Annotated in this window: 48 protein-coding genes (1 of these 48 running past the window's edge); 23 read left to right on the top strand and 25 right to left on the bottom strand. The window is 66.4% G+C overall.

What is annotated here, in order from left to right:
- The 5 genes in view from NOV74_RS03635 to NOV74_RS03615 are tightly spaced (at most 1 nt apart) and all read left to right on the top strand, a layout consistent with a single transcriptional unit that may run on beyond the window.
- Positions 1-1,316 carry the end of an alpha-2-macroglobulin family protein gene (locus tag NOV74_RS03635; RefSeq protein WP_257309340.1) on the top strand. It extends 3,442 nt beyond the left edge of the window, so the window shows 1,316 of its 4,758 coding nt (coding positions 3,443-4,758); its start codon lies beyond the left edge, outside the window; it ends in the stop codon at positions 1,314-1,316.
- Complete coding sequence (locus NOV74_RS03630) at positions 1,313-2,173, top strand: hypothetical protein (protein WP_257309339.1); 861 nt, start codon at positions 1,313-1,315, stop codon at positions 2,171-2,173. The genes NOV74_RS03635 and NOV74_RS03630 overlap by 4 nt, the downstream gene beginning before the upstream one ends.
- A gap of 1 nt (position 2,174) precedes the next feature.
- Positions 2,175-2,990, top strand: a complete 816-nt coding sequence (locus NOV74_RS03625; protein ID WP_257309338.1) for a hypothetical protein — start codon at positions 2,175-2,177, stop codon at positions 2,988-2,990.
- Complete coding sequence (locus NOV74_RS03620; RefSeq protein ID WP_257309336.1) at positions 2,987-4,462, top strand: hypothetical protein; 1,476 nt, start codon at positions 2,987-2,989, stop codon at positions 4,460-4,462. The genes NOV74_RS03625 and NOV74_RS03620 overlap by 4 nt, the downstream gene beginning before the upstream one ends.
- A complete protein-coding gene (locus tag NOV74_RS03615; protein ID WP_257309335.1) occupies positions 4,459-4,719 on the top strand; it encodes a GIY-YIG nuclease family protein in 261 nt (86 codons plus the stop codon). The genes NOV74_RS03620 and NOV74_RS03615 overlap by 4 nt, the downstream gene beginning before the upstream one ends.
- On the opposite strand, the gene NOV74_RS03610 is transcribed toward NOV74_RS03615, so the two are convergent.
- From NOV74_RS03610 to NOV74_RS03595, 4 genes are all read right to left on the bottom strand, one after another.
- Positions 4,703-5,497: a hypothetical protein gene (locus tag NOV74_RS03610; protein WP_257309333.1), complete on the bottom strand. Its 795-nt coding sequence runs from the start codon at positions 5,495-5,497 to the stop codon at positions 4,703-4,705. The genes NOV74_RS03615 and NOV74_RS03610 overlap by 17 nt on opposite strands.
- 138 nt (positions 5,498-5,635) lie before the next feature.
- Positions 5,636-6,391 (bottom strand): hypothetical protein, encoded by a 756-nt coding sequence (locus NOV74_RS03605; protein WP_257309331.1) that lies wholly within the window; start codon positions 6,389-6,391, stop codon positions 5,636-5,638.
- Positions 6,388-7,071 carry a ribulose-phosphate 3-epimerase gene (gene rpe / locus NOV74_RS03600; protein WP_257309330.1) on the bottom strand — a complete coding sequence of 228 codons (684 nt, stop codon included), beginning with the start codon at positions 7,069-7,071 and terminating at the stop codon, positions 6,388-6,390. The genes NOV74_RS03605 and rpe overlap by 4 nt, the downstream gene beginning before the upstream one ends.
- 5 nt (positions 7,072-7,076) lie before the next feature.
- Complete coding sequence (locus tag NOV74_RS03595; RefSeq protein WP_257309329.1) at positions 7,077-8,690, bottom strand: amidohydrolase; 1,614 nt, start codon at positions 8,688-8,690, stop codon at positions 7,077-7,079.
- Between the two features lie 578 nt (positions 8,691-9,268).
- Here NOV74_RS03595 and NOV74_RS03590 point away from each other — a divergent pair.
- The 5 genes from NOV74_RS03590 (at position 9,269) to NOV74_RS03570 (ending at position 16,049) form a co-directional block, all read left to right on the top strand.
- On the top strand, positions 9,269-10,924 hold the full coding sequence (locus tag NOV74_RS03590) for an acyl-CoA mutase large subunit family protein (RefSeq protein ID WP_257309327.1): 1,656 nt from the start codon (positions 9,269-9,271) through the stop codon (positions 10,922-10,924).
- Positions 10,925-11,033: 109 nt separating this feature from the next.
- Complete coding sequence (locus NOV74_RS03585) at positions 11,034-11,285, top strand: hypothetical protein (RefSeq protein ID WP_257309326.1); 252 nt, start codon at positions 11,034-11,036, stop codon at positions 11,283-11,285.
- Positions 11,286-11,503: 218 nt separating this feature from the next.
- On the top strand, positions 11,504-13,366 hold the full coding sequence (locus NOV74_RS03580; RefSeq protein WP_257309324.1) for a cytochrome c3 family protein: 1,863 nt from the start codon (positions 11,504-11,506) through the stop codon (positions 13,364-13,366).
- Between the two features lie 51 nt (positions 13,367-13,417).
- Positions 13,418-15,592, top strand: a complete 2,175-nt coding sequence (locus NOV74_RS03575) for a cytochrome c3 family protein (protein WP_257309322.1) — start codon at positions 13,418-13,420, stop codon at positions 15,590-15,592.
- Between the two features lie 223 nt (positions 15,593-15,815).
- On the top strand, positions 15,816-16,049 hold the full coding sequence (locus NOV74_RS03570) for a cytochrome c3 family protein (RefSeq protein WP_257309321.1): 234 nt from the start codon (positions 15,816-15,818) through the stop codon (positions 16,047-16,049).
- Between the two features lie 58 nt (positions 16,050-16,107).
- On the opposite strand, the gene NOV74_RS03565 is transcribed toward NOV74_RS03570, so the two are convergent.
- Genes NOV74_RS03565 through coaE form a run of 5 tightly spaced genes read right to left on the bottom strand, consistent with a single transcriptional unit; the run spans position 16,108 to position 22,460 of the window.
- Positions 16,108-17,808 carry a phospho-sugar mutase gene (locus NOV74_RS03565; protein WP_257309319.1) on the bottom strand — a complete coding sequence of 567 codons (1,701 nt, stop codon included), beginning with the start codon at positions 17,806-17,808 and terminating at the stop codon, positions 16,108-16,110.
- 33 nt (positions 17,809-17,841) lie between these two features.
- The gene (locus tag NOV74_RS03560; RefSeq protein ID WP_257309318.1) at positions 17,842-18,462 is read right to left on the bottom strand and encodes an SAM-dependent methyltransferase; all 621 of its coding nucleotides are present in this window, start codon (positions 18,460-18,462) and stop codon (positions 17,842-17,844) included.
- On the bottom strand, positions 18,462-19,850 hold the full coding sequence (locus NOV74_RS03555) for a TldD/PmbA family protein (RefSeq protein ID WP_257309317.1): 1,389 nt from the start codon (positions 19,848-19,850) through the stop codon (positions 18,462-18,464). Before NOV74_RS03555 ends, NOV74_RS03560 begins: the two co-directional genes overlap by 1 nt.
- Before the next feature lies 1 nt (position 19,851).
- Positions 19,852-20,361 (bottom strand): O-acetyl-ADP-ribose deacetylase, encoded by a 510-nt coding sequence (locus NOV74_RS03550; protein ID WP_257310555.1) that lies wholly within the window; start codon positions 20,359-20,361, stop codon positions 19,852-19,854.
- Positions 20,362-20,366: 5 nt separating this feature from the next.
- Positions 20,367-22,460, bottom strand: a complete 2,094-nt coding sequence (gene coaE / locus NOV74_RS03545; RefSeq protein WP_257309315.1) for a dephospho-CoA kinase — start codon at positions 22,458-22,460, stop codon at positions 20,367-20,369.
- A gap of 235 nt (positions 22,461-22,695) precedes the next feature.
- Between coaE and NOV74_RS03540 the strand changes: the two genes are divergently transcribed.
- The 12 genes from NOV74_RS03540 to NOV74_RS03485 all read left to right on the top strand — a co-directional run bounded on the left by NOV74_RS03540 (position 22,696) and on the right by NOV74_RS03485 (position 39,171).
- Positions 22,696-24,528, top strand: a complete 1,833-nt coding sequence (locus tag NOV74_RS03540; RefSeq protein ID WP_257309314.1) for a hypothetical protein — start codon at positions 22,696-22,698, stop codon at positions 24,526-24,528.
- Positions 24,529-26,505: a hypothetical protein gene (locus NOV74_RS03535; protein WP_257309312.1), complete on the top strand. Its 1,977-nt coding sequence runs from the start codon at positions 24,529-24,531 to the stop codon at positions 26,503-26,505.
- A 73-nt stretch (positions 26,506-26,578) separates the two neighbouring features.
- Positions 26,579-27,538, top strand: a complete 960-nt coding sequence (locus NOV74_RS03530; RefSeq protein WP_257309310.1) for an acetyl-CoA carboxylase carboxyltransferase subunit alpha — start codon at positions 26,579-26,581, stop codon at positions 27,536-27,538.
- 13 nt (positions 27,539-27,551) lie between these two features.
- Positions 27,552-29,207, top strand: coding sequence for a single-stranded-DNA-specific exonuclease RecJ (locus NOV74_RS03525; protein WP_257309309.1), 1,656 nt, complete (start codon positions 27,552-27,554; stop codon positions 29,205-29,207).
- On the top strand, positions 29,204-30,952 hold the full coding sequence (locus tag NOV74_RS03520) for a hypothetical protein (RefSeq protein ID WP_257309307.1): 1,749 nt from the start codon (positions 29,204-29,206) through the stop codon (positions 30,950-30,952). Before NOV74_RS03525 ends, NOV74_RS03520 begins: the two co-directional genes overlap by 4 nt.
- A gap of 51 nt (positions 30,953-31,003) precedes the next feature.
- On the top strand, positions 31,004-34,273 hold the full coding sequence (locus tag NOV74_RS03515; RefSeq protein WP_257309305.1) for a WD40/YVTN/BNR-like repeat-containing protein: 3,270 nt from the start codon (positions 31,004-31,006) through the stop codon (positions 34,271-34,273).
- 51 nt (positions 34,274-34,324) lie between these two features.
- On the top strand, positions 34,325-35,062 hold the full coding sequence (gene lptB, locus NOV74_RS03510) for an LPS export ABC transporter ATP-binding protein (RefSeq protein WP_257309304.1): 738 nt from the start codon (positions 34,325-34,327) through the stop codon (positions 35,060-35,062).
- A gap of 2 nt (positions 35,063-35,064) precedes the next feature.
- Complete coding sequence (gene rpoN, locus NOV74_RS03505) at positions 35,065-36,630, top strand: RNA polymerase factor sigma-54 (RefSeq protein ID WP_257309302.1); 1,566 nt, start codon at positions 35,065-35,067, stop codon at positions 36,628-36,630.
- A gap of 71 nt (positions 36,631-36,701) precedes the next feature.
- Entirely contained in the window at positions 36,702-37,025 is a 324-nt protein-coding gene (gene hpf, locus NOV74_RS03500) for a ribosome hibernation-promoting factor, HPF/YfiA family (protein WP_257309301.1), read from the top strand.
- 345 nt (positions 37,026-37,370) lie between these two features.
- Positions 37,371-37,535 (top strand): hypothetical protein, encoded by a 165-nt coding sequence (locus NOV74_RS03495; protein ID WP_257309297.1) that lies wholly within the window; start codon positions 37,371-37,373, stop codon positions 37,533-37,535.
- A 2-nt stretch (positions 37,536-37,537) separates the two neighbouring features.
- Positions 37,538-38,638, top strand: coding sequence for a cyclic dehypoxanthinyl futalosine synthase (gene mqnC / locus NOV74_RS03490; protein ID WP_257309296.1), 1,101 nt, complete (start codon positions 37,538-37,540; stop codon positions 38,636-38,638).
- Between the two features lie 26 nt (positions 38,639-38,664).
- A complete protein-coding gene (locus NOV74_RS03485) occupies positions 38,665-39,171 on the top strand; it encodes a GreA/GreB family elongation factor (RefSeq protein WP_257309295.1) in 507 nt (168 codons plus the stop codon).
- Between the two features lie 508 nt (positions 39,172-39,679).
- On the opposite strand, the gene hisG is transcribed toward NOV74_RS03485, so the two are convergent.
- The 16 genes from hisG to NOV74_RS03405 all read right to left on the bottom strand — a co-directional run bounded on the left by hisG (position 39,680) and on the right by NOV74_RS03405 (position 55,390).
- A complete protein-coding gene (hisG, locus tag NOV74_RS03480; protein ID WP_257309293.1) occupies positions 39,680-40,330 on the bottom strand; it encodes an ATP phosphoribosyltransferase in 651 nt (216 codons plus the stop codon).
- Entirely contained in the window at positions 40,327-41,295 is a 969-nt protein-coding gene (locus NOV74_RS03475) for an ATP phosphoribosyltransferase regulatory subunit (protein ID WP_257309291.1), read from the bottom strand. Before NOV74_RS03475 ends, hisG begins: the two co-directional genes overlap by 4 nt.
- Positions 41,295-41,942: a bifunctional phosphoribosyl-AMP cyclohydrolase/phosphoribosyl-ATP diphosphatase HisIE gene (gene hisIE / locus NOV74_RS03470; RefSeq protein WP_257309290.1), complete on the bottom strand. Its 648-nt coding sequence runs from the start codon at positions 41,940-41,942 to the stop codon at positions 41,295-41,297. Before hisIE ends, NOV74_RS03475 begins: the two co-directional genes overlap by 1 nt.
- Before the next feature lies 1 nt (position 41,943).
- Positions 41,944-42,696, bottom strand: coding sequence for an imidazole glycerol phosphate synthase subunit HisF (hisF, locus tag NOV74_RS03465; RefSeq protein ID WP_257309288.1), 753 nt, complete (start codon positions 42,694-42,696; stop codon positions 41,944-41,946).
- Positions 42,696-43,409: a HisA/HisF-related TIM barrel protein gene (locus NOV74_RS03460; RefSeq protein WP_257309286.1), complete on the bottom strand. Its 714-nt coding sequence runs from the start codon at positions 43,407-43,409 to the stop codon at positions 42,696-42,698. The genes hisF and NOV74_RS03460 overlap by 1 nt, the downstream gene beginning before the upstream one ends.
- On the bottom strand, positions 43,400-44,035 hold the full coding sequence (gene hisH / locus NOV74_RS03455) for an imidazole glycerol phosphate synthase subunit HisH (RefSeq protein ID WP_257309283.1): 636 nt from the start codon (positions 44,033-44,035) through the stop codon (positions 43,400-43,402). Before hisH ends, NOV74_RS03460 begins: the two co-directional genes overlap by 10 nt.
- Entirely contained in the window at positions 44,032-44,616 is a 585-nt protein-coding gene (hisB, locus tag NOV74_RS03450) for an imidazoleglycerol-phosphate dehydratase HisB (RefSeq protein ID WP_257309281.1), read from the bottom strand. The genes hisH and hisB overlap by 4 nt, the downstream gene beginning before the upstream one ends.
- Positions 44,613-46,376 (bottom strand): aminotransferase class I/II-fold pyridoxal phosphate-dependent enzyme, encoded by a 1,764-nt coding sequence (locus NOV74_RS03445; protein ID WP_257309279.1) that lies wholly within the window; start codon positions 46,374-46,376, stop codon positions 44,613-44,615. Before NOV74_RS03445 ends, hisB begins: the two co-directional genes overlap by 4 nt.
- An 82-nt stretch (positions 46,377-46,458) precedes the next feature.
- Positions 46,459-47,844 (bottom strand): histidinol dehydrogenase, encoded by a 1,386-nt coding sequence (gene hisD / locus NOV74_RS03440; protein WP_257309278.1) that lies wholly within the window; start codon positions 47,842-47,844, stop codon positions 46,459-46,461.
- Between the two features lie 23 nt (positions 47,845-47,867).
- On the bottom strand, positions 47,868-48,788 hold the full coding sequence (lpxC, locus tag NOV74_RS03435; RefSeq protein ID WP_257309276.1) for a UDP-3-O-acyl-N-acetylglucosamine deacetylase: 921 nt from the start codon (positions 48,786-48,788) through the stop codon (positions 47,868-47,870).
- Between the two features lie 117 nt (positions 48,789-48,905).
- A complete protein-coding gene (locus NOV74_RS03430; protein ID WP_257309273.1) occupies positions 48,906-49,610 on the bottom strand; it encodes an IspD/TarI family cytidylyltransferase in 705 nt (234 codons plus the stop codon).
- Positions 49,579-50,424, bottom strand: a complete 846-nt coding sequence (locus tag NOV74_RS03425; RefSeq protein ID WP_257309272.1) for an SPOR domain-containing protein — start codon at positions 50,422-50,424, stop codon at positions 49,579-49,581. The genes NOV74_RS03430 and NOV74_RS03425 overlap by 32 nt, the downstream gene beginning before the upstream one ends.
- Positions 50,425-50,559: 135 nt before the next feature.
- Entirely contained in the window at positions 50,560-52,203 is a 1,644-nt protein-coding gene (locus tag NOV74_RS03420) for a DUF4388 domain-containing protein (protein WP_257309271.1), read from the bottom strand.
- On the bottom strand, positions 52,200-53,399 hold the full coding sequence (gene tyrS, locus NOV74_RS03415) for a tyrosine--tRNA ligase (RefSeq protein ID WP_257309269.1): 1,200 nt from the start codon (positions 53,397-53,399) through the stop codon (positions 52,200-52,202). The genes NOV74_RS03420 and tyrS overlap by 4 nt, the downstream gene beginning before the upstream one ends.
- A gap of 98 nt (positions 53,400-53,497) precedes the next feature.
- Complete coding sequence (locus NOV74_RS03410; RefSeq protein WP_257309268.1) at positions 53,498-54,049, bottom strand: hypothetical protein; 552 nt, start codon at positions 54,047-54,049, stop codon at positions 53,498-53,500.
- A 9-nt stretch (positions 54,050-54,058) separates the two neighbouring features.
- On the bottom strand, positions 54,059-55,390 hold the full coding sequence (locus NOV74_RS03405; RefSeq protein ID WP_257309266.1) for a PhoH family protein: 1,332 nt from the start codon (positions 55,388-55,390) through the stop codon (positions 54,059-54,061).
- A gap of 108 nt (positions 55,391-55,498) precedes the next feature.
- Between NOV74_RS03405 and NOV74_RS03400 the strand changes: the two genes are divergently transcribed.
- Positions 55,499-57,613: a prolyl oligopeptidase family serine peptidase gene (locus NOV74_RS03400; RefSeq protein WP_257309264.1), complete on the top strand. Its 2,115-nt coding sequence runs from the start codon at positions 55,499-55,501 to the stop codon at positions 57,611-57,613.
- Positions 57,614-57,671 lie beyond the last annotated feature (58 nt).

The following is a 57,671-nucleotide window of genomic DNA, read 5'->3' as shown; positions in this document are numbered from 1 at the left end:
TGAAGCGTCTGGGTTATGCCGTGGATGAGGGCGTCTACCGCCGGGGCCGCATGGCCGCCATGAGCCTCTTCCAGCAGGTGGCCCGACAGGCGGACCAGGCGACCCCGGCCCAGCGCCAGCGGGCCAGCCATGGACAATCGGCGGACCCCCAGGCAGACGCAGCCTTCCTGCTGATGTCCCTGGCCCAGACCGGCGAACCCCTGGCGGGCTTGCTGGATAGCGCGGCGGACAAGGTGCTGCGGGGCCAGTGGTCCGGCGATCACGTGCTGGCCATGGTGGCCCTGGCCGCGGCCCAGGCCAAGCATCCCAAGACCACTGCCCTGATCGAGCGACTGGAGCAGCGGGTCGTGGTGAAGGGCGGTCTGGCCCGCTGGGAAGGCCGCCGGGAAGTCTGGTGGAGCTATGCCTCGGGCGATGTGGTGCCCACGGTGATGGCGCTGAAGGCGCTGTGTCTGGCGCGCCCCCAGTCGCCACTGATCCGGCAGGGTGAGACCTTCCTGGCTTCCGAGTACCGTGGCTACGGGTGGTACTCCACCTGGAGCACGGGCCAGATCGTGGACCTGCTGCCCTACCTCATGAAGGCCCGGAAGCTGGACTGGGGGCCGCTGGCCATCCAGGCGGCGGTGCAGGGCGGCCCCTCTTGGGAGTTCAAGGAGCGGCCCCAGGCCCGTCGCTGGAACGCCCGCGAGCCCCGTGCCGGCAGCTTCGCCATGGCGGAACCGAAACCCGTCACCATCACGGCCAACGGCAAAGGCCTGCTGGTGTGGACCTACGCCTACCAGGTCCCGGGCAGCGCCGCCGGCACGCCGAAAGGGGATGTCTCGTCCGCCCTGCGCTTGTCGGTGACGCGGAACCTCTGGCGCCTGAAGACCCCTCAGGAAACCGGGAATGCCCGCCAGGGCTGGATCCGCCAACCATGGACTGGGACGATGAAGGCCGGCGAGGAAGCCTGGATGCAGGTGACCTTCCGGACAGATCGCGATGCGGACTACGTGATGCTGGAGGTGCCCATTCCCGGTGGTCTCAACCCCACGGTGAAGCTGGAGGGCTTCGTCCTCGAAGGAAAGCCTTATACGGAGGAAGGAGCGTCAGACACCTGGATGAAGCCCCGCGTGGAAGTCCACGGAGACAAGGTGACCTTCCTCTTTCAGCACGCCTGGAGCTGGAACACTCACACAGTCCGGATCCTCCTGCGGGCGGGCATGGGGGGCAGCTACCGGCTCCGCCCCGCCAAGGTTAGCCTCATGTCGAATGAAGGGCAGTGGGCCACCTGCGATGGGGCGGACCTGAAGGTGCTGGACGGAGGTGCGCGATGAAGCGGCGGCTGGTTCTGGGTCTCCTACTGGTGGCCTCCGTCCTGGGCGCCCAGAAGGCACGGGCGCCGAAGGTCCCCGTCCTGGCTGCCTATGTCCCTGACCTGAAGCAGTGGCGTCTGGAGGTAGCGCCGGCCCTGGGCGGTTGGTCCAGTGATCGCACGGTGAGCCTGCGGATCAAGCTTGTGGATCCGAAAGATCCCAACCCGCCCAAGGACGAGGCGCAACCGCGGTTCTTCAATGACGAGGACGAGGGCGATGACGCACCGCCCCCCGAAGACACTCGCACGGCCGACCAGCTGCGGCAGGAACGGCAGGCGCGGGAAGCGGAGGCGGCCCGCAACGCCTGGCGGTCCCGTACTCTGCAGGTGTGGTTCAACGGCGCGACGTTGCGCTGGCACGCCAATGTGGGCGCCACGCTCCACACGGAACTCACAGCCCAGAACGGCGAGAACCGCCTGGAGATCCTGGAGCCGGATTCGGGTCTGCGGGTGGTCCGGAGCTGGTGGGTGTCGACGGCACGAACCCGGCTGCGGGTGGTTACCATCCAGGCCAATGACGAGTACACCGGCGGGAGTCTCCAGGTACAGGAACCCGATGGGGCCCTGGCCGAAGGGGGCCGCCGGACGCCCTCCGGTGGCATGTTGCGCTGGTCCGGCGAATACACCCATGAGACCCCGCCTCCCGGCACCTACACCCTGAAATGGACCAGCGGCTGGCGGGGCGGCAAGCCGGGCCGCATCCGGGTCGAGGCCCTGCTGGATGGGGGCACCGACCAGGAGCGCCGCTGGACCTGGGAACGCCTGATCCTGCCGGGCGCCGGACCTGTCACTCTGGGGACCTTCGATGTGGAACCTTAGATTGGCCGTAGTCCTCCTGGCCTTCCGGCTGCTGACGGCCCAACCGACACCGGAAGCCGCGCCCAGCCCTGCCGTGGTGGCGGCTTCGCGGGCGCCGATCCTCCAGCCTGGTGAAGGCTTCGCCATCACCCTGGGGGACGGCGAGGTGCGGGCCTACGGTGAGGCCCGGAAGGAGGCCCCCATGGGCAGCCTCGCCAAGCTGGTCTGGATGCGGCTGGAAGGAGCGGCGTGGTCCAGCTCCGGAGTCCAGTACCGCTGCAAAGGGTCCGACGGGGCCTTCGTCTGTTGGAACCGTGAAGGCCACGGCCGGGTGGATCTGGGCCGGGCCCTCCAGGAGAGCTGCAACCTGGCCTTCCTGGCCTGGATCGCAGGATCCCGAGAACAGTGGCTGCAGGACTACGGACCCGATGCGGCCCGGGCCCGCCTCGAGGAGGTCTTCGGGCCCTTCCTGGGCCGGCGCCTCCCCCCGGGGGAAGGGCTGCCGCCCCTGACACCGGCCTGGGTGGGTGATGGGGACCTGCTACGGACTAGCCCCGAGGCCTTTCTCCGGTGGCTCATGCAACCGGACCAGGCGGAGGTGGTCACTTTCGGGAAGCGCTACCTGGCGGGCTATTGGGTGGAATTCATGGACCTGTTCGGCAAGGAGGGCTGGTGGTTCAAGACGGGCACCGGCCCGGTGCCAGGGGATCCCGCCGCCACCAGCGCCTGGGTGGCGGGCGGGCGCGGATCCGTCCTGGTGGTGCTCCACCTTCCGCGAGGCCGTGGCAAGCAGGAAGGCATGGCACGCGTCCGGGAGATTCTGGGACTGAAGCCTTGATCGTCCTGCTCGCTCCAGTCCCTGCGCCGCCCTTCATGCCACCCGTGATCGAAGGTGATGAAGCAGCCCAGGGAGCGGTCGAGGAAGCTTTGCGCTCGGCCTTCACAGCTTCCGCGGCCTTCGGACCCTGGCCCGCGGGCCCATGGCGCGTGATCATTCATCCCGATGCAACGGCCTTCGAGCGGGCCACCGGAGCTCCGATGGCGCGCAGTGGCCAGTGGGTGGGCGATACGCTGCATCTGCGACCCTGGGATCAGCTGCGGCGGCGGGAGCTGGGCGCGATCCTCCGGCATGAACTGACGCACCGGCGCTTGCGGAGCGCCGGGCTGCGCCGCTGGAGGGAGGAGGCCCGGTGCCTGTGGGCGGAGAGCCATCCCAGTCCGCCGAAGGCCTGGCCTGTCTCTCCCTTGGCCGGGGTTCAGGCGCACCTCGATCGAGCCCTGACCGGCGGCGGCACCCGCGAGCAGGCCTGGGCCTACCGCTGGCTGAGGGCGTGGCTGCGACACGAGCCATGGCCGGAGGCGCCGAAGGGGCGGCGCGCCGAGGCCGATGGGTGGACCAAGGAGGCAGTCAATTTGGCGGAAACCATCACCGTGGTCTGGCCCGCCGAAAGGCTCCGGGGACCGCTCACCGTGAATGGACAATTATTGTCTCATCGTTCCGGAAAGCACTGGCGATTCCGCGGGCAGGTGCGGTTCGGGCCGGGCTTCCCCATCCAGAGCCTGGACGGCGGGGTGCAGGTCGATGCGAAGCCACACGGGTGGCGTCTTGCCTGGACGGCTTCCAGGGCCGCCTGGATCGCCGCCGCCACGGAAGGAGAACTTGGCGTGGAGGCGCCCATCGAGGCGAGGCGGGCCCTGGCGGCGGTACTCGGACGGTGGCTGGAGGGCCATCGCCACCAGCATCCGGGTGGTGTCCTCTGTCCCCTGACTCACTGCGCGGTGGTGCGGGGTAGCGCCTCGGCCGGCACGGTCCGCGCCGCGGCTGCGGCTCCCCGCCTGGATCTGGATTCCCGCTGGGCTTTCTTCACCGGCTCAGCCGGAGGCCGCTCCCTCAGTCCTCGCGAGGTCTGGGGTGAGGGACCCGAACGCCCTGGCGGGGCTGCGGAGGTTCCAGGCGATCGTTGGCTGATGTGGGAACGCACGCTCAGTGCCACCGACGTTGCCGCGCTGAAGGGGGATGTGCGCCCAGGTCTGAAGCCGGGCCAGCGGGGCCTGCGCCTGGGGGGCTCTGGGCCCTATGCCGTCGAGGATCTGCGCCTGGCCGCTGGGCGGCGCTTCGGCTGGACCACTTGGCCCAGCAACGCCTGCGAAGCCGAGGTCCAGTCCGATGGAACGCTGCGGCTGCGCGGACACGGCTGGGGCCACAATGTGGGTCTCTGCCTCGCCACGGCCCGTTTCAGCGCGGCCCAGGGCGCTACCGCGGAGCAGATTCTGGCCGAAGCATTCCCTGCGTCCTGGCGGACACCATGACGTGGTGGGTGTACCTGCTCCGCTGCGCCGATGGCACGCTCTACTGCGGCATCGCCCTCGATGTGGAGGCTCGGCTGAACCTGCATCAGGCAGGCAAGGGCGCCAAGTACACCCGGGGCCGAGGGCCCCTGGAACTGGTCTATCGCGAAGTCTGCGGCTCGAAGGCCGAGGCGCTCAGGCGGGAGCGTGCTCTCAAGCGACTGAAGCGCCCGGCCAAGGAGGCATTGATCAGTGCCGCCGTTACAGGAAGACCGTGATCGCGACGCGGATGCCCGGATAGCGGGGGTTGACCAGGTAGTAGCCATCCCCGTAGTAGTCGACGTACACCTCATCGGTCAGGTACCAGTCATCCACCCAAAACTCCGGCCAGGGATCCACCATGAGGAACCAGTAGCCTCCGCACCTGAACCGGGGATAGCCCTGATAGATCACGGGACGGCTGCCGAGCCGGAAGGGATGCGCGTAGCCGAAGTGGGAAACGAACTGCGGCTCGGGAATGCGGTAGCCGCCATAGCCTCCGCGCTGGGCCCAGGTCCGGTGGTCGCGCTCCCAGTGCTGGGCGCGATGTTCCCGCCAGCTGGAATGGGCCGGCCAGGCGTCGCGGCGCCAGGTGTCCCGGGACTGCCAGGCGCGGGCCGTCTCAGCCGCACGCGGCGAGGGGCGAGCCATTCGCCCCTGCGGGCGGGAGGGTTCCCGGTTCGAGGGGGAACGCATGGTTCCGCGCTGCGGTCTTGGTTCCATGCGCCCTTCGGATCGGCCCGGCCGCTCCTGTCGTTCCGGCCGCGCCTGGCGTTCGGGCCCAGGGATGGGGCGGGCTCGCTCCATGTCCCTCGTGGGGCGAGGCGCTTGAGGTGTAGCCCTCATGGGCGAAGGTTGTTCTCGGCCTCGTTCAGGGCCTCGCTCGGGGGCGCGACCCTCCCGGGGACGCTCAGGTCGGGGGCCTTCCTCCCGCCGCTCGTGCTGGGCGGAGGCGGGCAGGGCCAGACCTGCCAGCAGCAACAGAACCAGGGAACTGGACGTTCGTTGGCGCGTCATGGAATCCTCCTTTCCACATCCTCGATGGAGGCACTGGATAAGATGCGTTGAAAGCAGAATCTGTGCCTGTCCATCCCCTCCACAATCGGATCCGGCAGGCTCCCGAGGCTTTAGTGATCGCGCTCGGAAGCCCCGGAATCAGTGCTGCAGCAGGTTCCGCAGCTCGTCCATCTGTGCCTTCGAGGCGAGCGGGCGGGCTGGCTGGGAACCATCGATGGAGACCATCAGCACCTCCGCTGAGTCGGCTTTTCGCGAGCCGTTCCGGGTTTCCACAACCAGGTAGACCGTCCGGCGGAGGCCGTCGTAGTGCCAGCTGCCGCAGGTGGTGCCTGTGGCCGTGACCGCGCGCAAATTCCGGCCGGACGCGTCACAGAGCCAGATCCGGGCTTCGTCGCCTTCGTCCAGACGGCCATTCCCGTTGGTGTCCGAATCGACGATGCTCACCAGCAGGCCGTCGACGCGAGTGTTCCGGCCTTCTTCCCCATCCTCGAGGGTGTCATAGCGGAGGATGAGGCTTTTCCGGGTCAGGAGAGGGTGAGAGGCCTGCGTCTTCGCGTCCACGAAGAGGAGGTTGAACAGTGGGACGCTCGGGGCGCCCTTGCTATAGCTGCCGATGCCGTGGGGTTCCTCGGATTCCTGGGGAAGCCCCTCTACGGGAACGAGCAAGGTGTCTGTGCCCTTCAGGGGCTTCGGAAGGCCCAGGCGGAGGATGGCGGCCTGGGAGGGAGCGTCCGCGCCGGTCGCCGGGGCCCCGGCCGGAAGGCTCTGCCCCCGGTCGCGGGAAGGCCAGAGGGAGGTGAGACCGCCCACAAGGAGCGCGAGCAGGCCCACCAGCAGGAGGGTTCCGGTCACGGCCCAGAGGAGGCGGTTGTAGCGCTGGAGGTCGAAGGTCATGAACGCCCCTTCGCCATCTCCTGGAGTAGGTCCGCCACGGCCTGCGTCGGATCCTCGGCCTTGAAGACAGCATTGCCGGCCACAAGGCAGTCGGCGCCGGCGCGGATGAGGTCAGCGGCGTTCTTCAGACCCACCCCGCCATCCACCTGGATGAAGAAGGGCACGCCGCGCTCAGCGCGCAGAGCATCCAGGCGTTTCACTTTGTCCAACACGCGGGGAATGAAGCTCTGGCCGCCGAAGCCGGGGTTCACGCTCATGAGCAGCACGAAGTCGAAGTCGCCGACGAGATCCACCAGCGTTTCTACGGGCGTGCCCGGATTCAGCACTACGCCGGCTTTGCCTCCCGCCTGGCGGATGGCGGCGAGGGTGCGGTGCAGGTGGGGATCCGCCTCCTGATGGATGCTCACCCAGTTCGCGCCCGCCTTCACGAAATCAGCGGCATAGCGCAGGGGCTCCACGATCATGAGGTGGCAGTCCAGGGGCAGGGTGGTGGCCTTGCGGAGCCCCTCCACCACCGGCAAGCCGATGGTGATGTTCGGCACGAAGCGACCGTCCATGACATCCACATGGACCACCTGGGCTCCGGCGGATTCAATCATCCGGAGTTCCTCGCCCAGCCGCGTGAAGTCCGCGGAGAGCAGGGAAGGGGCCAGCAGAGGGGTCGCGGGGCGGAGGCTCATGCGAATCAGTGTGCCAGCGGAACTTCCACTCCGTTCACCCACAAGCGCCCCGGCTTAACCTTCCGCAGGGCCTCGGGGCTGAGGCTGCCCAGGGGTGCTTGCACCCACAGCAGGTCGGCTACGGCGTCCTTCTGCAGTACGCCCAGCTCTTTGGCGCGACCGACGGCAGCGGCGTTGCCCGCGGTATAGGCGCGAACGGCCTCGGCGCGGGTGAGGCGCTGGGCGGGCAGGAAGCCCCCAGGCGGGTTGCCATTGGGATCCTGGCGGGTCTCGGCGGCGGCCAGGGCGATAAAAGGATTGGCGGCTTCCACCGGGGCGTCACTGCCGAAGGCCAACAAGGCGCCGCCATTCACCAGGCTCCGCCAGGGGAAGGCATCGCCCACCCGTTCCGGGCCGAGGCGCGCGGGGGTCCAACCATGGTCCGAGGTGCAATGGACGGGCTGGATGCTGGCCACCACGCCGAGCTTTCCGAAGCGGGCCACGTCCTCGGAGGTGACGATCTGGGCATGCTCAATGCGCGGAGGCAGGTTGCCCGGCCGGCCGGCCTTGCGCTCTGCGGCGGCGATCAGGTCCAGGGCGGCCCGGTTCGCGGCATCGCCGATGGCGTGAATAGCCGGCTGGAACCCGGCCCGCATGGTGATCGAGACGTCCAGCGCGACCTTGGCGGGATCCGTGACCCACAGGCCTCGGGTGGTGGGCTCATCAGCATAGGGCGCCAGGAGCCGCGCGCCGCGGCTGCCCAGGGCACCATCCAGGTAGAACTTCACCCCTTGGACCTGGAAGAAGGACAGGTTCTTCGCCCGGCCCTGCTTCAGTTCCCGGAGCATGAGGGCGTGGTCGTGGTTCAGGTAGGCGAAGACCCGGATGGGTAGGGCCCCGGTGGCAGCCATGTGCCGGTAGGCGGCCAGCTCGCGGGCCCCCACGCCCATGTCCGCCACGGCCGTGAACCCGTCGGCGCGCAGTGAAAGAAGGCCGGCCTTCAGACGCGCTTCCAGCTCGGCGGAGCTGGGTTCAGGAATGAGCTTTTCCACGAGCTGAACCGCAGCATCCAGCAGGATGCCCGTGGGCCGGCCGGCGGCATCCTTGAGGATGCGACCCCCCTCGGGATCCGGTGTCTTGGGGCCGATGCCGGCCATAGCCAGGGCTGCGCTGTTCACCCAGGCGGCATGACCATCCACACGCTGGAGGAAGGCAGGCCGGGTACCGGTGAGTGCGTCGAGGTCCACGGCCTTCGGGAAGGTCTTGCCCGACCAGCGGTTCTGGTCCCAGCCCCGGCCCAGCAGCCAGCCCTGGGGGTGGGCCGCGGCCCAGACGCGGATGCGCTCCAGGGTTCCGCGGAGGTCCGCCTGCCCGGTGAGATCCACTTTCCGGCTAAGGGCCCCCAGCCCGCCCACATGCGCATGGCCCTCGATGAGGCCCGGCAGCAGGGTGCCCCCGGGAAGGTCGATGCGCTGGGCCTTGGGGTGGGCCTTGACCAGGGTGTCGACAGGCCCGACCGCGAGGATCCGCCCCTTCCGGATGACCAAGGCCTGCCCATGCTGCAGCCCCTGGGCGGTCCACAGATCGGCGCCCTGGATCAGGCGATAGGAAACGGGGGGGGCGGCGGGTGGCATCGGCATGAGCAAGTTCCTTGGGGTTTCCTGGAAGGATAGCTTCCCGAACCGCCGGCCCAGACGTGCGCGAACCCGTCCCAGAGGCTGGCCCTCATGGAGGTCCGGAAGAAGGGCATCGAAAGAGCAGTGGCTCGGGTTATTTGATTGGATAAAAACGCAGTTATTTGAATATTAAAATTTGTATTACATGAACTTGTGCGACTCCCCTCTTGGGGAATCTGGTGTTGGTCGTAGGGAATTGACCTGGAGGTGTTTATGGGAATCAGGGGGCACCTCAGACCAACCCCGCAGAATGGCTGAAGGCTGATTCGGGGGTGTTTTTGAGTGCCCCTGGATGGAAGCGGAGTCGTGCTCCCCTGGTCCCATGCTGGCGGAGCCCACCTCACCGTTGCCACCGGGGCGGCGACTCCTTGGCGACGGAGTCGTTGAACGTCGGCTCGCTCGACCTGGTGTCCCATGGTCATGGGTGTCCAGGTCTCCATCGTGACCGCAGAGAACGCGGTACCTGAGATCGACATGGTGACTTGGCCGGAGCCCGTCGGGGCCCGCGTTCCCGGTGCTATCGTGGATTCCACGGAGGCCTCATGTACCAGAAGGATTTCCTGGACCAGGTGCGCACGCAGCTCGCAGTGCCTGAGGATCCGGCGAAGCTCCGCCAGCGCACCTTCGAGACCAGTTCGGGCATCCCGCTGAAGAACAGCTACACGCCCGCGGACCTGGCAAATCATGATCCGCTGCGGGACCTGGGGGCGCCGGGCAAGTTCCCCTTCACACGTCATGTGCAGCCGACCGGCTACCGTGGGCGCCTCTGGACCATGCGCCAGTACGCGGGTTTCGCCACGGCGGAGGAGAGCAACGCGCGCTACCGGTACTTGCTGGAACAGGGCACCACGGGCCTCTCCGTGGCCTTTGACCTGCCGACGCAGATCGGCATGGACCCCGACCATCCCATGGCCCTGGGCGAGGTGGGGAAGGTGGGCGTGAGCATCAGCTCCATCCACGACATGCGCACCCTGTTCCGGGACATTCCGCTGGACAAGGTCAGCACCAGCATGACCATCAACGCGCCGGCCAGCGTGCTGCTGGCGTTGTACCTCGCCGTGGCGGAGGAGCAGGGTGTCAGCTGGGACAAGGTGAGCGGCACCATCCAGAACGACATCCTCAAGGAATACATGGCCCGCGGCACCTATATCTTCCCGCCGCGCCAGAGCCTGCGCCTCATCACCGACATTTTCTCCTTCTGCGCGGACCAGGTTCCCAACTGGAACACCATCTCCATCTCCGGCTACCACATTCGCGAGGCGGGCTGCACGGCGGCCCAGGAAATCGCGTTCACCCTGGGCGACGGCATCGCCTATGTGCAGGCAGCGCTGGATGCGGGGCTGAAGCTGGAGGCCTTCGCGCCGAGACTCAGCTTCTTCTTCAATGCTCATAACCAGTTTTTCGAGGAAGTGGCCAAGTTCCGCGCCGCCCGACGCCTGTGGGCCCGGATCATGAAGGAGCGTTTCAAAACGGACGATGCAAAAAGCCAGATGTTGCGTTTCCACACGCAAACGGCCGGCAGTACGCTCACGGCTCAGCAGCCGGACAATAACATCGTGCGCACGACCGTGCAGGCCATGGCCGCGGTCTGCGGCGGCACCCAGAGCTTGCACACCAACAGCCGGGATGAGGCCCTGGCCCTGCCCACAGAACAGAGCGCCATGATCGCCTTGCGCACGCAACAGATCCTGGCTCATGAGTCCCGTGTGGCAGATGTGGTGGACCCCTTCGCGGGGAGCTACCTCATCGAGTCCCTGACGGACGAGTTGGAGGCTCGTGCCTCTGCGCTGCTGGCCAAGGTGGACGAGCTTGGCGGCATGGTCGCCGCCATCGAAAAGGGCCTCCCTCAGCGGGAGATCCAGAACGCCGCCTACGCTTATCAGAAGGCTGTGGAGAAAAGCGAGCAGGTCGTGGTCGGCGTGAACCGTTTCGCCATTCAAGGCGAAGTGGCGCCTGATCTTCTGCGGGTGGACGAGTCTCTGGGCGAGACTCGGCGCCGTCAGGTGGCGGCCGTGCGAGCAGGGCGGGACCAGGCCGTCGCCTCAGCCCGGCTGGCGGAACTCACCGCCGCTGCCAAGGGCACGGAGAACCTCATGCCGCGCATCGTGGCGGCCGTGAAGGCCGAAGCCACCGTGGGGGAAATCTGCGATGCCCTGCGGATTGTTTTTGGGGAGTATCAGGAGCATCTGGTGGTGTAATGAATCAAACCCCAACGTGGTCTTGTGAGATTGCCTAATCCAGGTACCCTTATTGCAATGCTGTGACCAACCCGTCCCGCCCTGTGCGGGACCCCATTCCGGAGGCACCATGCGCATTGCCACCCTCATCGCCGCTGCGGCGCTGATTTTCGCCATTCCCGCTCAGGCCAAGATGCCCTTCGTGAAGAAGGCCCAGGAACTGGGTTTCACTGAGGTCAAGGACTGCAAGGCCTGCCATGTCGGCGCCCCCAAGAAGGGTGGCGAGATGAACGCCCGCGGCAAGTTCCTCCTGGAAGCCAAAGCCAAGCACAAGGCTGCTGACGTCGATCTCAACTGGCTGAAGGACTACAAGGGCAAGTGAACCGCAGCAGTTGGTTCGTGATCACCGCCGGGCGGGTTTTCCGCCCGGTTTTTTCTGTACCCATCGAAACTGTCCACAATGAATTCCGACAAATGTAGCGACATATATTCATTTATACAAGCACTTCCGATGTTGCTTCTTGCCGTGATCTAGATCACCAACAGGTATCTTAATGGGAGGTAAACGCGCTAGGCTGATAGCTGACATGTGAGGTAGCTATGCGCCTGCTGCTAGCCGGACTGCTCTCCGTATTCCTTGCGGCGGGTCCTCCCTCGGCCAAGGACTGCGTCTCCTGCCACGACATCGATCTGGCCAAGTTTGCCACCACGAAACACGGCAGCATGGCCTGTACGGATTGCCACAGCAGCATCACGAGCCTGCCCCACGCGGACAAGCCAGCGCCGGTGAAGTGCGCGGCCTGCCATGAAGATCAGGTCAAGGCATATGGGAAGAGCGTCCACGGAGTCGCCAAGCAGAACGGGATGACCGACGCTGCTACCTGCGCCTCCTGTCACGGCCCCGCCCACGGGATCCTCGGCGCCAGCGATCCGGCCTCGAAGGTGGCCAAAAAGAATTTGGCGGATACCTGCGGCAGTTGCCACTCCAATCCCGACTTCCTCGCCAAGCATCAGATCCCCTTTGTGAAACCGGTGGAGGCCTACCGTCTGAGCGTCCATGGCCGCGAAGTGGCCAAGGGGAATGCCAGTGCGGCCTCCTGCTCCGACTGCCACGGCAGCCACGACATCCTGGCCTCGCGGGATCCCAAGGCCAAGGTGAACCGGGCCAACGTGGCGGAGACCTGCGGTGTCTGCCATAGCGACATCCAGGCCATCTACGCCGATAGTGTCCACGGGCTGGCCGTCAAGCGAGGCTCCAAGGACTCCCCCACCTGCACGACCTGCCACGGTGAACATGACATCCTGGCCCCTTCGGAAACCGGCTCCCTGGTGAATGCCACCCGGGTATCCACCAGCACTTGCGGCCGCTGCCACGGGGACGAGCGCCTGAACACCCGCTATGGATTTGGCGATAAGGTCCCCGCCTACCAGGACAGCTTCCATGGCCTCTCCGTCCGGGGTGGTGGCAAGTCGGCCGCCAACTGCGCCTCCTGCCACGGTGTGCACAACATCCTGCCTACAGCCGATAGTCGGTCCACGGTGAACCCGGCCAACCTGGCCCAGACCTGTGGGAAATGCCATCCGGGCGCAAGTGCCAAGCTCGCGGCCACGCCCATCCACGTGCGCACGGCCACCATCACAGAGCACATTTCCGTGCGCTGGATTCGCCTGGCCTACCTGGTGCTCATCCCCCTGACCATCGGGTTCATGCTGCTGCACAACTTCCTTGATTGGCTGGCCAAGCTACGGCGCGGCCCCCATCATGGCGGCACCCACGAAGGGTTCCCGCGCATGAACCTGACCTTCCGTATCACCCATGCCCTGGTGATCGTGAGCTTCGTCTCCCTCGTGATCACGGGGTTCGCGTTGAAGTTCCCCGAAGCGAGCTGGGTGAAGCTCTTCCAGTCGTTCGATCCCACTTCGAGCCTGCGCGGCGTGGTGCATCGCATCGCGGCGGTGGTGATGATGGCGGGCACCGTGTTCCATTTCATCCACCTGGCCATCTCGAAGAAGGACCGGGTGATTCTGGTGGAACTGCTGCCCTCCTGGCAGGACGCCAAGGACATCTTCAACATGTTCCGGTTCAATCTGGGTTTGATCCCGAACCGGCCCACCTTCGGCATGTTCGGCTACGCCGAGAAGATGGAGTACTGGGCCTTCATGTGGGGCACCGTGGTGATGGCCGTGACAGGCATTCTCCTGTGGGCCGAGAACTGGAGCCTGCGGCACTTCCCGAAATGGGTGCTGGACGCGGCCACGGCGGCGCACTGGTATGAAGCCATCCTGGCCACGCTCTCCATCCTGGTCTGGCACTGGTACCTGGTGATCTTCGACCCCGATGTCTACCCCATGGACCTGGCCTGGCTGAACGGCAAGGCCTCCGCGGACCACATCCGGGAAACCCGGCCCGAGTACTACCGGAAGGTCATCGAGAAGCACGAGACCGGTTCAGACAACCCCTGAGATATTGCCCACCCCTTACCCCGCCCCCTCCCCACCCCACAGGAACGACCTATGACCCGAACGCCCTCTGACACTCAGGCTCCGGACGTCGGCAAGCGCCGCAGCGGAAGCCTGCTACTGGCCCTGATCGCCGGCATCCTTCTCGCCACTGCGCCCTTGCATGCAGCCCCCGCCAAGGCGGCAGCAAAGGAGAGCTGCCTCGATTGCCACAGCGACAAGGATCTCACCAAGGAAGGGTCGAACGGCACCACCGTGCCGCTCTTCGTGGATGCCGCCCGGTTTGGCGGTTCGGTGCATGCCTCGCTCTCCTGCAAGACCTGCCATGCCGAGATTCACAAGGACCATCCGGGAGACGGCAACCCGGTACCGAAGGTGAAGTGCGGAACCTGCCACACCGACGAGGAGAAGGTCTATCAGGGCAGCATCCACGGCATGAGCAAGGCCATGGGTGCCTCAGCCGCGGCGAACTGCACCGATTGCCATGGGAACCACTACATCGTTCCTGTGGGGCAGACGGATTCGCCAGTCTACAAGATGAACCTTCCTCAGACCTGCGCGAAGTGCCACTCAAACAAGAACCTCACCGACGAATACAAGATGAAGTACCCCCAGGTGGCTTCCCAGTACCAGGAGAGCATCCACGGGAAAGCGCTGCTCGTGAAAGGGCTCATCGTGGCCCCTGGTTGCAACGACTGCCACGGCATCCATGACATCAAGCGGAGCGTGGATCGCAGCTCACCCATCAACCATGCCAACGTGGCCAAGACCTGTGGCAGATGCCATGTGACGGTGGAGGAGATCTACAACAAGAGCGTTCACGGCCAACTCCTGGCCAAGGGCGATCCCCGCGGTCCGGTATGCATCCAGTGCCACTCCGCCCACCAGATCGAGACACCGGTGAGCGGCCACTTCAAGGCCGGCAGCGACATGGTCTGCGGCAAGTGCCACGCCGACCGCCTGGAGCACTACCGCGATACCTACCACGGCAAGGCCATGGCCCTAGGCAAGGCCAACACCGCCAGTGCCGTGGCCGCCTGCTATGACTGCCACGGGCACCACGACGTCCTGCGGGCCGCGGATCCGAATTCCCGGCTCTCCCCTGCAAATATCGTCAACACCTGCAAGCAGTGCCATGCCAACGCCACCGTCAGCTTTACGAAGTACGCACCCCATGCGAACCCGATGGATCGCAAGAACTATCCGGTGCTGCACTACGTCTTCCTGATCATGACGACGCTGCTCGTGGGCACCTTCACTCTGTTCGGTGCCCACACGCTCCTTTGGCTCTTCCGGTCCATCTGGCTCTACCGCCATGACTCCAAACAGTTCCGCGAGGCGAAGATCAAGAGCCAGGAGGACGATGAACAGTTCACCCGGTTCCAGCCCTTCGAGCGGTTCCTCCACATCCTGGTGGTGACCAGCTTCCTGCTGCTGACCATCACCGGCATGCCGCTGAAGTTCTACTACACCGACTGGGCGAAGGCGATCTTCCGATTCTTCGGCGGGGCTGATGTCGCCCGCACCCTCCATCATTTCGGGGCGGTGATCACCTTCACCTACTTCGCGTTGCACGTGGGCTCCACCTTGGGCCACTTCTGGCGGAACCGTGGCTTCCTGAAAGATCCCGAGACTGGCGCCATCCGCCTGAACCGGATCTTCAAGGCCATGGCCCATCCGGATTCCATGATCCCGACCAAGCAGGACGTGCAGGACTTCGTGGCCCACAACCGGTGGTTCTTCGGCAAGGGGCCGCGCCCCGAGTTCGACCGCTGGACCTACTTCGAGAAGTTCGATTACCTCGCCGTATTCTGGGGCGTGTTCGCCATCGGCCTCTCGGGCCTGATCATGTGGTTCCCGGAGTTCTTCAGCAAGTTCATGCCGGGCTGGATGATCAATGTGTCGCTCATCATCCATTCGGACGAAGCTCTGCTGGCCGCCGGCTTCATCTTCACGGTCCACTTCTTCAACACGCACTTCCGGTTGGAGAAGTTCCCCATGGACACCGTGATCTTCTCGGGTCGCATTTCCAAGTCTGAGATGCTTCATGAACGGAAGCGCTGGTATGACCGCCTGGTGGCCGAAGGCCGCCTGGACAGCTTCCGCGTCAAGGATGAGTGGGAAGCCTGGAAGGGCATTGCCCGCAGTGCCGGCTACATCTTCTTCGGCCTCGGTCTTGTGCTGCTCTTCCTCATCATCTATGCGATGACTTCACGTCTCGCGCATTGAGGAACCCTTGAACGAAAGAGGGGTGCCGTGGGAATCGGCGCCCCTCTTCTCGTTAAGAGGACCTTTTTCCAGACGGACTTTAACTTGTTGATAACAATGTATTAGGAACCGTGACATACCTGTGACTGCCATCACTGACGATTCCAGCCCACTGTCGGAAACTCAAACCAACGATTCGGTCAGGCTCGAATCGGATTCGAGACCTCATCTCCCAGGAGCAAACATGCGCCGCCTCACCCTCCTCACCGCCGCCCTGATCCTGGCCGTGGCCCCGATTGCCTCCGCCAAGCCGACCACCGTCAAGGGTGCCAAGTGCACCGCCTGCCACGTGGGCGCTCCCAAGGACAAGAAGTTCAACGCTGAAGCGACCAAGATGGTCGCGAAGTACAAGGAAGCCCAGTGCAAGGACTGCCACGGGTTCGCCGAGGGCAAGCTGACCAACATCAAGAAGAAGTAGCTTTTCCACTCCACAAAAAAGCGGCGCCGAAAACGGCGCCGCTTTTTTGTGGAGTTGCCTACAGGCCAAGAAGTGAACGGGCTTCGGCCTCCATGAGATCCAGCTGGGCTTCCTCGCCGCGGCCCTGGAGGTAGACCTTCAGCTTGGGCTCGGTGCCGCTGGGGCGGAAGGCGGCGAAAGCACCACTCTCCAGGCGGAACTTCAGGACGTTGCTGCGGGAGATGGGCAGGGCGATCGGGCGGTTGTCGGGCCGATCGAGGATGGGTTCACTTCGATCGCCGCCATGCCAGAGGCCGGTCTGGAAGTCCTCCCAGCTGACCACCCTCTCGCCGCCCAGGGTGGCGAGCCCCGCATCGCGGATGCGGCCCATGGCCTCGGCGAAACGCTTGGCGCCACCGGGCTTCGGATCCTCCAGGTTCACCAGGCGATTGCGGAAGGTGCCGACCTTGGCCATGAGGGAGTCCACTGCTTCGAAAAGGTCCTGCCCCATGGCCTTGTAGTGCCCCGCCATCTCGGCGACGACCAGAGCGGCGGTGACGCCGTCCTTGTCCCGCAGATCGGGTGGCAGCAGCATGCCGTAGCTCTCCTCGGCGCCGAAGGCATAGGGCTCACCCAGGGCTTCGAGACGGTCCATGCACACCGCGATGTTCTTGAAGCCCGTAAGGGTCCATACGACAGGCAGGCCGTGGTGCCGAGCCACCTCAGCCATGAAATCGGAGGTGACCACCGTGCTGACCACCGCGCCCTTGCGGCCCTTCTGGGTACAGAGGTAGTCCAGGGTCAGGCCGGCCAGGTCATTGCCGGACATGAGTTCCCAGGTGGCGTTGCGTCGGGCCACCACACCGATGCGATCGGCGTCCGGATCATTGGCAAGGATGACCTCGGCGCCCATGGCCTCGGCCTCCCTCAGGGGCGCGGCGTAGGCCTCCAGTTCCTCGGGGTTGGGGCGCGGGGCCGTGGGGAAGGTGCCGTCCTGGATCCCCTGGCTGGGGCTGACGGTGATGGGGATACCCGCTCGTTCGAAAAGTGTGGGAATGAGGGCCACGCCGGTGCCATGGAACGGGGTGTAGAGGATGCGGGCGGCCTCGAAGGCCTTGGGTCGTTGGAGCAAGCCCAGGCCCATGGCGAGGTAGGCCTCTTCCACTTCCGCGGGAATGGGCTGGATGCGGCCCGCTGGCACGATGGGTGGTTCGGGCACCAGGGGCAGGCCCGCCATGTGGGACTCCACTTCCGCGTCCCAGGGCTCGACCACTTGGCCGCCAAGATCGTTGTAAGCCTTGAAGCCGTTGTATTCCTTCGGGTTGTGGCTGGCGGTGACGATGGCACCGCAGCCGGCGCCCAGACGCTTCATGGCGAAGCAGAGGAAAGGGGTGGGCAGGGGGCGCTCGCCGAGGAACACCTGGTAACCCGCAGCGGCCAACACCTCGGCGCAGGCCTTCCCGAAGGCCTGGGAGTTGAGGCGGGTGTCAAAGCCCACGACGGCGACCATCTTCCCGGGAGCCCTCTGACTGGCGACGGCGGCCAGGGCCAGGGACACCCGGCGGATGTTGGGAAGGTTCATCCGGCGCAGGCCCGCGGCCATGAAGCCACGCAAACCGCCGGTGCCGAAGGCCAGAGGCTCGGAGAACCGGTCCTCCAGTTCGGCTGAGGCCCTGGCATCGCCGGCCTCGGCGGCCTTCAGCAGAGGTTCCAGCTCCGCCCGGAGCTCGGGCTCCAAATGGGGGAAGGCGAGGTAAGCGTGGGCGGATTCAAGGCTCATGGAAGGTCCTAGGGAACATTCCAGGATTGCAGATCAAGGAAGCGAGGTCGACCCAGAGGGCTTGCGGGCCACCACCTGGACCACGGCGCCGAGGCCATGATGATGGGCGCCTTCGCGGATCTCGCGCACCACCTCACGGCCGATCTCCAGCTTCAGTCCGGGCAGGAGGTCCTTGAGTTCCGCCAGAGTGCTCAGCAGGTCCATCTCCTTCGGGCCCCCGGTGCCGTACTCCAGCTGGCTGGGGGTGTAGGCTTCCAGGATCAGGACACCCCCGGGAGCCAGGGCCGAGGCGCAGCGTGGATAGAGGGCCCGGCGGAGGGCCGAAGGCAGGTGGCAGAAGATGGAGATGATGCCGCTCCAGGCTGTGGCTGCGAGATCGAACTCCGCGAGATCGGCGACGACGGTGGTGAGGGTCACGCCGCGGCTGGCGGCCAGTTCCTGGGCCCGCGCAAGGCCCACCGGGGACAGGTCGACGGCCGTGACCGCGTGGCCCAGGGTGGCGAGATGGACGGCATTCCGCCCCTGGCCCTCGCCCAGTCCCAAGACGGGGCCTGGGGGGATCCGCGGCGCCATGGCCCGCAGGAAATCGTTGGGTTCGGAACCGTAGGTCAGCTCGGCTTCGCCATAGCGCTCATCCCAAAATTCGCGTCCCATCAGGCGCCTCCCAGCGCGATGTCCTCCAGCAGGATGCTCAGGCCGGCACTGCTGCCATACCAGCGGAGATCGCTGCCCAGAGCGGCGATGCGGGTGAGGAAGTCGCGGAGGTTGCCGGCGAAGGTGAGCTTGTCGACGGGTTCGGCCAGGACGCCGTCACGGATGCGGATGCCGCTGGCGCCCACGCTGAGGTCGCCACTTACCGGATCCACCGTGTGGAGGCCCATGATTTCCGTGATGAGCACGCCATTCCCCGCCATGCGGTAGAGGGCGTCGGGCGCCGTGTCTCCGGGCAGGGGGAACAGGTTGAAGGTCGTGGCACCGGGCTGGCTGCCGAAACCCCGCCCGGCGCTCGCAGTGGGGGCCATGCCCATCTCGGCCGCAGTCTTGAGGGTATGGAGATAGGTCTTCAGCACACCGCCTTCCAGCAGCACGTTGCGCCGCGTGGGCAGGCCCTCGGCATCCCAGGGCTCTGTGCCGAGGGCGGGGCGGCCCGGTGCTTCGGGCAGGCGGCCGTCATCCACGAGGGTGAGCAGAGGTGAGGCGACGGCCTGGCCCAGCTTGCCGGCGAAGAGGCTGCGCTGCTTGAGCACCGATTCGGCGTCCAGCATGCTGGCCACGATGCCGAGCAGATCCACCGCCACTTCCGGATGGAGCACCACCGAATACTTGCCCGCGGGCAGGCGCTGGGGATTCAGCTTTCGCTCACCCTTGAGGGCCGCTTCCGCGCCGATGGCGGCGAGGTTCAGGCCAGGTCGCCGGGAGACATCCCAGTGCCAGGCGGCCTGTCGCTCCTCGCCGTCGGCCACCGCCAGTTCGATGGCGGCGGAGCAACTGGACCAGGCATCCGGCGCGCGCACGCCCTTTTGGGTGAGCAGCAGGCTGGCGCCGGTGCTGTCGCTCCAGGCGGATTCCCGCACGGCGGCCACTTTCGAAGAGGCCTTCCGGGCCTCAGCCTCCAGTTCCTGGGCCCAGGCGATGCGCTGTTCCGGCGTGATGGCATCCACGGAGGGATCGAAGCGGCTGGGCAGATCATCGGCACCAGCGGGGTTCGCCTGTCGGAGCCAGGGATCCTCATCGCCGAGGGCGCTCAGTTCCCAGGCCTGGGCAAAGAGGCCCTGGAAATCCGCCGCGGCGAGATCGGTGGTGGTGGCCAGGCCCGTACGGAACCCCTTGCCGCCGGCGCGGATCACGCGCACGCCCAGGCCACCGCGCTTGCTGGTGGTGAGGTCCTCCAGCGCGCCATTCTGTACTTTGGCCTTGCGGCTACGGGACACGGAAACGAAGGCCTCGGCGCCTTCCGCACCCAGCTTCAAGGCGTGCTGGATGCCGTCCTGGAGGCGGGCTTCGAGGGATTCAGGCAGGAAGATGCGGAAGGCTTCGGTCATGTCAGGAATCTTTCTCTAGGGCGGACTGCAGGATCAACAGGGCGCGGGCATCGAATGCCACAAGGGTGATCGTCCGGGGGAGGTCGTGGGTCGCCAGCCAGCCTCGGCAGGCTGCGAAGGCGATGCCTGCGGCGCGGTCCTGGGGGAAGCCATAGATGCCGGTACTGATGGCCGGGAAAGCGACGCTCTGGCAATGGTGGGCCTCGGCCAGGCGCAGGCTCTCCCGGTAGCAGGAGGTCAGGAGTTCGTCTTCACCCTGCTGCCCACCGCGCCAGACCGGGCCCACGGCATGGATCACGAAGCGGGCCGGCAGACGGTGGCCACCGGTCACCTTCGCCTGCCCGGTGGGGCAGCCGCCCAGGCCTTTGCATTCCTCCAGCAGGCCGGGCCCGGCTGCGCGGTGGATGGCGCCATCCACGCCGCCGCCGCCCAAGAGGCTACTGTTCGCCGCGTTGACGATGGCATCTACGGCGAGGGTGGTGATGTCGGCCTGCACCACCTGCAGGCGCACGGAGGTCAAATCACGCTCGGCAAGGGTTCGGCGGTTCCGCCCACGACGAGGGCGGGGCAGAGAATGGTGGGCAAGGCATCGCTGACGGGCACGCCCTGGCCGTCCTTGCCGCAGGTGCCGATGTCGAAGTGGTGCAGGTCGGAGCCGATGCGGGTGAGGCCTTTCAGGACGTCGGGGCCACAGCCGCTGAGGGTGGCGTTCTTCACGGGATACTTGGCCTCGCCGTTCTCCACCCAGTAGCCTTCGGTCACCTGGAACACGAAGTTCCCTGTGACCGTGTCCACCTGGCCGCCGCCCATGTGCTTCACCAGCAGGCCGCGGTCCAGATCCCGGAGGATGGCCTCGGGCGCCTCGCTCCCGGCGGCCAGGAAGGTGTTGCGCATGCGGGGGATGGGCAGGTGGCGGTAGCTCTCCCGGCGGCCGTTGCCCGTGGGCTCCGTGGCCATCTTCCGCGACGTCTTGCGGGACTGCAGGTAAGCCTTCAGCACGCCGTTCTCGATGAGGACCACGCGGCTGACCGGGTTGCCTTCGTCGTCGATGGCCTGGCTGCCGCGCTTGTGGGGCAGGGTGCCATCGTCGATGATCGTCACCCCTTCGGCGGCCACCTTCTGGCCCAGCTTGCCCGCGAAGGCGCTCATGCCAGCCAAGGCCAAATCCGCTTCCAATCCGTGCCCGCAGGCCTCATGGATCATGGTGCCGCCGGCACTGCTGCTGAGCACCACGGGGAAGGTGCCGGCCGGGGCAGGTTGGGCATCCAGGGCCTGCATGGCCAGCCGGACGGCCTCATGCACGGTGTGGGTCACCGCCTCGTCCGTGAACAGCTCGAAACCGCGGGTCTCGCCCAGGGCCTGATAGCCAGACTGGAGCTGCTGGCCGTCCCCGGCCGTGGCATTCACGCGAAGCACGACCTGGGTGCGGTGATCTTCGGTGAGGCGGCCGGACCAGGTGCCATCCATGCACTCGGCAGCGGCGATCCAGACTCGCTGGGTGTTGTCGCCGTAGCCCGCTGAAACTTGCTTGAGCGCGCCGGGGCGAAGGGTTTCCGCATGCGACCGCGCCAGGGCCTCGGCACGACGCACCAGAGCCACCTTCTCATCCAGGGGCACGTGACCGGGATCGCGCTCCACGGGGCTGGGGGTGGGGTGGACCATCAGTGACAGGGCGGGGATGTCGGCCTGTCCGCCGGTACCCGGCGCAGCCAGGGTGTGGGCAGCCTCGAGCAACTCGTCGAAGCCAGGGGCGATGAGATCCGCGAAGCGGGTGGTCTCGCCATCCATGAGCCGGAGGCTGGCCCCGAAGGTTTCGGAGGCGAGCACGTCCTCCATGCGGCCATCGTCCATGCCCAGGGCATGGGCCCGCCGGCGTTCCACGAAGATCTCCCCGTAGTCGCCACCCCGGTTGAGGAGGGCGGTCAGGATCTCGCGGAGCTGATCAGCGGTGAAAGGTGCGGGCATCGGCGCTCTCCAGGTCCGCGCGCGGCGGACCTTCCAGTTTGACAGAAGCGAGGCCTCGGCTCCCGCGAGGATCGCCGTCAGATCCCTGCCGTCGTTGGGGATCACCAGGTCCGCATGGAGGGCGCGCTCGGGAGCGGAGGCCTGGGCCCGCAGCCGGGTCAGGGCGGCCTCCCGGGACAGGGCGTCCCGGGCCATGAGGCGCGCCAAGCGCAAGTCCTCCGGCGCGTCCACCGTCCAGAAGGCGTCGAAGTGGTGGGCCCGGCCCCGCTCCACCCACAGCGCCGCATCCAGCACGGCGCCGCGGGTGCCAAGAGGGAGCGCTTCGAGGCGTCCCACCAGGAGGGCTTCGATGAGGGGATGGAGAATGGCGTTCAGGCAGGCCCGCGCTCCATCATCCGCGAACACATGGGTGGCCATCCAGGCCCGGTCCAGGGTGCCATCCGGCTGGAGGCAGCTGGGACCAAAGGCGGCGACCAGGGCCGCCAGGCCTTCGCCGCCGGGCTGCACGGCCTCCCGAGCCAGGGCATCGGCATCGATCAAGGCCCAGCCTCGCTCCACCATCCGCTTCGCCACGAAACTCTTCCCCGCGGCGATGCCGCCGGTGAGACCGAGGATGGGGAAGGTTGTGGGCGGAAGGGGGGGCATGGGCGGATGATCCAAAGTCCGTTGATGATGAGAAAACCAGAGAACCGTGACCAGAGTCTCTTGATGGCGTCCGACTCCCTCTGTCAGCATGCCGAAATTGTCACTACGGAGATCAAATTTGAGATGGCTTCATTTTTGTGTCGGGGTATGCCTTGCCTTCCAGGCCTGGGCAGGATCTGATTGGCCGCCCATCCCGGCGGAGGTCTGGGCGATCAAGGAGGGTGCCAAAGGCGCCGTGGTCCTGGAGGAGCGCCTCCGGTTCCAGATGGGGGAAATCCAGACGGTGTACCGGGTTCGCATCTTCTCCGAGGAGGGAAGGGCCGCCGCTGCCATCTCGGACTTGCCGAAGAACACGCTCGGGATCAAGGGACGCACGGTGTACCCCGACGGTCGGGAGGTCGTTTTCGATGGCCGGAAGGATTTCGCGGAACGGCAAGCGGAGACGGGAGGACGAAATTTTGCCAAAGTCCACCTGGTGGCTCCTGGCGTCACTTCGGATTGTGTGGTGGAGATCCAGTGGAGGGAGGTGTGTGACGGGTATCGGAGGGCTCTGCCCAAACGCTTCACGAACGGCCTGTATGGGGTCTGGACCCTCGGAAACCCCTACCCCACGCGCATCTCGTCAGTCGAAGTGGCCAAGAATTTCCCGTTCGCTTTCTTCCTGACCGGGCGGATGGGCCGGGCTGAAGATTCCGAGCGCAACGGATTCCGCGTCCTGACCTATCACAACCTGCCGGCCATGGAGTCCACTCCCTACGCCCTGGCCCCGACCAACGGGTTTCCCCGGCTGGTGGCTTACTGGCAGCCCGATGACCTGATCCGGGCCACCCACGAGGGCAACGATGGCTATTGGTCGGAGGCCTTCGAGCGGATCTACAGGGCGGATTATGAGGTTTCCGTCGACACCGGCGGCGCCTTCAAGCGGCTGGCCGCGGAACTGACCACGGGCCTTCCCGAGCAGCCGCAGGCCAGGGCCAGGGAACTGCTCACCCGCCTTCAGGCCCGGATTAAGAACGTCTCGTCGCCGACCGCGACCGAGAAGGCATCCCTCCCGAAAGACTTCTGGGGAGATTACGAGTACAAGCGTCTGGACAAGGCTGCCGCCTCCGGGCTGGCGAGCAACTCGGGCATGCGGTTGATGTATTACCACCTGCTGAAGAAGGCGGGCATCCAGCCGAAGATCGGCAAGCTCGTGGACCGGGAGCAGGCGCTCTTCAACTACGGCCACCTCAACGCCTGGCAGTTCAACCACGACATCCTCGGCATCGAGGAACTGGGTGAGGCGGATCTGTGGATCGATGCCACAAACCGCTATGCGGCGCCGGGGGTGGTCCACCCGGACTATGAAGGCGTCCCCATGCTGGTGTATGCCACACCGAATGGAAAGACGTGGAAGCCCGCCCTAAACAGCCTGCCGGCCACCAAGCTCGGCAGGAACACCCGGTCCTACACCTATGACCTCCGCCTCGGCGAGGATGCCGACGTCTTCTCGGTCCAGGCCCAATTCGGGGGTTATCCGGAGTACGCGGAACGCTACCAGTACCTTCCGCAGGATGCCGCGAACCAGTCCCGGATGCTGCGGGAGAAATTCGAGAAGCTGGGGAAGAACCTGAGCATTTCGAAGGCGACGGTGCTTGATGCCACGAACGCCGCCAAGCCAGTGTCCTGGGAGGTTGAGGGGAGCCTGGAGCGGGAAAGCGGACGGCGTCGGGAAGTCGTGCCCTTTCCGGGTATGAACTGGCCGCTGTGGGTTCCCGACAAAATGGATGTTCCCAGGTCGATGCCGATCATCCTCCCCTACCTGGCCACCCAGACCGCGGTGAGCAGCTTCGTGGTGCCGAAAGGGTACCGCTTCGATCCTCATACCGAGTTGAAGCAGCGCAACCAGTTCGGCTCGGTGTCGTGGTCGACGGCTTATGATCCCCAAACCCGGAAGGTCACGGTCCGGTTCAGTGTCGAAGTCGCCACCCTCCACGAGGGCAACGGCGCTTGGAGTGCCTTCAGGGACTACCTCAGCTGGATCCAGGATGCCTGCACCCGCCAGGTCGTGCTGGCGAGGGAGGGCTGAATGGTCCGCACCGCTCTGCTCCTGTTCCTTTCCTTGACGCTCTTCGCCCAGGATCCCTACCGGAAGCTTCCGGATTGGGCCGCCACCGTGGCCCGGTCCGCCCAGGCGGAGCCGGCACCTGAACAGGCTGATGCCTGGGTGCTTCAGGACCGTACGGAGATCGCCTATACCGGCGGCGGGGAGATTCGCCAACGCAGGTTCCGCCTGGTGAAAGTCCTCACGGAACGGGGGCGGGAGCAGAGGACTTTTGCACTCCGGGGCTTGGGGGGGAAGGCCAGCCGCGTGAAGAAGCTTAAAGGATGGAACCTCCGCCCGGACGGGGAGATGGTCAAGCTGGACCAGGACGAGGTCGTCACCATCAACGATGCGGGGAGTCCGGAATTCAGCACCGAGAGCCTCACGGGCGCCTCTCTCGACCGGGTGGTTCCGGGCAGCCTCATCGCCTTCGAATCCCTGGAGACGATCGAAAGTCCCCTTGGACCGGTGGCCGGAGAGGGGATTCTGGAATCGAGCCCCATTCGACACTGGGAACTGGAAGTTGCCAAGAAGGAGGGCTGGTTCACGGACCTCAAGGCCGTCACGATCTCCATAGAGAAACGCCATTTCACGCCCTGGATCAGCACCGTGGAGGAAACGCCGGGTGCGCGCCTGGCCCTCTCGAACCTGCCGGCCCTACCGAAAGATGAAGAGGGTCATCCGGATCTCGGAGAAATCCTTCCCTCCGTGCGGGTGCGGTTCCAGGATCCGGACCTTCCGCTATCCCGCATGTGGGGGAGCTGGAACGAACTGGCCGTCTGGACCGCCGGGAACTACCAGGCGAAGCGCAGGCCCGCGGTGACCGCCGCCAAGGGCTGGTCTGGGGCTGCGGGGTTGGAGGCTCTCTGGTCCTGGATGGGAAAATCCCTCACCTACAAGCAGATCTACCTCACCCCGGAGCGCGGGTGGCTCCCCGAAGCCTCCGACGAAGTGGGGCGGAAAAAGTACGGCGACTGCAAGGACCTGAGCTGCTTCCTGCTGTCGGAAGCCTCCTCCTTGGGCTATAGGGGATTTCCGGCGTTGGCTTCCATCTCCAATCCCGAGGTCGATTCCTCCGATGCGCCTTTCCCTGAGTTCAACCACGTGATCACCGCCCTCAAGCTCAAACGGAGCCTGGGCTTCCCGGCTGAGGTGGAAACACCTGTGGGCCGATTCCTCCTCGTGGATCCGACGGATCCGCTCGTTCCACTCGGCCGCCTCGGTGCGGCGCATCGCGGGCGCAACGTGATGATCTGCCTGGATACGTGTGCCCAGTGGGTGCGGGTTCCCGATGCGGCGATTCAGCCCAACCGGCTGGAGCTGGATTTGGATGGAGAGGCGAGGCTGGACGGACGACTGGTGGCCACGCTGCAGATCGACGAGACTGGGTCCGCTTGGGGGCTCCGCGCCGTGGTGAGGGCGCGGGGGGCCAAGGGGGTTCACGATCGCCTCGTACAGGATTTGTTGGACATCCCTCCCACGGGGACCTTGGTGGTGACGGAACTGGGCGACCCCCTCGAGCTGGCCAAGGCCTTCCGGGTGACGGTCCGGGTGGAGCATCCCCAGGGGTACCGAGCCAACGGGGCGGAGCGGGAACTGGTGGGCTGGGGCTTCCCCTGGCCTCGGACCGTGATCCAGAAATCCGGTGTCCCAAGGCGATTTCCAGTCCAGGCGCGGACCTTCGGGGAGCGGATCCTGCGCGCCCGGCTGAAGGTGCCCGAACGCGCCCAGCCTGTGGTGCCGAAGCGGACCGTAGAGACTGCGTTCAGTACCTTCTCCGTGGAGGCCGTGTCGGAACCTGCGGGGAGCAGCTCGAAGTTGACCCTCCTGTTCCAGCATCGGTGGAAGGATGCGGACTTTGGGTTCGACCAAAGGGAAGCCGGCGTCCAGGCGTGGAAGAAGGACCGGAACCTCTACAAGGCCTTCCGGGAGGATGCGCTCGCCTTCAAGATCGTCCTCTAGCGCCCTCGGGGCGGAGGCCAGTCCTGTCGCGATCCGCTACACTGGATCCTTCCGTTTATTGACCCGAGGTCACATGAAAGACGCGACACCCGAACAGGCCATGGATCTGTCCCAGCTGGAAAAGCCGGTGCTTGAGCTGGAGGCCCAGATCCGGGCCATGGAAATGGACCCCTCCCAGACCAAGGAGCGGGAAAAACTGGAAAAGAAGCTGGACAAGCTGAAGGCCGATTTATTCACCAACCTCACGGATTGGCAGCGGGCCCAGCTGGCCCGCCACCCCAAGCGCCCCTACACGCTCGACTACCTGGAACGGATCTGCGAGCGCTTCGAGGAGCTGCACGGCGACCGTCGTTTCGGCGACGACGCGGCCATCGTGGCTGGCATGGGCTGGATCGAGGGCAATCCGGTCATGATCATCGGCCAGCAGAAGGGCCGGGACACCAAGCAGAAGATCCTGCGCAACTTCGGCATGCCCAAGCCCGAGGGCTATCGCAAGGCCCTGCGCCTCATGAAGCTGGCCGAGAAGTTCCAGCGCCCCGTCCTCTGCCTCATCGACACGCCGGGCGCCTATCCGGGGGTGGATGCGGAGGAGCGCGGCCAGGCCGAGGCCATCGCCCGCAACCTGCTGGAGATGGCCAAGCTCGAAGTGCCCGTGGTGGCCGTGGTCCTCGGTGAGGGCGGCAGCGGCGGGGCCCTGGCCCTGGGCGTGGCCGACCGCGTGCTCATGATGGAGAACGCCATCTATTCCGTGATCTCGCCGGAAGGGTGCGCCTCCATCCTGTGGAAGGACGCCAGCCAGGCCCCCAAGGCCGCGGCGGCGTTGAAACTCACGGCTCCCCACCTGCTGGAGCTGGGCGTCATCGACGGCATCGTGAAGGAACCTCTGGGCGGCGCCCATTCGGACTTCGACGCCGCGGCCGCTGCACTCAAGGACGCGGTCATCGAGGCCTTCTCCGAGCTGTCCGAGCTGTCCGCCGAGGAACTGGTGGAGGAGCGGTACCAGAAATTCGCCCGCATGGGCAGTGTCGGCTGATATGGACACCAAGGTGTGGCGCCTCCGCCGGGAGATTCCGGCGGGTCCGGCGCCCTGGCGGGCTCTGGCCGCGGCCTGGAATCTGGAACCCCGCCTGGCGCGGCTGGCCTGGCTCAGGGGTGTGGATCACCCGGAACACCTGGCCTGGCGGCTCGATCCCTCCTGGGCCCGGAGCACGGACCCCCATCTGCTTCCGGGCGTGAATCAGGCCGTGGTCCGCATCCGCCGGGCCATTGAAGCCCGTGAGCGCATCGTGGTCTACGGCGACTACGACGTGGACGGCGTCACCGCCACCGCCCTGCTGGTGCGCGCCCTTGAGAAACTGGGCGCCGAGGTGTCCTTCTTCATCCCCAACCGGTTCTCAGACGGCTACGGCCTGCACCTGGACTGCATCCAGGAACTGAAGGTCACCCGCGATCCAGGCCTGCTCATCTCCGTGGACTGCGGCGTGCGGAGTGTGGACGAGGTGAAGGCCAGCACCGAGCTGGGCCTCGATTGGGTCATCACGGACCATCACGCCCTCGGCCCCGAGCTGCCGCCGGCCTGTGCCGTGGTGCATCCCCACCTCGACGGCTACGCCAACCCCTTCCTGGCAGGCGTGGGCGTGGCTTTCAAGCTGGCCCAGGCCCTGCTCGGCGCCGTGCCTCATCCCGTGGGTGCCGACGCGGCCTTCCTGGACGGCATGCTCAAGCTGGTGGCCATCGGCACCGTGGCTGATGTCATGCCGCTGCGTGACGAGAACGCCCTGCTGGTGCGTCGCGGCCTCGATTCCCTGGGTGGGAAGAATGGCCCCGGTTTGGCGGCCCTGCTGCGTGCCGCGAAGAAGGAGGGTGCGCTGGGTGGCCAGGACATCGGCTTCGGCCTGGCGCCTCGGCTCAATGCCGTGGGCCGCATGGGCGGCGCGGAAGATGCGGTGCGCCTGCTGCTGACCCGTGATCCCGGCGAGGCCGAAACCCTCATGACTCGGGTGGAAGCGCTCAATCAGGAACGCCGAACCATCCAAGAGGACTTGGCCGCGCGCCTCCCCCGTCCCGATGGCGCCGCCTTCGACCTGGTGCTGGATCCCACCGCCCACAAGGGTGTCATCGGCATCGTAGCCGGCCACCGCATGCGCCTAACTGGGCGCCCCGCGGGCGTCTGCACCGTGATTGATGGTGTGGCCCACTGCAGCCTGCGGGCCCCGGAAGGCTACGATCTGGGCGGCCTGCTGGTCCTGGCCCAGCCCTTCATCCTGGGCGGGGGTGGCCATCGTGCGGCGGCAGGTCTCAGCTTCGAGGCCTCGCGCCTCGCCTTCGTCCGCCAAGCCCTCCAGCGGGGCGCGGCCGAGCAGGCCGCGGGGCGCAAAATTCCGCCCCTGCTGCTGGACGGTGGTCCCAACGACCTTCCGGAGGATGCGGACCTCGCCGGCCTGGAACCCTTCGGCCAAGGCTTCGCGCCACCCCTGGCCCGGCTGGAAGGGGTGGTGACCGCCTCCGCGATGTTCGGGGCGGATCATTGGAAGCTGCGCTTGGCGGGATTCCCAGATCCCATCACGTGGTTCGCGGGCCGTGACCGGCCACCGCAACCGGCCACGGGTGACCGTCTCTGTGTGGCTGCCACGCCCCAGGGCAGCAGCCGCTGGGGCCGGTCCTGGCTGGTGGATAATCTGCTCGGGGAGGGAGCGCCATGAAAGCGCCGGCCCTGCTCCAGGATCTGCCGCCCGCCCGGCACCCACTCTGGCGGGTTCTGGGCTGGGGCCTGGTGGTTGGGACTCTAGGGTTCACCCTGCGCTTCCTGATGGTGGGCGGGGCGGGCATGCCCGGTCGCACGGTGGGTGGTGACCCCCTCTTTGGCGAAGGTACCAGAGGCAGCGTGGGAACTCTCACCGAGCAGCTTGGGCCCAACCGCATGGTGCTCGCCTACCGCACCATCGAAGGGGCCGAGGAGGATCTGCGTCTGGAGACGGTGACGGGCCATCTGGATGAACCGACCGGTGTTTGGCGCATGCTCTCGCCCAAGGCGCGGCGCCAGGCGGGGATCTGGACCCTCCAAGGTCCCCTGGATCTCGAGGTGGCGGATCCGAGCACCAAGGCCCTCCTGGGGAGGGGGCGGGTGGATTACGCAGGACCTGCCATCCGCTGGACCGAAGGGGAATGGGAGGGGCTGGCCCCCTTGCGGTGGGAAGCCCTCGAAGGATCCACTCGCGGCACTTGGAACCTGCCGGCCGGGTGGCGGCGCGAGGCCGATGGCCGGTTCCGTGTGGAGCAGGGACCTGTGCGCTGGCAGGCCCCGACTGATGGGGTTGCCCCGGTCACCCTCCAGGCCATGGATGCGGAGCGACTCTGGGCTATGCCCGGCTTCCAGACGGGTCACCTGGAGGGGGTGAAGGCTCGCCTGACGGAAGGTTCCCTCCAGGCTTCCGTCGCGGACCTGTCGCCGGAGACGATTAGCTGGCCCGGCCCCCTGGCCTTTGAACGCGCCGATGGCTGGCGTGGCGAGGCGAAGGGCGGGGTGGCGCCACGGCCCGTGCCCGGCGCCACCTTCCAGCAGGTGGAATTCCGGAAATTCCAGGCCCACCGGGCCCTGCCTGTGGGCGAGGAACGATTGTCCACGGACGGGGCCCGGTGGACGCCCGCAGGGCTGCGGCTGGAGGGCAGCGTGGTGTGGGATCAGCCCCTGGATGGCCAACGCCTTGTGCTCCGGGCGCCAAGGGTGCTCCTGCGGGAAGGGCCAGGTGGGGATCTGCCCGAAAACCTGCCCGTGGGCTACGCCGTGGCGGAAGGCCAGACGCTCCTCACCTGGGGCCGGCGCAATTTGTCGTCACCCCGCATGCTGATGGAGCGGGCCACCCGGCGCTGGAAGCTTCAGGCCCCGGTGCTGGGCCGTGGCGAGGACGGCACGTTCAGTGGCGGAGCGGGGCAGGGAGATCCCCGATCCTGGGCCATCGAAGGACCCGTGCAGGTGAACCTGTTCTCCGGCGGCAGCCTGCGAGGCGCCAGGCTGGTTTGGGAAGATGCCTTGTGGACGCTCACGGGCAGGCCCGCGGCATGGAGCCGCCTGCGCGAGCGGTTGTCAGGCTCCCGCATCATCCGGAAAGGCGAGACGGTGAGTTTCCCTGAAGGCCTGAGCGGAACTCTGGCAGCCGCGGACGGAGACCTGTTCCTGCGCGCTGAACACGGTCTGAGCGAGGCGCAGAAGATCACCCTCAACGGGGGGGTGGAATGTCAGGGCCAGGGCTGGCGGCTGGCGGCGGAGTCCGTGACCGTTCTGGTGGGTCCAGATCGAACGGCGAAGCTCATCCAAGCCACCGGGGCTGTCATCCTGCGGGGTCGCCTCGGCGAGGGGCAGGGCGAGGCCCTGGAACTCGAACCCGGAACCCAGACTGCCAAGTGGCAAGGTCGGGTGCGCGGCAAGGGTGCGAATCCCAGTTGGTGATGCCGCGCCTTTCTAGGGCATGATGAAGCAAACCTCGTATTAGGAGGCACCATGCCCCGGTTCCGTACCCTCGCGCCCCTGGCGCTGATGCTTGCCGCGACCCCGATTCTGGCGGCCCCGTCCGCGAAGGCCAAGGCTGCCGAGCGGGTGGATTCGCCTCTGGCGGGGATTCCCTTCCGGAACCTGGGACCGGCGGTGACCTCGGGCCGGGTCGGGGATATCGCTGTGGATCCGCGCAAGCCGGACACCTGGTACGTGGCAGCGGCTTCTGGCGGGGTGTGGAAGACCGTCAACGGCGGCACCACCTGGACACCGCTCTTCGACAAGGAGGGCTCGTTCTCCATCGGCTGCGTGACCGTGGATCCCCACGACTCGAACACCGTCTGGGTGGGGACGGGCGAAAACAACTCCCAGCGATCGGTGGCCTACGGAGACGGCGTGTACCGCAGCCTGGACGGCGGCAAGCATTGGGAGAACATGGGCCTGAAGGCCAGCGAGCACATCGGGAAGATCCTGGTGGACCCGCGGAACAGCCAGGTGGTCTTCGTGGCCGCCCAGGGCCCGCTCTGGAAAGAGGGTGGGGAGCGAGGGCTCTACAAGACCACGGATGGTGGCAAGACGTGGAAGGCCGCGCTCACGGTGGATGCCCACACGGGTGTGGCGGACGTCCTCTTGGACCCACGCAATCCCGACGTGCTGTACGCCGCCACCTATCAGCGACGCCGCCACGTATGGGGCATGCTGGATGGTGGTCCCGGAAGCGGCATCCACAAGAGTCTGGACGGCGGCCAGACATGGAAGAAGCTCACCGAAGGGCTGCCCAAGGAGGACATGGGGCGCATTGGCTTGGCTCTTCCCGCTGGCGAGCCGGACACGGTCTACGCCACCATCGAGGCCGCCAACAAAGCTGGGGGCTTCTTCCGCAGCCTGGACGGAGGCCGCACCTGGGAGCGTCGCAACGAGCAGGTCTCCGGGAGCGCGCAGTACTACCAGGAACTCTTCTGCGATCCGAAGGATCCCAAGCGCGTCTATTCCATGGATACCTGGATGCAGGTGACCGAGGATGGCGGTAAGACCTGGCGGCGCGTGGGCGAGACGTCCAAGCATGTGGACAACCACGCGCTGTGGATCGATCCAGCGAACTCTGACCATCTGATCGCCGGGTGTGACGGCGGCTTGTACGAAAGCCGCGACCGCGGGGCCACCTGGGCCTTCACGGCCAACCTGCCGATCATCCAGTACTACCGCGTGGCCACGGACAATGCGCGTCCCTTCTACAACGTGTACGGCGGCACTCAGGACAACTTCTCCATGGGCGGTCCCAGCCGCACCCGGAACCTGCATGGTTCCACCAACCTCGATTGGTTCGTGACCCAGGGCGGGGACGGCTTCTACAGCCAGGTGGATCCCGACGATTCAGACACCGTGTACTCGGAAAGCCAGTACGGCGGCCTGGCCCGCTTCGACCGCCGAACGGGCGAGCGGGTGGAGATCCAGCCCCAGACCGCGCCAGGAGAAGAGCCCTTCCGTTGGAACTGGGATGCGCCGCTGATGCTCAGCCCCCACAACGGCAAGCGGCTGTATTTCGCCGCCCAGAAGCTGTTCCGCAGTGATGATCGCGGCGACAGCTGGACCGCCGTGAGCCCGGACTTGACCCGCAAGATCGACCGCAGCCGCCTGAAGATCATGGACAAGGTGTGGGGCGTGGATGCCGTGGCCCGCAATACTTCCACCAGTTTCTTTGGGAATATCGTGGCCCTTGCGGAGAGCCCCAAGGCCGAAGGCCTGCTGTACGTGGGCACCGACGACGGCCTGCTTCAGATCAGCGAGGATGGTGGCAAAGTCTGGCGGAAGTCCGAGCCTGTCCCAGGCGTGCCCGACCTGACGTACGTCTCCTGCCTTGCCGCCAGCCCGCACCGCGCGGGAACGGTGTACGCTGCCTTCGACAACCACAAGATGGGTGACTTCCGCCCCTACCTCCTGCTCTCCGGGGACCGTGGCCGCACCTGGGAGTCCATCTCCACAGGGCTGCCCGAGCGGGGCAGCGTGTACACCGTGCGCGAGGATCCAGCCCGGGAAGGGCTGCTCTTCTGCGGCACGGAGTTCGGCCTCTTCTTCAGCCTCGACGCCGGGAAGACCTGGTCCCGGTTCACCCAGCTGCCCACCATCGCCGTGAAGGACCTGACCATCCAGGCCCGCGAAGGCGACCTGGTGGTGGCCACCTTCGGCCGGGGCTTCTACATCCTCGATGACTTGACCCCCTTGCGCGAGGCGAAGGCGGAGGACTTCGAGCCCGAGGCTCATCTCTTTGGTCTGCGGCCTGCCCAGGCCTACATCCCGGCCGTCCCCTTCGGTGGGCCAGGGAAGTCCTTCCAGGGTGATTCCCTCTTCCTGTCGCCCAACCCGCCCTTTGGCGCCGTGTTCACCTACCACGTGAAGGTGGAACCGAAGACACTGAAGCAGCAGCGCCAGGCGAAGGAGAAGGAGGCCGCCAAAGCGGGCCAGGATCCCGCCATCCCCACCTGGGATTCACTCCGGGCGGAGGATCGCGAGGTGCCGCCCGCGGTGGTGTTGACCATCGCCGCCAGCGATGGCCAGGTGGTACGCCGCATCGTTGCGAAACCGGAGAAGGGCCTCCACCGCCTGGCGTGGGATCTCCGCCTCCAGAATCCTGCTCCCATCCGGTTGAAAATCCCCACCGAGCGAGATCCCTGGGACTACGGCGCCCACGGAGCCCTGGCCGCGCCGGGTCGGTACCAGGCCACGCTATCCTTCCAGGTGGACGGTGTGCTGAAGCCCGTGGCCGGTCCCGTCGCCTTCGACGTGAGGCCTTTAGATGCTGACCGCCTCACCCCCGCCCAGTGGGCTGAATTCAGTGCCTTCTCGGCCCGAATGGGGGACGCCCAGCGCCGCGCCCTGGGCGCTTCCCAACACCTGAACGAGGCCCAGAACCGGCTGGACCACGTCCGCAAGGCTCTGCTCGAAACCCCTGCCGCAGACCCGGCCTTGCTGACCAAGTCCCGCAGCCTGTACGGCGACCTCAAGGATCTGCGCGACCGGCTCAGCGGAGACAACACAGTCGCTGCCCGCCAAGAGCCCACGGCCCCCGGGATCCTTGGGCGGATCCGCGAGGTCACCGGTAGTGTCTGGGCCACCACCCAGTTGCCCACCGCCACCCAGCGCCAGAACCTGGCCTGGGCCGAAGAGGGGCTGCAGGCAGTGAAGGGTCGGCTCGAGGCTGCCCTGACCACCCTGAAGACCCTGGAGGACGCGCTCGAGGCCGCCAAGGCGCCTTATACCCCCGGGCGTTCCGAGCCGTGAGCGCTGGCCCGCTCCGGGGCAATCGGGCGGCCAGTGTGTTCTGATATATCCATGACCGAAAAACCCCCCTGTCTTGAGGCCGTGAACCTCCAGAAGCGATACGGCGACCGCACTGTGGTGCGGGATGTGAGCCTCTGCATCGGCATGGGCGAGGTGGTGGGATTGCTGGGGCCCAACGGCGCAGGCAAAACCACGACCTTCTACATGGTGGTTGGGGTGGAAGCGCCGGACCGGGGGTTCATCCGATGGCTGGGCCACGATGTCACGGCCCTGCCCATGCACCGGCGGGCCCGGCTGGGCATCGGCTACCTGGCCCAGGAATCCAGCGTATTCCGGGGGTTGACGGTGTGGGAGAATCTGATGGCCCTGGCGGAGTTGCAGCCAGTTCCGAAGGCGGAGCAGAAGGACCGCTGTGAGCAGCTTCTGGCCGATTTTCACCTGGGCAAGGTGCGCGACACTTTGGGTATGAGCCTCTCCGGTGGTGAGCGACGCCGCTGTGAATTGGCGCGGGCCCTCGTGACCGAGCCGAAGATCATGCTCTTGGACGAGCCCTTCGCCGGAGTGGATCCCAAGTCCGTGCTGGAGATCCAGGGTCTCATTGGCGACCTCAAGGCGCGAGGCATTGGCGTGCTGATCACAGATCACAACGTTCGTGAGACCTTGCAGATCGCCGATAGGGCTTATATCTTGGCGGACGGGATGATCATGAAACACGGCCTGCCCAGCGAAATTGCAGAGGATCCGGACATCCGCCGGGTCTATCTGGGCAACCGGTTCAGGTTGGACTGATCGTGGCTGGCCCCTTCCTCTCCCAGCGCCTGGCCCAAAGCCAGACCCTTGCGCTCACTCCCGCCATGCAGCTGAAGCTCAAGCTATGGCAGATGAACCTGCAGGAGCTGTCGCAAACCGTCGAGCGGGAGCTTGAGGAGAATCCTCTGCTGGAGCTGGCGGATGATGGCGATGAGGTGCCCTCCCTCGAAGCCATCGAAGAAGGACGCGAGTCCGAGGTGTCCGAGGCGTCGTCGGATCAGTCTGGCGAAGGCATGGAACTGCCCGAAGGGGTGGACACCGTGGACCTGGGTTCGCTCCTGGATGCAGCGGGTGAGATGAACCCCGAAAGCGACTTGGAGAAGTTCACCGAGGAAGGTGTGGCCCAGGTCCAGGAAACCGAGTTGGGCGCCGAGAACAGCTGGGATTCAGATATGCCCCGCACCAGCAACCTGCCGGAGGAGGACCGTTTCTCCTGGGAGGACCGTCTCAGCGCCTACGAGTCCCTCCAGGATCACCTGGTGAGCCAGCTCTACGAGACCTTGGAAAACGAGGATCCCCGGGCCGCCCTGGTGGAGCGGCTCATTGATCGCCTCGACCCCAAGGGCTTCCTGCGCCTGGACCCGGACCAACCCTCCGTTGAGGCCACCCCTGCCACGCTGGCCGCGGATCTGGGCGTCACGGAAGAGGCTCTGCGCGCAGCTCTGGACGTTCTCCAGGAGTTCGATCCTTCTGGCGTAGGGTGCTTCACGGTGCAGGAGAGCCTGCTGCTTCAGCTTCGCCATGCGGGGGCCGAGCCCGATGATCTCGCTGTGCGCATCATCCAGGATTACACGGCTCAAGTGGCGCAGCGGGACAGCGCCAAGCTGCGCCGGGCTCTGGGCTGCACCGATGCGGAACTATCCGTGGCCATGGATCAGCTCAAGCACCTGAACCCATCGCCCGGCCGCGCTTTCGATCCCGAAGGCGAGCGCGTCGTGAAGCCGGATGTGGTCGTGCTCAAGGGCGAGGATGGCAACTGGAAGGTCTACCTCAATGACGAGGGCCTGCCCCGCCTGCGCGTGAACGGCGAGTACCAGCGCTTCCTGGCCTCCAGCGAAGCCAAGTGCGACAAGGATTTCATCCGCGAACGCTTCCGCAGTGCCCGCGATTTCATCCGGGGCGTCGAGGATCGGAATCGCACTGTCCTGCGGGTATCGGCGCAGATCGTGGAACTCCAGAAGGAGTTCTTGGAGCACGGCATCGAACGCCTGCGCCCCATGGTGCTGCGTGACGTGGCCGAGGCCACGGGCTTCCACGAGAGCACCATCAGTCGGGTGGTCAAGGCCAAGACCATCCACACGCCCCAAGGGCTCTACGACCTGAACTATTTCTTCTCGGCGCGTCCCAAGGATTCGGACGTGTCTGCCACCGTGGTCAAACACCGCATCAAGGCCTTCGTGCAGGCAGAGGACCCTGCCAAGCCGCTGTCAGATGAGGCCATCGCCGGCCTGCTCGAGCGGGACGGCATCAAGGTGGCCCGCCGCACCGTGAACAAGTACCGCGAGGAACTTAAGATTCCTCCAGCCTCCCAGCGTCGGCGCCGCTGACAGGGTTGAGGCCCCTTCTAGACGCTGGATCCATGATTCCCGGGCCGCCCGGCCCCTTTCAGGAGTGTCCCATGAAGGTCCACTACACCGGCCGCCACGTGGAGCTCACCGAGCCCCTCAAGCAGTTCACCAAAGAGCGACTGGACAAGATGGCCACCTATCTGGACGACATCATCGACGTCCACGTGATCCTGGCCGTGGAGAAGCACCGCCATGCGGCGGAGATCACGCTGAAGACCCGCGCCAGCGCCTTCGTGGCCTCGGCCACGACCGATGACATGTACGCCAGCATCACCCAGGCCATCGAGAAGCTGGATGTGCAGGCGCACAAGCATCAGGGCAAGCGCAACGACCGGCCCCACGAGAGCGCCAAGGCCGGCGCCGTCGAAGAGTAATCATTCTGTCTTTTCCGATCTAAGAGTGTGTTTTAGAATTCCCGCGAGCCGCGACAGCGGCCAGCCGCGTGATCCAGCAAGGAAGCGCGCGCCGGGCGATGCGGGACATCGTCCAAGCGAGGTGACGCAGCTGGGCGCGCGGCTGGCCGCCGTCCCTCCGGGCTGGGGCGGCGGGCGTCGCCTGGCGTCGTCCGGAACCCTTGACATGGAACCACCATGCCTGCGGGCTCCGTCCTAGCCATGCTCGCCCGGCGCTCCCAGCGCGGCCCGTGCGAATTCTAAAACACACTCTAAAGGCGGCCCATTCGGGCCGCCTTTGATATCCTTGAAGGTCCGGAGTCCGCCATGCCCGATCCCACCCATCTCTACGCCCCGAAGACGAGCACCGAGCCCACCAAGATCTGCGAAAAGTGCCGGAATCCCTACACCCTGGATCACTTCCAGCATGGTGTGGAAGGCCAAGACTGCGTCTGCCGTCGCTGCCTCCAGGTCATGGGGTACAAGGTCTAGGCATGCTGAAGGCCCTCGATACCCCCGAGGCGATCCTGGATGGCATTCTCCAGGGCCGTCGGATCTCTACTGCCGAAGCGCTGGTGCTCATGGAGCAGGCAGAACTCCCAGACCTCGCCGTGGCCGCCACCGCCATCCGGGATCGCCACAACGATCCCCGGCGCGCCAGCTACGTCATCGACCGGAATGTGAACTACACGGATATCTGCAACGTCTATTGCACCTTCTGCGCTTTCTACCACAAGCCCGGCGACACCCGAGGCTATGTGCTCACGAAGGAACAGCTCAGGCAGAAGGCCGAGGAGACCAAGGCCATCGGCGGCACCGGCTTCCTCCTGCAGGGCGGCGTGAACCCGGACCTGCCCTGGGACTACTACCTGGACCTGGTGCGCTACCTCCACCACGATCTGGGCATCTGGGTCCATGGCTTCTCGCCGGTGGAGATCCAGATGATGGCGAAGCTCAGCGGCCAGACCCTGCGCAAGACCATCGCGGATCTGAGCGCCGCGGGCCTGGGCTCCATCCCTGGCGGCGGCGCGGAGATCCTGGTGGACCGCATCCGCAAGAAGATCGCGCCCCTCAAGGGTGGTCGCGAGAAGTGGCTGGAAGTGATGGAGGCCGCCCACGAGGAGGGCGTGAAGACCACGGGCACCATGATGTTCGGCATCACGGAAACCTTGGCCGAGCGCATTGAACATCTCGAGGCTCTGCGCGATCAGCAGGACCGGGCCCTGACCCGGAACAATGGCGGCGGCTACACGGCCTTCGCCGCCTGGCCCTTCCAGAGCGGCCACACGCCCTGGGAGGGCAAGGTGCCCAAGCCCACGGACGTCGAGTATCTCCGCACCATCGCCATCGCCCGCATCTTCCTCGACAACTTCGCGCACATCCAGAGCAGCTGGGTCACCATGGGCCGCAAGACCGGCCAGCTGGCCCTGCACTACGGCTGCGACGATATGGGCAGCCTCATGCTCGAAGAGAACGTCGTCAGCGCCGCCGGCACCTGCTACAGCGTGAACAAGGACGAGATGACTCGCATGATCCGCGCCGCGGGCTACGAGCCCTGGCAGCGGGACAACATCTACGGCGAAGTCTCCGCCTGACTCTCGACGAACCCAGGGCGGACTCCGTGAATCGAGCGTTCATCAAGGATCCGGATGATGCGGGACGTCCCGAGGTCCTTCCGGACCGGCCCCAGAGCCCCCACACGAACTACGTAACCCCCGCCGGACTGCGGCAACTGCAGCACCTGCAGGCGGAGTTGGCCGACCGTCAGGGTCGGCTGTTGGCGGAGGGCAAGCTCGCCAATCCCCAGGAGCTGGCCGTGGTCCAGCGCGACTTGCGCTACTACCAGGAGCGGCTGAACCGGGCCATCCTGGTCGACTCCAGTGGCAAGCCGGGGGACCGGGTCTCCTTTGGGGCCGCCGTGGAGGTCTGCGACGAAGCCGGCGCCATCGCGACGTACACCATCGTCGGCGAAGACGAAGCTGACCCCGCCCAAGGCAAAGTCAGCTGGGTCTCGCCACTGGGAGAGGCCCTGCTGAATGCCGAACCCGGCGATGAAGTCCTGTGGCGACGGCCCGCCGGGACGATGCGCCTGGAGATCCTCAGCATCCGTCCAGGCGCATCCGGATGACCCGCACCAGGTCCGTGGAAAAGCGGGGACAGGATTAACAGGATTGAAAGCAGGATGAACAAGATTAACGGCCGACAGAACCTGCGGAATTCCCTTGAATCCTTTTACTTGCTTATTGGCGAGCCTCAGCCTGAAAGTCTGAAACCACAGAGGTCGCAGATGGGCGCAGAAAAGGCGTCCATCTGCGGAGGTTTGCGGAGGTTTGCGGAGGAGCCGAGGAAAGCGGAGGAAAGGAACATGCACCTGGCGCTCCAGCCAGGACATCCGGGCCTCCGGCCCCAGGTCGCGCTTCGCGCGGCCTGCTTCGTGGGCGGCGGCCATGGCGGCCCCTGGAAGCCGTCCGGAGTCGCCGCCCGCGGAGGGATGTCCGCGGTGAGCCCGGCCCCTTCTGCGCCCTCTGTGTGCGCCCAACGGGCGCTTCTGTGCCTTCTGTGTTCCTGCTTTTCTGGCTGAGATTCGCCGATAATCAGATCCTGTTAATCCATCTTTTTCATCCTGGTAATCCTGTCTACGCTTTCGCTCTCAATGCCCCGAGCAGCATGTCCGCCAACGGTCGGATCCGTCCGGGTTCGCTGAGGTAGGCGCCACGGGCGGCGACGAGGCGGGCGGAGGAGCGGCCGAGGATCGCGGTCTCCACCAGGCCGTGGGCCTTGAGAGTTCCGCCGGTCTGCACCAGGTCCACGATGGCGTCCGCCAGGCCCAGCAGGGGCGCCAGTTCCGCGCTGCTGCTCAGAGGCACCAGCTCGGCGGTGAGGTCCTCGCGGGCCAGCCAGGCCTCGGTGGCCTTGGGGAACTTGGTGGCCAGGCGCAGGTGCGGCTTGGCCCGCAGGTCCTCCAGGGTCACGCCCGCCTTGGCGCAGAGCGACAGGCGGCAGGCTCCGAAGCCCAGGTCCGCCAATTCCAGCAGGTCCATGTCCATCTCATCCAGTGTGTCCGAGCCCACGATGCCCAGCGAGGCCACGCCGGCGGCCACGTAGCGGGGCAAGTCCGCGCCCTTGAGCAGCAGGGCCGCCACGCCAGGGGTGGCGGTGGGAATGCGCAGGACTCGGGACTTCAGGGCAGCCGCGTCGAGGGCCAAGGGCGTATTGGCCAACAGGGGCACCAGCTCATCCCCGAGCCGGCCCTTGGGGAAGGCGATGAGAAGGGTCGAGTGCGTCATCGCGGTTCCTCGAAGAGGTCGGGCCGGGTGGCGGCCAGGTCGAGCAGGCGGGAGAGGCGGACGCAGAAGCCAGCAGCCTGCCAGGGGCGGCCCAGGCCTGGGAAGAGGCGGTCGTAGCGGCCACCTGCGGCCAGTTCCTGCTGGGCGCCCGGGGCCCAGAGGCGGAGCGTGGGGCCCGTATAGAAGCCCAGGCCGGCCACGTCGGCCAGGTCCACGCGCAGTTCGAGGTTGGGCGGCAAGATGGGCAACAGGGCCTGGAGGGCGCGGTCCATGTGGCTCGTCTCCTCCTCCAGCAGGCCCGCATAGGGGCTGGACTCCAGGGCACCCAATGTTCCGGGGCCATCGAGTTCGGAAAGCAGCGCCTCAGCATGGGCCGCTAGCCGGCTTGCGGATGGATGCCCATCGAGGACCTCCCGCACGCGGTGGGGCGCGCGGCGCGAGAGGGCCGCGACCACGGCGTCCGCCAGTTCCCCGAACAGGCCTTCGGCCTCCAGGGGACGGCGCACCAGGGCCGCGTTGCCCAGGTGGAGAATGGCGCTCTTCAGGCCCAGCAGGCCAGGGATGGCCATGAGCATCCGGGCCAGTTCCACATCCGCCTCCGCGGCGGGCTCGCCTTCGAGCTGGATGCGCTCGCACCCCACCTCGAAGCGCTCCACCGCCTCCCAGGGCTGCACGGGCCGACGGAACACCGCCCCTGCATAGGCCACACGATCCGGAGGGGTCGGGAAGCTCCGGGCCAGCAGGCCTGCGAGCGCCACCGTGAAGTCCCAGCGCAGGGCCACCAGCTCGTCGCCGTCGAAGAAGCGCAGCGCCCCTTCGGGCGGGGTTTCCCGCAGAACGAGCGAGGGATGCAGCTCGCGGTAGCCGTGGTCCGCCAGCAGGCCCATGAGGGCGCCTTCCCACCGACGGAGCCGGGCAGCGGAGCCGAAGAGCAGATCAGGGAAATGAGGTGTGCGGACGGGCATCAGGCGGGCCCTCCCGTACGGTCCGCATGGCGGCGGTGGAGCACCTCCACCACGTCCAGCAGGCTGGCGCCACGTTCGAGGAGGAGCATGTCGAGGTGGAACACCAGGTCCGCAGCCTCGCCGAGGAACTCCTCGCGGTTGTTGTTCTTGGCGGCGATCACAACTTCTCCGGCCTCCTCCACCACCTTCTTGGCGATGCGGTCCACGCCCTGGGCGAACAGTTTCTGGGTGTAGCTGCCGTTCAGGTCTGCCAGGGCCTTGCGGGATCTCAGGAGGGCCTCCAGACGACTCAGCCAGGGCAGGGTGGCGGGCCATGGGGCAGCGTTGGGACCGCCCTCCGGGCTGGAATCGAAGCAGCTCTCCGTGCCGCGGTGGCAGCTGGGGCCCTCGGGATCGGCCACGATAAGCAGGGCGTCCCCATCGCAATCGGGGCGGATCTGCACGAGGCGGAGCCGGTTCCCGCTGGTCTCGCCCTTCACCCAGATCGCGGCGCGTGAGCGGCTCCAGAAGGTGACGAAGCCGCTGTCGAGGGTGCGTTGAAGGGCCTCGCGGTTGAGCCAGGCCACCATGCGCACCTCGCCGGCCCGATCCTGCACGATGCCGGGGATGAGACCGGCGGAATCAAATGTCAACGTAGCGAGGTCCATGTCAGATCCGTATGGAAAGGTCGTTCTGGGCCAGGTAGGCCTTGAGGCGGGGAATGGGCAGGATGCCCTCGTGGAAGAGCGTGGCGGCCAGCACGGCGTCGGCGCCATGCTCCAGAGCCTCCAGGAAGTGGACCTCGAGACCTGCGCCGCCGGACGCGATGAGCGGGATGGGCAGCTCCGAGGCCAGGTCCAGCAGCGGCAAGTCGAAGCCGTCGCCAGTGCCGTCACGGTCCATGGAAGTGAGCAGGATCTCGCCCGCGCCGAGATCGTTGAGCTCCCAGAGCCAGTCCACGGCCGCCCGGTCCGTGGGTTCGGTGCCGCCCTTCAGGTAGACGCGCCAGCCCAGGTCGGGATCCCGCTTCACATCCACGGCGGCCACCACGCACTGGCGCCCGAAGGCGTCCGCCAGCTCACAGACCAGATCCGGCCGCAAGGCGGCGGCGGTGTTCACGGCCACCTTGTCGGCGCCGGCCCGCAGCAGGCTGCGGGCGTCCTCCACGCTGGAGACGCCGCCGCCGACGGTGAAGGGGATGCTCAGCTCCCGGGCGACGTCGCGGACCCAGGCTTCCCGCGTGCCGCGGTTCTCCAGGGAGGCGGCGATGTCGAGGAAGACCAATTCGTCCGCGCCTTCCAAGTCATAGCGCCGGGCCAGTTCCACGGGATGGCCCAGGTCGCGGAGCTCCTTGAACTGAACGCCTTTCACGACGCGACCGTTCTTCACGTCGAGACAGGGGATGATGCGCTTGGCGGGCATCAGGCGCCCCCTGTCAGGGCGATCCGGGTGCGCGGATCGTCCAGGGGGATGAAGCCCTCCATGAGGGCCTTGCCGCTGATGGCGCCCACCACGCCAGGCAGCGTCGCCAGCGGGACAAGATCAGCAAGATCTTTCATCCCGCCGGAGGCCTGCACCTGGAACCCCTCCCGGGCCACCCAGGCCGCGGCTTCCAGGCCAGGGCCTTCCAGCGTGCCATCGCGGCTCACGTCGGTGACGAGCGCCCGGTCGAAGCCCAGGGCGAGCAGAGCCTCGAACACGTCCGTGGAGGCGCAAGCGCTGGCGGACTGCCAGCCGCGAGTGACGATGCTCTGGCCCTTGAGGTCCAGGGCGGCCACGATACGGTCGCCGGGGAGACCCCGCAGGGCCGTGGGTTGTTCCACTGCCAGCGTGCCCACCACCGCGTCGAAGCCCAGGGCCAGCACGTCCTCGATGGCCGCGCGATCCCGCAGGCCGCCGCCCAGCTGGAAGCGCACCTGGGGGAAGCGGACAGGAAAGGTGGTGAAGGTCCCCTGGCGGGGCCCGCCGAAGGCACCGTCCAGATCCACCAGGTGGATGCGCCGGGCCCCGGCCGCGATCAAGCGCTCGACCCAACCCTCCGGAGTGAAGTCGTAGAAGGTGGCCTGGTGCCGGTCGCCGTGGCGAAGGCGGACCAGGCGGCCTTGGAGCAGGTCCATGCTGGGAATCAGTTGCATGGTGCCTCCGGTACGGAAGCTGTGGCACCCATCCAGGCCAAGGCGGACTGCAGCAGCAGCAGGCCCGTGGGTCCCGACTTCTCGGGATGGGGCTGGAAGCCCATGACCTTTCCCCGGGCTTCGACAGCCGCGAAGGGGCGGCCGTGGTCAGCCAGGTAGACGGTCTCGGCCGCGGGTTCCAGGGCGTAGCTGTGGACGAAGTAGAGCCAGGCGCCGTCGGGATCCGGCAGGGCAGGATGGGCAGAAGCCTGACGCACCTGGCTCCAGCCCATGTGGGGGACTTTCACGCCAGGGCCCAGACGCCGCACGATGCCCGGGATCAAGCCGAGACCCGAGGTGCGAGGAGCTTCCTCGCTGCCTTCAGCCAGCAGCTGGAGGCCCAGGCAGATGCCCAGCAGGGGTCGACCCTCAGCCACCAGTTCGGGGAGGAGCTGCCACCAGCCGCGCTCCAGCAAGGATCTCCGGGCGGCCTCGAAGTGACCTACCCCCGGCAGCACGATGGGGCCAGAACTGGCCGTCTGATCCGGTGACACCGCGCGGACGAAGGGCAGGTTCAGGCGCTCCAGGGCACCCTCCAGCGAGGCCAGATTGCCTGCGTCATAGTCGATGAGGGTGATGGCGCTCATGAGGACAGGGTCCCCTTGGTGGAGGGCACGTCGCTGCCTTCGGTCCGTACGGCTTGACGCAGGGCGCGGGCCAGGGCCTTGAAGAGGGCTTCGACCTTGTGGTGGGTGTTCACGCCCCGCACCAGATCCGCGTGGATGGCCAGCCCGCCGCGCATGGCCAGGGCGACGAAGAATTCCCGGACCATCTCCACCTGGAAGCCGTCGCCGAGGATGACCGGCGGCAGGTCCGCGTGGAACTCGCACCAGGGGCGGCCGGACAGATCCACCACCACCCGGGCCAGGGCCTCGTCCAGGGGCACGTAGGCATGGGCGAAGCGGATGATGCCGGCGCGGTCACCCAGGGCCTCCTTGAGCGCATCGCCCAGGCAGAGGCCCACGTCCTCCACCAGGTGGTGGCTGTCCACGGGCAGGTCGCCCTTGGCATCGATTTCTAGGCCGAAGCCGCCGTGCTTCGCGAGCTGCATCAGCATGTGGTCGAAGTAGCCCAGGCCGGTCCGGATGTGGGCCTCGCCGCCGTCCAGCCGAAGGCTCAGCTTCACGTCCGTTTCAGCGGTGGTGCGGTGCAGGGTGGCTTTTCTCATGGCAGCTCCTGATTGAGCATCGGCAGAAGGTCACGCAGGCTGTCGAACTGGATGTCCTTTTGTGCGGCAAACCGGGCGCGGTCTGGGCCCAAGGCCGCGAAGCGCCAGGCCACTTCAGGTTTCAGTTCGGTGGCGGCGTGTAGGCAGCGGGCATCGTCGATGGTGTCTCCCGCGAAGACGACCTCTTCCGCCCGGAAGGCGTCCGCCAGCTGGAGCAGACCGGCCGGCTCGGGTTTGCGGAGGTGGGCCGCGGCATCGCAGACCGCGGGCAGCTGGAAGCCCAGCACCCGCCAGGCCAGATCCAGTTCTTCGGGTGGCCGTCCGGTGAGCACTGCCAGCTCCCAGCCCGTGGCCTGGAGTTCCGCCAGCGTGGTGAGGGGGCGTTCGAGTTGGATGGTGTCGGCGTAGTGCTTCTGCACGAGGATCTGCGCCGAGGGCTCGAGGGCCTGAATGCGCGCTTCAAGTTCGACGAAGCTGCGACCCTCGGCGCCTTCGACCACCGGCTGCAAGTCCACGTCGCCATAAGCCTCCGCCAGGGCCAGGGCCCCAGCCGCGAGGCGGAAATCGTTGTTGTAGCCGCCTAGGCGCTTGAAGGCGCGGTAGGCGCCGTCGGACCAGGGCAGGGCAGGCCGGCACTCCGCCAGCGCCCGGGCCACGGCCTCCATGAAGCTGCGGTCGGCATCGATGAGCACGCCGTCGATATCCAGGACCAGCAGGCGCCGGGTCGCGCGCGGCACCGGGGCGGGCAGCTTGCCGCCCAGGGTCGCAGCCACGCGGCCGGTGTCCGCCTCCGTGCCGATGGTGAGCCGCGCGGCGCCGGTGCCAGGCAGGCGGCGCACCTTGATGCCTTCGGTTTCCAGCGCGTCCGAGGGATCCGGCGTCACATGGATGAAGTTGCCGGCGCTGGGGGCGGCGCGGTGGGAAGGCAGAGATGCCGCCAGGCGGTCACGCCGTTCCGGCAACGCCCGCACGGCGGGCTCGAAGGTCGGGGCGAAGTCCAGGGCCACGTCCAGGGCCTCCAGGCTGGCGGCGGGGATGGAGTAGGGCAGCTGCAGGGTGGCCAGCTTCGACACCAGAGCGGGATCGCCCAGGAGGTAGCCCAGGCGCCAGGAGGCAGAGGCCAGCGCCTTGCTGAAGGTCCGCAGCAGCACCACGTTCGGGTAGCGGTCCACGGCCAGGCGGTGGGTGGCTGGGGCGAATTCCGCGTAGGCCTCGTCCATCACCACCAGGGGGGGCACGGGGCGCGCGGCGGCGGCGGCCAGCAGGGGCTCCAGCTCCTCCGGCGACACCCAGGCGCCGGTGGGATTGTTCGGCAGAGTCAGCCAGACCTGGCGGCAGTCCAGGGCCTCGAACCAGGGCTCCAGCGGAAAGCCCGTGCCCTGGGGCACCTTCCGCACCTGGCCGCCATTGCGGCGCACGAGCATGGGGTAGAGGCTGAAGCCTGGATCCGGGATGGCCACGGTGTCGCCGAAGCTGAGGCCCGCCATGGCCACCAGGTCCAGGAGGGCGCCGCTGGAGGGTCCCAGCAGCAGGCCGCCCTCGGGCGCGCCCACGCGCTTCCGCAGGCGCTCGGTGAGCTCCTCCTGGCGCTCGGGGTAGAGGTTGAAGGGCAGAGTGTGGAGCCGCGCGAGCAGGGCCTCGCGGGCTGCCGCGGGCCAGTCGGACCCGGCCTCGTTCATGTGCAGGCGAAGGCCTGTGGGCGGCTCGGGAGGCCGCCGGTAGGCGGGCAGATCAGCGAGGTCGGGTCGGAGGAAGGACATGGGCAACTCGGGATGAGGGTAAGAGGAAACCAGGCTTCTGGGAGAAAGAAGCGGAATGGAGCGCTCGGCGAGGAGGCACTCCCTAGGGGTGGTGATGGCCGCGCAGGCCGGCGCTGCGCCCGTGATGCGTGAGACCCTCGGCCTCGGCGAGCTTCTCGACCCAGGGGGCCATGGCGGCGGCGTCGGCGGCGGAGAGTCGCAGCAGGCTCTGGCGCTTGAGGAAGGTAGCCACGCCCAGGGGGCTGGTGTAGCGGGCGCTGCGGCCCGTGGGCAGCACGTGGTTGGGCCCGGCCCCGTAGTCGCCGAAGGCCTCGGCGCTGGCGCTGCCGATGAAGACGGCTCCGGCGGTGGTCAGCGCGGGCAGCCAGGCCTCGGGATCGCCCACGCAGAGCTCGAGGTGCTCGGGCGCCCAGGCCTGGGCCAGGGCGATGGCCAGGTCGCGCTCGGCGCAGACCAGCCGCCCGTGGGCGCCCAGGCTCTGCTCGAGGATCGCCCGGCGGGGCGAGGCGGCCACACGGGTCTGGAGCTCGGCCTCCACCGCCTTGAAGAGGGCACGGTCGGCGCTCACCAGCACGGCGGCGGCGTCGGGATCGTGCTCGGCCTGGGCCAGCAGGTCCTCAGCGAGCCAGGCGGGATCCGCGGTGCCGTCGGCCAGGACCAGCAGCTCCGTGGGGCCCGCCAGGGCGTCGATGCCACAGGTGCCGATGAGCTGGCGCTTGGCCTCGGCCACGAAGCGGTTGCCGGGGCCGGCCACCAGATCCACGGCAGGTTCCCCGTAGGCCAGCCAGGCCAGCGCCTGGGCACCCCCGAAGGGGTACAGCTCGGTGAGGCCCAGTTCCGCCGCGCATGCCAGCACCAGCGGATCCACGCCCCAGGCCCCAGGCAACGTGGGCTGGGGCTTGGGAGGCGTGACGCCCACGATGCGGCCCACGCCGGCCACCTGGGCGGGGATCACGGTCATGGCGAGGGTGGAAGGATAGAAGGCGCGCCCGCCGGGAATGTAGACGCCCGCGGTCTTCAGGGGGCACCAGCGTTCGCCCACCGTGCCGCCGCCGGGCAGGGGCAGCTCCAGGTCGCGTAGGCAGCCGCGCTGGCCTTCCGCGAACCGGCGCACGTTGGCGATCATCTCCCGCAGGGCGGCCATGAGGTTCGGCTGGCGGCGGTCCAGGTCCGCCCGAGCCGTCTGGAGGGCCGCCTCGGGGATGCGCAGGGCGGCGGGATCGAGGGCCACGCCGTCCAAGCGCAAAGTCCAGTCCAGCACGGCCTTCAGCCCGTCCCGGCGCACGTCCGCCAGAATGGCCGTGACGGCCTTCCGCGTGTCCTCTTCCGTCTCCCCATTCCGCGCCAGCGCGGCCACCCACCCGGGCACGTCCGCCCGGTTCGTCAGGTCATTGCTGGAGATGAAGTAACACCTGTGCACCTCAAGGGTGAAGGGACCAGCCTGCCAGCTTTCGCCAACTGGCCGCAACCGAAAATCCTGTGGATGATGCGTCAGGCTGGTTGCGCGGCGATGCTGAGCTCGGCAGGCTGGAAGAAGAAGCGCACGTTGGCAGGCTCGGCTTCTTCGGTCCACTCCCAGCAGCTGGGATCCGCCAGAATGGCCTGGGCCAAGGCGACATGCAGAGCGTGACCGGCGGCATGAGCCTCCACGAGGCCAAGCAAGGGCGCGCCGAGCAGGGCCAGGTCACCCACCAGGTCCAGCATCTTGTGGCGCACCGCTTCGTCTTCGTACCGCAAGGATTCGTTCAGGGGGCCGTCGGCGCCGAAGACCACGGCGTTGTCCAGGCTGCCGCCCAGGGCCAAGCCGCGGGCGCGCATCATGTCGATCTCCTGGGCCAGGCAGAAGGTGCGGGCGGCCCCAAGCTCCCGACGGTACTTTTCGGGGGTGAGGGTCAGTTCGCGGCTCTGGCGGCCGAGGGCGGGGATGGGGAAATCAATGACATAGCGCAGGCGCAGGCCATCGTAAGGGAGGGCGCGAATCCAGCGGTCGCCGTTCCGGACTTCGATGGGTCGGGTGATCTTCAGGAAACGGCGACGGCCGGCGAGGGCCCGGGTCCCCGCCTGGAGAATGGCATCCACCCAGGGGGCAGCGCTGCCGTCCAGGATGGGCAGTTCCTCGGCATCCACTTCGATGCGGAGGTGCTCAATCTCCAGCCCGGTGAGGGCGGACAACAGATGTTCGATGGTTTGAAGACGGACCCCATCCTTGACCAGGGTGGTGGCCAGAACCAGGTCGCCAGCCAGGCTGGCCTTGGCGGGGATCTCGGTACCCGTGGGTGTATGAACGAAGACGATTCCTGTGGGCTCGACCACCGGCACCAGTCGCACCGAGCAGGGACGGTTCCCATGCAGACCATGGCCCGAGATGGTGATCTCGCGGCTCAAGGTTTGGGGCGTGGTGCTGCGGGGCATGGTTCGTCCTCGCAGTTGAACAAGCCACTTTTATGCCATTATGCTAGCTAAATCATTCCATGATTTAGCTAGCGATAAATGACGGGGGAGTGTAGGTCTCGTCACCACACAGCGTGGTCAGCGGGGCTGGGTGCGCTCCCAGTCCTCGGGGGTGGTGAGCTTCAGGTTGGAACTGGGACTGGAGATCAGTTTCACAGTCAGTCCCAAACGTTCCAGCATGGCCACATCGTCGGTGGCGGTGAAGCCGGCCTCGTCGGCCGCGCGGAATGCATGGAGCCAAGTGCCCAAGCGAGCGATCTGGGGGGTCTGGGCCCTGAAGAATTCCTCCCTGGGTTCGGTTCGGAGCACCCGTCTTTGGCTATCCACCCGCTTCAGGGTGTCCGTGGAGGGCTCCCCCAGCAGCACGCCGTCATACCGGTTGAGGGCTTCCAGTGCCTCCCAGAGCTGGGCGACCGGGGGGAAGGGACGAACCGCATCGTGGATCATGACCGGGGCGAGCGGCTGGTCAGGTAGGGCGCACAGGGCGGCCCACACGGAGGCTTGGCGGGTTTCTCCTCCTGGGACCACGGTGCAGGGAACCCCGAAGGTCCAACTGCGGACCTGGTCCAGATGGGACTCCGGCACGGCCAGGGCGATGCCGGCGAGGGGCGGCATGCCGGGCTCGAGAAAAGCCTCCACCGTGGCCTGGAGGAGGGGGCGTCCTCCCCAGTCTCGGAACTGCTTGGGCAGCCCGCCGCCCATGCGCAAGCCCCGCCCCCCGGCCGGGATGACCAGGAAGGGGCGCGGAGGCTCAGCGCTCTCGGGTAATGAAAGGGTCGACACCGCGATCCTTCAAGAGTTTGGCGAGCCGTTCGGCAGCCTGCTCGGCATCCTGGCGACTGGTGAAGCTACCGACCCGGACTCGCTTCACGGCTAGGCCACCTCGGGTGGTGGCGCTCTGAAGGGTCACGACGCCGAAAGTGTTTTCAAGTTCACGCGTAAGTGTCTCGATATTCTTGGGATCGGAAAGCGCAGCCACCTGGACTACGAAGGGGTCGGCGTGATCCATGGCCGGATCCAAAGCGGTTGGCAATCCCATGGCGTCGACCGAGCGGAGGCGGATGCGGGTGGTACCTCGCCCCAGGAAACCCAATTCTTCGGCACCGCGCTTGGAAAGATCCAGCACGCGCCCCTTGATGAAGGGTCCTCGATCGTTCACCCGGAGGACGGTACGCTTGCGGTTCTCCAGGTTCTCCACCTCCACGAAGCTGCCGAGGGGCAAGGTTCGGTGGGCACAGGTGAATTGTTCGGGATCGAAAATTTCTCCGCTGGCCGTAGGCCGGCCGGTGAATCCGTCATCGTTTCCGCCGTACCAGCTGGCCAAGCCCTCTTCCACGTAGGCCTGCCCGTCGGACGGCCCGGCGTGGTCACGGGACCCGGTGGCCGGCGAGGCATAGGTCGCGGGCGGGCGGGTGCAGTGGAGGGTGAAGCTGAGGACCACGAGGGTGGCCACTCGGGGAGTACTCCAGCGCATGAGTCTGAGGAGCCCGCCCTTGCCTGGGTCCACCGGAGTTGGGGGGTCGAACGCGACATGGATCTCGTGGATCCAGAGTGCGTAAGCCTTGCTCCAATTGGTGGGATGGAAAGGTGACAGCATCGGACTCCACAAAGATCGACTAGTCGAATTTAATGGACCAGTTCGTATACATACAGAGTATGGCGGGGGCTACCCCGTTTGTAAAGAGCTGCAAATTGCAATAGGAATATGTGGGTCGGCGATAGCGGTTATCGCCTATTGCCGGCTGGGGATTTGATCCACCCGGAAAGGCATCGGGCGATTCCCTTGGGTGTGGAAGGCAGGCGGGAGGCGCTTGGCGGCGGCCAGAGCCGCAGTCTCGGACTCATAACCACCGAGGAAGACCTGGTAGCACCTGCGTCCGCCCCGCATGGTCATGGGCAGGAGGAACAGATCCGGATCCTGTCCCTTCAACAGGCCAGCCGCATGCTGGATCGTTTCTCCCTGGCAAGCGATCTCCAGGCGCAAGGACCACTTCCCCTGGAGGGTCAGGCGGTGAGCTGCACCCTGGGTGAGGCTCAGCTTCCAGTTCCCGTCCCGGATGGCCTTCAGGCGTTCTGCCTTGGAAGGAACCGCGGAAGGCTTGGGGGTCGGCTTCGGCTTGGCCGGCAAAGGGCCTTGGGTATCGGTCGCGGCAGGCACGGGGGCAGGTTCAGGGGTCGGTGTCGTTGGGGTTGCGGTCCTCGCTGGGGGCGGGGCAGGGGTCGCGGAGGCGGGGGGCTCCGGGTTCGGCGCGGGAGATTGGGCCGCCAGGGGGGCTGGCTTGGCCAAGCGCGGGAGAATGATGGGATTCCGTTTGTACCAGCGCAGACCACCCCACAGACCCAGGGCCGTGAGGAGGATCAGAAACAGGACCAGGGGGCGGCGGGAGGCTTTCCTGGGTTCAAGGTAAGGCGATTCAGGCAATTCCGTGCTTCCGGAGGCCGTCTGATGGATAGGCAGCGCAGGCTCCGGGTGAGGTGGAGGCTGGAAGCCCGACTGTGGGGTGGGGTCCGCTACCTCGTTCTCGGGTCCCAATTCGTCCAAGGCTTCGGAAAGGTGCTCCAGATTCGTGGTGGGGAGCTGGCTGGCCTGGATTTCTTCGATCAGGGAGGGGTAGGACGGCGAGGGTTGTGGGACCGACGGAGCCACAACGGCAGGAGCCGGGGCCAGTTCCCGGGCAGGTTCCAGGGATAGGCGCACCAGGGAGGGCGATTCCTGCAGCCGGGCCCAGCCCATTTCGCGCAGGAACAGGATGAAAGCGCCCAGGCGGAAGGGCTCGACTCCGGATTCGCGGCTCAGTTCCAGCAAGGTCCGGTGGTCATCGAGGAGAGCAGGGATTCGGACCAGGTCCGGAGGAAGGGTGAATTCCGCGGGGCGTCGGCCCTCCAGCACCACCACTTGGTCCAGAGGGCCCAGTTCCGCCAGCAAGCGCTCCCGGTCCTGTAGATTCAGTACGCCGGACAGCAGGATGGCGGGGGTGTCAAAGGGAAGGCGGACCGTGCTGGCGTCGAGAACCTTGGATTCGAAGGTCGGGGGTTCGGCCGCCCCGGCCATGGCAGACCAAACCACCCGTTCCACCTGAGCCCGGGCCACATCCAGGAGGTCGCGTTGAGTGATGAACCCCATTTCAATGAGATTCCGGCCGATGGACATGGTCGGGTTGAGGTTGGCCATGGCGTAGTCGAGCTGGACCTGGGTGAGCTTGCCGCGTTCCACCAAAAGGTGGGTGAGGCGGTCCTGGAGGTGGCCGCTGGAGGCGAACACCACCTCCCCATGGTCGAAGAAGATGGTTCGACTGGGCTCCTGGCCCAGACGCCACAGACCCGTGGCCCCTGCCCGGTGTCTCGCGAAGAGATCCTTGAGGGCCAAAAGGCTCATGTGATCACCCAGCGCTCAAGTTTGAGCTTGCCGACCTTCACCAGGATGCTCTGGCCGGAGTGCAGGGAGACCCGCAGGGCTGGATCTGCGGCCTTCTGGCCGTCCAGGCTCACGGCGCCTTGGCCGATGAGCCGCTCGGCTTCCTTCCGGCTGGCGGCCAGACCCCGGTCCACCAGCAGGCGGCTGAGGGCCACCTCACCGTCCGTGGGCGCCACGGTAACCTCGGGGGCCTCCACCTGGCTGCGTTCGGAGAACCGGCGCACCCAGCGCTCTTCAGCCTCCCGACCGGCGGCGAGGCCGTGGAAATCCGCCACAATCTGCCGGGCCAGGGCCTTCTTGGCGTCCATGGGGTGGCCCTGCCTGAGGAGCTCGATCTCGGCGGGCAGCTTGTCCGTCAGCAGCAGGTACCAGTCCCACATCAGGGCATCGCTGGCGCTCATGGCCTTGCCGAACTGGGTGTCCGGATCCTCCATGAAGCCGATGTAGTTGCCGAGCGACTTCGACATCTTCTCCACGCCATCCAGGCCCAGCAGCAGGGGGACCGTGAGCACCACCTGCGGCTTCTGGCCCGAAGCCTCCTGGAGGATGCGGCCCTGCATGAGGTTGAAGAGCTGGTCGTTGCCGCCCAGTTCCACATCCGCCTGGAGGGCCACGGAGTCATAGGCCTGGGTCAGCGGGTAGAGCAGCTCGTGGAGGGCGATGGGCTCGCGGGCCTCCATGCGCTTGGCGAAATCGTTGCGCTCGAGCATCTGGGCCACGGTGAAGCGCGAGGCCAGGCGGATCCACTGCTCGCCGTGTAGCGGCTCCAGCCACTCGCTGTTGAAGCGGACCTTCGTTTTTTCTGGATCGAGAATCTTGAAGACCTGGGCCTTGTAGGTCTCCGCATTGACCAGCACTTCCTCGCGGGTGAGGGGTGGCCGAGTGGTCTTCTTGCCCGTGGGATCGCCGATGAGGCCGGTGAAATCGCCGATGAGGAACGTCACCTCGTGGCCCAGCTTCTGGAACTGGGCCATCTTGCGGATGAGTACGCCGTGGCCCAGGTGCAGGTCCGGAGCGGTGGGATCGAAGCCCGCTTTGATCCGCAGTGGCCGCCCTTCCTTCAGCTTGGCTTCCAGCTGTTCCACCTTGTGGCAGGTTACGGTGCCCTTCGTGAGTAGGGCTATAGCGTCAGATACGGATCCGAAAGCGGCGGTCATGTTTGAATCTTGGCGGAAAACGCGCGCCGGCTCAATGCGGAACGGCAGGACGATGGCTGCAAACCCGTCATGGCTCGCTGGAATATGCCGTCACCGTCTTAGCGGACATCCACTTCGGTCACGCGACGAGGCCCCCTGTCCCCGGACTTCCTGGCGCCTTCGAACGTGACATAGACGGCCCGGCCTGATTTTGGACTCCAGCCCACCTCGACCTTGCCGCCCAGATCATGGTTGATACGGAGCCCTTGATGCTCCATCAGATCCGGTGTGAGATCGGGTGCAGGGGCCAAGTCCTTCTGCCACTTGGCCGCGGCCAGGAGAAAGTCGGATTCCGTGGGCCAGGTTTTCGCCAGGCCAGGATTGGCGGCGTAGAGAGCTCGGCAGCCTTCCGGCGTGCGGAGCTGGTCTACCACGACGCGGAAATCCTCCCAGTCCGGGCGCACCTTCTCGAGGGCGAAGCCCATGATCTGGTGCTTGAGGCCATCGGGGTCCTTCTTGGCTTTGTTCGCCACGTACGCGATGCCGCCCACACAGGTGACGAGCGCCACCAGGAAGGCGATGCCGCAGCCGAGGGCCACCTTGCCCCAGAGTGGCAGACCTGGCTTGAGCGGGACGCCGTGGCCACCGTTGTCCCAGGATGTATCCGCCATGTGGACCTCTTACAGAAGGTTGCTCGCCAACTCCGCCAACTTGCTGCGCTCACCCTTCATGAGTGTGACGTGGCCGGAGATATCCAGGTGCTTGAAGTGTTCCGCCAGGAAGCTGAGGCCATTGGTGCTGGCGTCCACATAGGGGTTGTCGATCTGGTGCGGATCGCCCGTGAAGATGACCTTGGTGCCCTCGCCGGCCCGAGTGAGGATGGTCTTCACTTCGTGGGGCGTGAGGTTCTGGGCTTCATCCACGACCAGGTACTGCTTGGGGATGCTGCGGCCCCGAATGTAGGTGAGGGGTTCCACGCTGAGGTAGCCCGCCTCTTCCAACTGGCCCGCGGTCATGGTGGTGCGCTTCCGGGCCTCGGAATTCGCGCCCACGATGAACTCGAGGTTGTCGTAGATGGGTTGCATGTAGGGCCGCAGCTTCTCGCTGATGTCGCCGGGCAGGTAGCCCAGGTCGCGCCCCATGGGCATGACGGGCCGGCTCACCAGGATCTTGTCGTAGGCCTCGTCGTCCACCACCTGTTGGAGGCCCGCGGCGATGGCCAGCAGGGTCTTGCCCGTGCCCGCCTTGCCCAGCAGGGTGACCACCTGGACCGTGGGATCCAGCAGCAATTCCATGGCGAACTGCTGCTCGCGGTTGCGGGGCTTGATGCCCCAAGGATAGGAATCCATGCGTTTCACAGGCCGCAGCAGCCCCTCCCCGGCCATGAAGCGGGCCAGGGCCGTGTGGCTGGGATTGGTCTGGTCCACCAGAGTGAGGAACTGGTTGGGTTCAAGATGCAGCGCGGGATCCGGCTGAAGGCCGCCGTCGTAGAGCAGGTCGACTTTGGCGGGATCCACTTCCCAGGATTTGTGGCCGGTGTAGAGCTCGTCCATCTCCACCCGATCCGTGGTGTAGTCCTCGGCCTGCACCCCGATGGCATCGGCCTTGATGCGCAGGTTCGTGTCCTTGCTGACGAGCACCACGCGTTCCTTGCAGGACTTGAGGAGCTCCAGGGCGCAGGCCAGAATCTGGTTGTCGGCCTTGTTCTTGTCGGCGGACAGGATGCCCAGATCCAGGCTGTGCGGAGCCACGTCCACTTTGAGGGAACCGCCACTCTCCAAGGGCACCCCGCGGCTGAGGCTGCCGTTGGCCCGGAGCTTGTCCAGCATGCGTGAGACGGTGCGGGCGTTGCGGCCGACCTCGGTCTGATCCTTCTTGAAGTGGTCCACCTCCTCGATGACCACGATGGGAAGCACCACATCGTGTTCCTGGAAGTGGAGGATGGAATTCGGGTCATGCAGGAGGACGTTCGTATCCAGGACGAAGACTTTCTTGCTGGATGGCGGGACCAAAGAAACCTCCAGGGTTGGCGGGAGCCTACCACCAAGCGGCCAGGCTTGCACGGCTGGGAATCGGTCTTCGATTGATGCGAGAATGGCTGCCCGCTTGGAGACCACTGCATGAGGATTCTTTCCATGGCCCTTGCCATCACGACCGCCCTATCCGCGCAGACCCCCTTGACCTATCCCCCGACCAGGAAGGCCGACGTGGTGGACGACTTTTTTGGCACCAAGGTGGCCGACCCCTACCGCTGGCTGGAGGACGACAATTCGGCCGAGACCAAGGCCTGGGTAGAGGCCCAGAACAAGGTGACTTTCGCCTACCTGGAGCAGATCCCCGAGCGGTCCAAGATCCGGGAACGCATCACCCGTCTCTGGGACTTCGAGAAGTACAGCGCGCCGTTCAAACGGGGCCAGCGCTACTTCTACTCCTACAATACCGGTCTCCAGAACCAGTCCGTGCTGTTCGTGACGGAGGATCCCAAGGCCGCAGGCCGGGTGCTCCTCGATCCGAACACTTTGAGCAAGGACGGCACCGTGGCCCTCAGCGGCGCGAGCTTCACGGAGGACGGGCGGCTCATGGCCTATGCCGTCTCGGTGGCCGGCTCGGATTGGCAGACCTGGAAGGTCCGGGACGTGGCCACGGGGAAGGACCTGTCCGACGAGATCCGCTGGTCCAAGGCCAGCGGCGCCTCCTGGCTCAAGGATGGCAGCGGCTTCTTCTACAGCCGCTACGAGGCCCCCAAAGAGGGTGGGGCGCTCACGGGCGTCAACAACCACCACTTGCTCTATTTCCACAAGCTGGGCACAGCCCAGTCCGAGGACACGCTCATCTACCAGCGCCCTGACCAGCCGGAGTGGTACATCGGCGGCAGCGTGACCGACAATGGCCGCTGGCTGGTCATCACTTGCGGCAAGGGCACCAACCCCGAGTCCAGCTTGTTCCTGAAGGATCTGAGCAAGCCTGGCAGCCCCGTGGAGCCCTTCCTGGATCGCATGGACGCCAGTTACAGCGTGGTGGATAACGAGGGCGACACCTTTTTCGTCCTCACCAACCAGGGGGCACCCCGGAATCGCCTGGTCGCCATCCGCAAAGGGCAGACCGACCCTGCGGTGTGGACCGGGATCATCCCCCAGGCCAAGGGCAGGGACGTGCTGGAAGCCGTGTCCGTGGTGGGCGGCCGCTTTATTGCCACCTGGATGCGCGATGCCCATTCCGCCGTTGAGTTCTATGATCTCAAGGGCAAGAAGACAGGTGATCTGGCCCTGCCTGCGCTGGGCACGGCCGGTGGGTTCAGTGGGCGACGCGAGGACCTGGAAACCTTCTACACCTTCGGCAGCTTCGCCTATCCCGGAACCATCTACCGCCTGGACCTTAAGACGCGGAAGAGCGCCATCTTCCGCACACCGAAAGTGGCCTTCAAGCCCGCGGACTATGAGGTGGAGCAGGTCTTCTACCCCAGCAAGGACGGCACGAAGGTACCCATGTTCCTGGTGCACAAGAAGGGGATCAAGCTTGATGGCCTGAACCCGACCCTGCTCTACGGCTACGGAGGCTTCAACATCTCGCTGACCCCGGCCTTCTCGGTTTCCCGAATGGTTTGGCTCGAGATGGGCGGCGTTTACGCCATGCCGAACCTTCGTGGCGGCGGCGAGTACGGCCTGGAGTGGTACGACGCGGGCCGCAAAGAGAAGAAGCAGAACGTCTTCGATGACTTCATCGGGGCGGCCGAGTGGCTTATCGCCCACAAGATCACCTCCACGCCGAAACTGGCCATCAACGGCGGCAGCAACGGGGGCCTGCTGGTGGGCGCCTGCCTCACCCAGCGGCCGGACCTCTTTGGCGCTGCCGTACCCGAGGTGGGCGTCATGGACATGCTGCGCTTCCACAAGTTCACCCTGGGCTGGGGCTGGAAGAGCGACTACGGCAGCAGCGAGACCAAAGAAGGCTTCCAAACCCTCATGAAGTACTCGCCCCTGCACACCATCAAGCCCGGCACGAAGTACCCGCCGACACTCATCACCACCGGCGACCATGACGACCGAGTGGTACCTGCCCACAGCCACAAGTTCACGGCCACCCTCCAGGCTGCTCAGGCGGGCCCGGCGCCCATCCTCACCCGCATCGAAACCAGCGCGGGCCACGGCGCGGGCAAGCCCACCGCCAAGCAGATCGAGGAGCGGGCTGATGTCCTCGCCTTCCTGGTGAAGAACCTCGGGATGAAGCTGCACTAGGGATTGTTCCAGCCTTTTGTTACGAGGTATCCTGGAGGGCACCCCCAAATGCCCTTCA

The organism is Geothrix fuzhouensis (assembly GCF_024609325.1).
Taxonomy (GTDB): domain Bacteria; phylum Acidobacteriota; class Holophagae; order Holophagales; family Holophagaceae; genus Geothrix; species Geothrix fuzhouensis.
Note: the sequence above shows the minus strand (reverse complement) of the source record. Positions and strands in the feature narration are given on the sequence as shown.

Bases quoted from the DNA above. Each gene is read 5' to 3' on its own strand.
- tyrS (WP_257309269.1), bottom strand. From the start codon at position 53,399: ATGACCGCCGCTTTCGGATCCGTATCTGACGCTATAGCCCTACTCACG.
- NOV74_RS03475 (WP_257309291.1), bottom strand. From the start codon at position 41,295: ATGCCCGTCCGCACACCTCATTTCCCTGATCTGCTCTTCGGCTCCGCT.
- hpf (WP_257309301.1), top strand. From the start codon at position 36,702: ATGAAGGTCCACTACACCGGCCGCCACGTGGAGCTCACCGAGCCCCTC.
- mqnC (WP_257309296.1), top strand. From the start codon at position 37,538: ATGCTGAAGGCCCTCGATACCCCCGAGGCGATCCTGGATGGCATTCTC.
- NOV74_RS03580 (WP_257309324.1), top strand. From the start codon at position 11,504: ATGCGCCTGCTGCTAGCCGGACTGCTCTCCGTATTCCTTGCGGCGGGT.
- NOV74_RS03565 (WP_257309319.1), bottom strand. From the start codon at position 17,808: ATGAGCCTTGAATCCGCCCACGCTTACCTCGCCTTCCCCCATTTGGAG.
- lptB (WP_257309304.1), top strand. From the start codon at position 34,325: ATGACCGAAAAACCCCCCTGTCTTGAGGCCGTGAACCTCCAGAAGCGA.
- NOV74_RS03535 (WP_257309312.1), top strand. From the start codon at position 24,529: ATGGTCCGCACCGCTCTGCTCCTGTTCCTTTCCTTGACGCTCTTCGCC.
- NOV74_RS03595 (WP_257309329.1), bottom strand. From the start codon at position 8,690: ATGCCGATGCCACCCGCCGCCCCCCCCGTTTCCTATCGCCTGATCCAG.
- hisH (WP_257309283.1), bottom strand. From the start codon at position 44,035: ATGAGCGCCATCACCCTCATCGACTATGACGCAGGCAATCTGGCCTCG.
- NOV74_RS03460 (WP_257309286.1), bottom strand. From the start codon at position 43,409: ATGCAACTGATTCCCAGCATGGACCTGCTCCAAGGCCGCCTGGTCCGC.
- NOV74_RS03400 (WP_257309264.1), top strand. From the start codon at position 55,499: ATGAGGATTCTTTCCATGGCCCTTGCCATCACGACCGCCCTATCCGCG.
- NOV74_RS03520 (WP_257309307.1), top strand. From the start codon at position 29,204: ATGAAAGCGCCGGCCCTGCTCCAGGATCTGCCGCCCGCCCGGCACCCA.
- hisF (WP_257309288.1), bottom strand. From the start codon at position 42,696: ATGCCCGCCAAGCGCATCATCCCCTGTCTCGACGTGAAGAACGGTCGC.
- hisIE (WP_257309290.1), bottom strand. From the start codon at position 41,942: ATGGACCTCGCTACGTTGACATTTGATTCCGCCGGTCTCATCCCCGGC.
- NOV74_RS03515 (WP_257309305.1), top strand. From the start codon at position 31,004: ATGCCCCGGTTCCGTACCCTCGCGCCCCTGGCGCTGATGCTTGCCGCG.
- NOV74_RS03575 (WP_257309322.1), top strand. From the start codon at position 13,418: ATGACCCGAACGCCCTCTGACACTCAGGCTCCGGACGTCGGCAAGCGC.
- NOV74_RS03590 (WP_257309327.1), top strand. From the start codon at position 9,269: ATGTACCAGAAGGATTTCCTGGACCAGGTGCGCACGCAGCTCGCAGTG.
- lpxC (WP_257309276.1), bottom strand. From the start codon at position 48,788: ATGCCCCGCAGCACCACGCCCCAAACCTTGAGCCGCGAGATCACCATC.
- NOV74_RS03615 (WP_257309335.1), top strand. From the start codon at position 4,459: ATGACGTGGTGGGTGTACCTGCTCCGCTGCGCCGATGGCACGCTCTAC.
- NOV74_RS03630 (WP_257309339.1), top strand. From the start codon at position 1,313: ATGAAGCGGCGGCTGGTTCTGGGTCTCCTACTGGTGGCCTCCGTCCTG.
- NOV74_RS03445 (WP_257309279.1), bottom strand. From the start codon at position 46,376: ATGTCCTTCCTCCGACCCGACCTCGCTGATCTGCCCGCCTACCGGCGG.
- NOV74_RS03495 (WP_257309297.1), top strand. From the start codon at position 37,371: ATGCCCGATCCCACCCATCTCTACGCCCCGAAGACGAGCACCGAGCCC.
- NOV74_RS03585 (WP_257309326.1), top strand. From the start codon at position 11,034: ATGCGCATTGCCACCCTCATCGCCGCTGCGGCGCTGATTTTCGCCATT.
- rpe (WP_257309330.1), bottom strand. From the start codon at position 7,071: ATGAGCCTCCGCCCCGCGACCCCTCTGCTGGCCCCTTCCCTGCTCTCC.
- NOV74_RS03605 (WP_257309331.1), bottom strand. From the start codon at position 6,391: ATGACCTTCGACCTCCAGCGCTACAACCGCCTCCTCTGGGCCGTGACC.
- hisB (WP_257309281.1), bottom strand. From the start codon at position 44,616: ATGAGAAAAGCCACCCTGCACCGCACCACCGCTGAAACGGACGTGAAG.
- NOV74_RS03425 (WP_257309272.1), bottom strand. From the start codon at position 50,424: ATGCTGTCACCTTTCCATCCCACCAATTGGAGCAAGGCTTACGCACTC.
- NOV74_RS03530 (WP_257309310.1), top strand. From the start codon at position 26,579: ATGAAAGACGCGACACCCGAACAGGCCATGGATCTGTCCCAGCTGGAA.
- NOV74_RS03570 (WP_257309321.1), top strand. From the start codon at position 15,816: ATGCGCCGCCTCACCCTCCTCACCGCCGCCCTGATCCTGGCCGTGGCC.
- NOV74_RS03420 (WP_257309271.1), bottom strand. From the start codon at position 52,203: ATGAGCCTTTTGGCCCTCAAGGATCTCTTCGCGAGACACCGGGCAGGG.
- NOV74_RS03610 (WP_257309333.1), bottom strand. From the start codon at position 5,497: ATGACGCGCCAACGAACGTCCAGTTCCCTGGTTCTGTTGCTGCTGGCA.
- NOV74_RS03555 (WP_257309317.1), bottom strand. From the start codon at position 19,850: ATGACCGAAGCCTTCCGCATCTTCCTGCCTGAATCCCTCGAAGCCCGC.
- coaE (WP_257309315.1), bottom strand. From the start codon at position 22,460: ATGCCCCCCCTTCCGCCCACAACCTTCCCCATCCTCGGTCTCACCGGC.
- NOV74_RS03410 (WP_257309268.1), bottom strand. From the start codon at position 54,049: ATGGCGGATACATCCTGGGACAACGGTGGCCACGGCGTCCCGCTCAAG.
- hisG (WP_257309293.1), bottom strand. From the start codon at position 40,330: ATGACGCACTCGACCCTTCTCATCGCCTTCCCCAAGGGCCGGCTCGGG.
- NOV74_RS03560 (WP_257309318.1), bottom strand. From the start codon at position 18,462: ATGGGACGCGAATTTTGGGATGAGCGCTATGGCGAAGCCGAGCTGACC.